We start from the raw sequence: 56,231 nt of genomic DNA, 5'->3' as shown, positions 1-56,231 counted from the left end.
CCGCTCGGGCACCTCGAACCACGGCATCAGATCGCCCGCCTGGGCGCCGGGTGAGCCTTTTTCCGCGAACTCGAAGTCGCCCTGCGCGCTGCAGTAGCGCGCGCGTGTGAGCACATTGACGATGCAGCGCAGGCGATCGTCGCCGGTCAGATCGTCTCGCCAGCGCGCTGGCGCATCACCGTACATGCGCGGCAGAAACGCGCGCCGTCGCTCGCGGTCGGCGAACACCGCCTGCGCCTCGCCGGCCAGGGCCAAGGTCTGGGCCACCGTCCACTGCGGCGCCACGCCGGCGTGGACGATCAGGGTGTCGGTGGCGGCGTGGTGCAGCGCCAGCGGCCGCGTCGAGAGCCACTCGAGCAGCGTCTCGGCGTCGTCGGCCGCGACCACCGTGTCGAGACCGTCGCGCGCCCGGCCGAAGCCCTGGGCCAGTGCCAGCAAATGCAGGTCGTGATTGCCGAGCACCGCGGTGGCCGCCGTGCCCAGACCATGGACGAAGCGCAGCGTGCCGAGCGAATCCGGTCCGCGCGCGACCAGGTCGCCGGCGCAGATCAGGCGGTCGGCCGCCGGGTCGAAACGGCAGCGCTCGAGCAGGCGCAACAGCGCGTCGCGGCAGCCCTGAATGTCGCCGATGACGTAGGTGGACATGAAACCAGACTAGCAGCCGACGCGCGGTGAGGATGAGCGGCGCCGATTCAGCCCGGAGTGGTCGCGATACAGAGCCGATGAACGGTAGAAAACCATCGCCTCGCCAGCTTTGACGCTCTTTGGAACGGCTTTCATAGTATGCCCACGGCCCGCGCACGGCCGGTACGAAAGCACAGGAGCACGCCATGTTGAAGGTCTACACGGAATATCTGAAAACCTTTTTCAAGGACGAAGAAGGGGCGAGCGCGGTCGAGTACGGCCTGATCGTGGGCCTGATCGCAGTGGCGCTCATTGTCGTGCTGCTCGCCGTCGGCGGTGGGTTGACGGACGTGTTCAATGCGGTCGTCACCGCGGTTGGGGCCGCCACTGCGAGCGCCACGCCGTAAGGCTATCGATCGCCCGTCGTGACGGGGCTGTTCGTGGCATGGGCAGTCGCCATCTCGGTCTGGGATCTGCGCACAAGGCGGATCCCGAACTGGAGCCTGGTGGTGGCTGCCCTGGCCGGCGCCGGCCTGTTGCTGCATCAGGGGCAGGGCATCGCCGGCGTCGGCTGGCTCGGTAGTCTGGCCGGGGCGGCGATCGGCGTGCTGATCTGGCTGCCGGGGTATCTGGTCAAGAAACTCGGCGCCGGAGACGTGAAGCTCGCCGGCTGCATTGGCTTTCTGCTCGGCGGGCTGGCCGCGGTCGAGGCGATGTGGATCGCGGCGGTGGCACTCGGCGCGATGGCGGCGATCGCGAGCCTGTCGTTCGGCCCGTCCCACCGGTTGCCTGCGGCGGCGGCCTTGTCGGCAGGCTTCGTCGTGCGTCTGTGGGTGGGCCCGTTGTGGACGGCATAACGCTCGCCGCAGGGGTCTGTTAAAGGGGTGACGTGATGACTGCAGGACGCGCAGTGGCACGAAGGTGGGGTACGCACTGGCGACAGTCCGGCGCCGCCGTCGTCGAGTTCGCCTTCGTCTTTCCGATCCTGTTCCTCTTGGTCTACGGCGTCATCGTTTACGCCTACATCTACGTTCTCAAGCAATCCATCGTCTATGCTGCGCAGGAGGCTGCCGAGGCCGCCGTTGCGGTCGATCCGGCGATCGATGATGCGTTCACGAGGCAGCAGGCGGTGGTGCGCGCCACAGCCGTCTCGGCGCTGTCTTGGCTACCGGTATCGCAGCGTGCGCGCGTCGTCGGCACGGCCGGCGAGCGCGTCGAGGTGAGCTTGTGCCCCGCAGGCACGCCCGATTGCCCCGTCGACGGCGACGCGCTGCGCGTGACGCTGCGCTTCGATCTGGCCAATCCGAGCAGCCTGTTCCCGGTGCTGAACCTCTATATTGTCGGCACTGTGCCACCGCTGCCGGATACGCTGACCGCGACCGCGGTCGTGCGTATCTAGGTGTGCGGATGCGCCGTGTCCTGGGGAGTTGGAGAATGAGAACATGAGCAGCACCACGCTCAAGGTCGTTGCGGTGGTCGCCGTCCTGCTGGCCGTCGTGTTGGCTTTCGTCGGCTTCAAGATCAGCCGCGACTACGCCGCGCAGGTGCAGCAGGCGCAGCAGCAGGTGACGCAGCAGCAGGTTCAGCAGACGCTCGCCGTCGTCGCGCTCAAGCCGCTGGCCGCCTACCAGCCGATCGCGCGCGACGCCGTGGCCCTGGTGCCGGTGTCGGTGGTGCCGGCCGATCCATACGGCAGCATCGACGACGTCGTCGGCAAGGTGCCGCTGGTCGACATCGACGCCGGCGCGCCGGTGACGCAGCGCTACTTCAAGGAAGGCAATGTGCTCGCCCGCATCATTCCACCGGGCCATCAGGCGGTGTCGGTCGAGATCAACGACGTGGTCGCCGTCGGCGGTTTCGTGCGCCCCGGTGACATCGTCGATGTGCTGCTCTATCTGCGTGGCGGCACCGGGCTGGATCAGCCGCAGTCACGCGTGCTGCTCGAAGCCGCGCGCGTGCTGGCCTACGAGGAGCGCATCATCGACCGGCCCGAGGGCGTGCGGGACGACGCCGGTCAGCGCTCGCGGCAGCGCACCGCGGTGCTGGCGGTGCCCGAGGACCAGACCACCAAGCTGATGCTCGGCGCGAGTCTCGGCGAGCTGCGCCTGGCCCTGCATAGCCAGGCGCCTCTCGTGGCGGGGGCGCCGATGCCGCCCGTCGGGCAGAGCGACCCGACGAGGACCGCCGAGCGCGCGCCGGACAAGGCCATCGGCCTCGCCGAGCTGGCACGGCTGCAGCGCGCCCGGCAGGCCCAGCCGCGGCCGCAGGTCGAAATCCTGCGTGGCGCAAAGCGTGAAGTCGTCACGACCCACTAAGGCCCAGACCATGAACGGTGCACCAGTGCAGAACCCAGCGTCATCGCGAGGCCGCGCCGCGGTGGCGGCGATCCCGGGCAGCTCCCGGGCCGCGAGCGTCATTGGGTTGCTTCGTCACCCCTCGACGACGCTCGGGACATGCCTGCGGTTGCTCGCCATGACGGTGCTCTTGTTGTGTGCCGCACTGCCGGCGAGCGCCGAGCCGACGGTGCTGATGGTCGAGCTCGGCACCCAGCGTCTGCACCGCGCCGCCGGCGATGTCAGCCGCGTCGCGGTCGGCAATCCGGCGATCGCCGATGTGACCGTGGTCAACCGCCGCGAGCTGTTGATCACCGGCAATGGCCTGGGCATCACCAGCCTGCACGTGTGGACGCGCGGCGCGCCGCAGCCCAAGGAGTATCGCGTGCGCGTCGGCGCTGTGGTCGATCCGTCGCCGCGCGCGCGGCCGGATCCGCAGCTCGCCGGGGCGACGATCGATCAGGGACGTAGTCTGTCGGGTACGCTGCCCAACCTGCTCGCGCACCGGCGCGCGGTCCAGGCCGGGCAGCTCGCCGAGGCCGGCCAGCTCACCGACAGCAGCGGCGTCGAACTCGAAACGCAGGTGATGACCACGGTCAAGATCGCCGAGATCGGCCGCAGCACGATGCGTCGCTACGGCCTCAACGCCTCCAAGGCCAGCGGCGGCGACTCCGGCGGCCTGTTCGCGCCCGGCAGCTTGTCTGGGGTCGAACTCGGCACGGGGAGTGCGGCCGGCATCGAATTCCTGCAGAACCTACCGCTGCAGAACGCTTTCAACCTGGTGCTCGCCGATCCGGGCCGCGGTCTGCTCGGCATCATCAGCCTGCTCGAAAGCAAGGGCTTGGTGCGCGTGCTCGCCGAGCCGAGCCTGCTGGCCATGAGCGGCCAGACGGCGACGTATCTGGCCGGCGGCGAGTTCCCGGTGCCGGTGAGCCAGGGCGGTGCCAGCGCCGGCGGCATCTCGATCCAGTACAAGGAATTTGGCGTGCGTCTGGCGATCTCGCCGACGGTGCTGGCGCGCAACCGTATCGCGATGAAGGTCGCACCCGAGGTCAGCGATCTCGATTTCTCGGCCGGTATCCAGATCGGTGGCGTCGCCGTGCCGGCGCTGTCGGTGCGGCGTACCGAGACCACGATCGAGCTCGGCGACGGCGAGACCTTCGTGATCTCCGGTTTGGTCAGCAGCAACCTCGCCGACAACGTCAACAAGGTGCCGTGGCTGGGTGACATTCCGGTGCTCGGCGCGTTTTTCAAGTCCAACGACCTCAAACGCGAGGACCGTGAGCTGATCATGGTGGTGACACCGCGCCTGGTGCGCCCGCTGGCCAAGGGCGCGCGGCTGCCGAAGCTGCCGGGGTCCGAGTACGACCGCTACGCGCCGAGCGCGGCGCAGACGATCTTCCTCGAGCGCGGCGAGTTCGATAGCGGCTTTTCGCGCTGAAACCTCCGGTGCGCGTGGCAAAGGCCATAGAATCCGCCCGAGTCGAACATCGGACGAGCGCATCATGAAAACGCAGGCCGTCGTCGTCGCCGACGATCCCGTGTATCTGAGCTGGCTGGAGAACGCCGCCGGGCAGGGTGCGGAGTTCTCGCTGGTGCGGCCGCTCGACGCCGAGGATCTGATCGAGCGTGTGCAGATGATGGGGCGCGTCGACGTCGCGTTCTTCCAGTTCGAGGCCGGCAATCTCGACGCGCGCATCAGCATGATGGAACGTCTCGCCGAGCGCATGCCGGACCTGCCGATCGCCGGCCTCGGCGCTGACAGCAATCCGGACATCGTGCTCGCGGCCATGCGCGCCGGTGCCCGCGACTTTTTGGTGCTACGGCGCGACGAGGGTGACGTCGCCGCACTGCTGTCCAAGCTGCTGCGGCGCGCAGCGCCGGCGGCGCGCGCGGCGCAGAAGCAGGGGCGCTTGTTCGGTCTGTTCGCCGCCCATCCGACCGATGCGATCGCCTTCGTCGCCGAGCATCTGGCGCTGGCCACGGTCGATCTTCTGCCGCGCAGCGAACCGGTGCTGCTGATCGACATGGCCACGCCCGCCGGCGCCGCCGCGATCTTCCTCAACATCAACCAGTCGTACAGCGTGCTGGACGCGATCAACGATGTCTACCGCTGCGACCAGACGCTGATCGACACCGCGTTCTCGAAACACCCCAGCGGTCTGTACCTACTGAGCCTGCCCGAGGACCTGGTCGGCCGTCCGCAGGCCAACTTCGAGGAGTTCATCAAGCTGCTGCAGGTCGTGCGCGGCCTGTTCGGTTGCGTCGTCGTCGCCTTCGACGGCCACTTGCCGCTGCAGACCATCGCCGGCCTCGTCACCCAGGCCGACCGCTCCCTGTTGTTGACCGATCAGTCGATCATGAAGTCGCGGCACAGCAAGTACCTGCTGCGCGCGCTGCGCCTGGAAGACTGCCCGCTGGACCGCACCGCGCTGGTGGTCGACTACTACCGCCGACGTATCGGTCTTGAGCCCGAGAATCTCGCCGAGATCCTCGATCTGCCGCTGCTCGGCACGCTGTCGGCGAGCAACGGCAGTGCGCGCATCCAGGCGATGAACGCCGGCGAGCCGATGTTCACCCTTGCCCCCAAGGACCCCTTCGCGCTCGACGTGCGCCGGCTCGCCGCCGCCCTCGTCGGCGGCCAGGCGCGCGTGGCGCCGGAGCGTTCGGGGCTGCTCGGCCGCTTGTTCGGGTAACGAGGACGCGCCGTGAACGCGCCGACGCCAGCGACCGATCCGCAGATCACGCGCTTTCGGCTGTCCGAGCAGTACCAGCAGCTCAAGAACAGCTTCCACCGGCATCTGATCCAGCAGATCGAGGAGCGCGATCTCGACATCGACCGCTGGGACGCGCTCAAGATCGAACGCTTCGTCGCCGAACAGATGCGGCGCTACGTCGTCGAGCAGCGCCTGCCGGTCAACCAGCGCGAGTCCGAGGCGCTGGCGCGCGATGCGCGCGACGAGCTGATGGGCTATGGTCCGATCCAGTCGTTGATCGACGACGACAGCGTCAACGACATCGTCGTCAACGGCCCCAACAACGTCTTCGTGGAGCGCGACGGTCGGCTCTACAGCGCCCCGGTGCGTTTCTTCAACGACGCCCACGTGGTGCGCGTGATCCAGCGCATCCTCGCGCCGATCGGTCGCCGCGTCGACGAATCGACGCCGATGGTCGATGCGCGCCTGCCGGACGGTTCGCGCGTCAACGCCATCATCCCGCCGATCGCGCTCGATGGGCCGTGCCTTTCGATCCGCAAGTTCCGCAAGCAGCCGCTGTCGGCCGACGATCTGCTGCGCTACGGCACGCTCAGCGAGGCCGAGCTGGAGTACCTGAAGGAGCGCGTCGACAAGCGCACCAATCTGATCGTGGTCGGTGGTACCGGCTCGGGCAAGACCACCTTCCTCAACCTGCTGTCGCAGTGGATCCCGCCGGACGAGCGCGTCATCACCGTCGAGGACGCCGCCGAGCTGCGCCTGAACCACGGCCACGTGGTGCGCCTGGAGACGCGGCCGCCGAATCTCGAAGGCGAGCGTGCGGTCAGTGCGCGCGATCTGGTGCGCAACGCGCTGCGCATGCGTCCCGATCGCATCATCGTCGGCGAGGTGCGCGGCGACGAGGTGCTCGACATGCTGCAGGCGATGAACACCGGCCACGACGGTTCGATGACCACCCTGCACGCCAACTCCCCGCGCGACGCCGTGCACCGGCTCGAACTGCTCGCTGGTTTCGCCGGCTATACCGGCAGCGAGATCACCTTCCGCGGCCAGATCGCCTCGGCGATCCAGTTGATGGTGCACGTCAGCCGGCTCAAAGGCGGCGAGCGGCGCGTGATGTCGATCAGCGAGGTCCTCGGCATGCGCGGCGCCGAGCTGCTCATGCGCGAGCTGTTCCGCTACGACGTCGAACACGGCCGGCACGTCGACTGCCGGGGGGCGATCTGATGGCGCTCGCGATCATCTTCGGACTCGCGCTGCTGTTCGCCGGCGGCGCGATCTGGCTGTTCGTGCGCGCCGGCATGCGCGAACGCGAGGAGGACATCCTGCTGCGCCTGCGCGCGATGGGCGGCGACGAGGCGGCCTATGTGATGCCGGCCGAGCGTGCGCACCTGCGCAATCCTTTGCTGCGCTGGGCCTGCCATCTGGTGTGGCGCACCGGTGCCGAGCTGTCGGCCGACACCGTGGCGCGCATCCTGCTGGTGATCGTGGGCCTGGCGCTGATCGCGGTGCTCGTGCTCGGCTGGTTCGGCGGCCTTTCGGCGATCGCGATCCTGCTCGCCTTCGGCTGGGCCTGGCTCAACCGACAGGGCGCGCTGCGCCGCGCGCGCATCGTCGAACAGTTGCCGCCGTTCATCGAGAGCGTGATCCGGGTGCTCGGCGCCGGCAACACGCTGGACGAGGCGCTCGCGGCCTCGGCGCGCGAGAGCAGCGAGCCGATCGGGCCGCTGTTCCTGTCGATCAGCCGTCAGGTGCGCCTGGGCGCGCCGATCGAGTCGGTGCTGATGGAGACCGCCGAGATCCACCGCTTACGCGATCTCAAGGTGCTCGCGCTCGCCGCGGCGATCAACCGCAAGTACGGCGGCAGCCTGCGCAACCTGCTGCGCAGCCTGATCCATGCGGTGCGCGCGCGCGACAGCGCCGCACGCGAGTTGCGCGCACTCACCGCGGAGACGCGTTTCTCGGCCGTCGTGCTGTCGGTGATTCCGGTGGCGCTGATGCTGTACATCTTCGCGCAGAACCCCGACTACTACCGCACGATGTGGTTCGACGGTGTCGGCCGCTGGCTGTTGATCGGATCGGTGGCGCTGCAGGTCGTCGGCGTGCTGCTGATCTACCGCATGATGCGCTCGACCGAGGAGCCGGCATGACGAGGGCGCGCGCATGAATCCCACGGTGTTCGCCGGCCTCATCGCCGCGGCCATCCTCTTGGCGACGCTCGGCGTCGGCCTGCTCGCGCTGCTCTTCGTCCGTGCGCGCGACGAGCACCGCCTGCGCCGGCGGCTGGCACCGGAGGTCGCCGGCGGCGGGGGTGACTTCGACGATCGCGGTCAGCGGCCGCTGGTGGCGTCGATGGTGCGCGGCGGCAAGGCCATCGAAGGCATGGTCGACCCCGAGGGCGAGAGCGGCCGTCTGTTGATGCAGGCCGGCTGGCGCGGCGGCGAACAACGGGTGCTCTGGTACGCCTTCCAGGGCGTGTTGCCGATCGCGCTCGCGGCGCTGCTGCTCGTGTTCTGGCTGTTCGCCGAGGTCGACAACAAGTTCCTGGTCACGCTGCTGTTCGGCGTCGCCGCCGTGCTGCTCTCGTTCCTGCTGCCGCGCTGGATCCTGCGCGCCGCGGCGGCGGCGCGGCGCCGGCGCATCAAGGCCGAGGTGCCGCTGCTGATCCATCTGCTGACGCTGCTGTTCGAGGCCGGCCTGTCGACGCGCCAGGCGCTGGCGAGCCTGGTGCGCGAGGGCGGCGGCGTGCTGCCGGAGCTCGGGCGCGAACTCGATCTCGTCCTGCGCCAGATCGAGGCCGGCGCCGACACCAGCGACGTACTGAAGAATCTCGCCGATCTCGTCGAGGTGGACGATCTGAGCACCGTGCTCGGCGTGCTGCGCCAGGTCGACCGTTACGGCGGCGAGATCCGCGAACCGCTGCTCGAAGCGCTGGACGTGATCGAGGAGCGACGTTCGCTGGATCTGCGCGAGAAGGTCAATCTGCTGTCGGGACGCATGACCGTGGTCATGGTGCTGTTCTTCTTCCCGGCGCTGATGGTGTTCGTCGCCGGGCCGGCCTTCCTCGCGCTGATTCGCGCGCTCGGAGACGTCAGTGCCTAGGCGATTGTGGCTCGCAGCGCCGCTGGCGCTGGTGCTGATGCTGGCCCAGACCAGCGGCTGCGCGGCCCCGCGCCGCCTCGATGCGCCGGCGAATCCGCCGCGCGAGCGCGACGCGCAGAGCGTCGACCGCGAGGTCTACACCGATCTGATCCGCTCGATGCTGGACCAGAAGCAGTACTACGCCGCGCTCGCGCACGTCGAGCAGCGTCGTGTCGCCGGCGGCGGCGACCGCGACGAGTTGAATTACCTGGAGGCCGAGGCGCGGCGCGGCCTCGGGCAGATCGCCGCGGCCGATGCGCTCTATCAGAGCCTCTTGCGCTCGCCGCTGGCTGCCCAGGCGTATCACGGCCTCGGCCTGCTCCACGCGCGCACCGAGCCGGCGCGGTCGATCGCCTTTTTGCGCGAGGCCGCGCGGCTGCGCCCGACCGATGCCGACGTGCGCAACGATCTCGGTTACGCGCTGCTCACTGCGCGCCGGCATCGCGAGGCGCTGCACGAACTGGCGACGGCGGTGGAACTGGCGCCGGAATCGACCACCGCGCGCAACAATCTGTTGCTGCTGATGATGGTGCAAGGCGACGAGGCGGCGGTCAGCCGCATCGCGCGCGAGGCGGCGGTGCCGCCGGAGACGATTTCGCGCCTGCGTGAACGGGCGCGCATACTGAGCGCGACGCCCACGGCGTCGGGAGGTCGAGGATGAACGGTAGATACCCAGTGGCGATGGCCTTGGCGGCGGGTTTGGCCATGGCGGCGGCGAGCGCCGCCGAGCCGCCCCGGATCGGTGACGACACGCGCGCGTGGCTGGACTTGCAGGCCGGCGGCAATGCCGCGACGGCCGAGAAAAGGCCGATGCCGGGCGAGGTCGCCGAGAAGGTCTACGAGCGCTACCTGAACAGCTTCGAGAATCGCATTCCCGAGGAGTTCGAACGCGAGAGCTTCGTCTCCGGGGGCGGCGGCTGAGCATGGCGCGCTTGCGTCCCCGGCGCCGCCAGGCCGGTGCCGTCGCGGTGTTCGCGGCGATCGCCGCGGGCGCCGGGCTGGCCGCGCTGGCGTTGGCGATCGATGTCGGCCGCCTGTACGTGGCGCAGCGCGATCTGCAGCGCATCGCCGATCTCGCTGCGCTGGACGCGGCGCGCGTCACCGGCGGCTGCTTTGGCGAGCCGGAGAATCCGGCCGCGGTCGCCTATGGCGAAGCCTTGGCCAGCATCGGTCGCAACAGCCCGCGCGGGCAGGTGCAGCCCGTGAGCGTCGAGATCGGCCGCGAGGTGCTGGCCGCGGAGGGTCGGCGGTATTTCGAGCCGGGCTTTGATCGCTTCAACCACGCGGTGCGCGTGGTCGTGTCGCGGCCGGCGCCGATGCGCCTGCTGCCGCTGGCGAGCCCTGCCGGCGAGCTGCGCGCGCAGGCGGCCGCGCAGTCGCGTCCGGTCGCCAGCGTGCGCATCGGCAGCCGTCTGCTGGAGCTGGAGCCGCCGGTGCTGGACCGGCTGTTCGGCGCGCTGTTCGACGCGCCGCCGCCGAACATCTCCGCCGTGGGCTACACGAGCCTGCTGGAAGCCACCGTGCCGGTCAACGAGATCCTCGAGGTGATCGACCCCGGGAGCGACGAGCGCATCGATGAGCGGCCGATTCGGGTGGCCGAGATCCTGCGGCGTTTGGTCGAGTCGCTCGGGGACGCGGGCAATGACGCGGCGGCCGAGGCGGCAGCCCGAATCGCCGATCTGGCCGATGCCTCGGCGATGATCCTGCCCGAGGACGTGGTCGCGGTCGAACGCGAGCTGGCGCGGCTCGCGGGCAGCGCGCTGATCAGCGCCGGTGATGTGACCCTCGTGGCGGCGCAGTCCGCGTCCGAATCGCCCGTGATCGAGCTGTTCTATGCCCTGCCGCCGCCGCTGGGCGATAGCACGGCGCTGATCCGCATCATCGACCCGGGCCGGCCGGCGCTCTTGACCACACGCAAACAGCCGGGCGAGCCCGGCCCGCCCAACTTCGCCAGCAACACCCAAGCGCTGCTGATGACCAATCTGGGTTTCCACCTGCCGTCGCTGGGCGTGAACGTGGCGCTGCCGTTCTGGGTGCAGGCCGCGCAGGCCACGGCCGAGGTCGTCGACATCCGCTATGCGTGCCACGGTCAACCGCAGGACGTGGTCACCGTCGAGGCACGCAGCAGCATCAGCCGCATCGGCATCGGCGAGTTTGACGACCCGACCGCACCGGCGCCGGCGATGCGGCCGGCGACGCTGCTCGACACCGAGGTCGTCGGCAGCCTGCTCGGCCTGCCGGTGCCGGTGCGCGTGCGCGTGACCGCCGGGGCCAGCGTGGATCTGCCCGGTGACCGCGAGTCGCTGGTGTTCGTCGGGCCGTTTCCCGACGCACCAGCGCAGACGATCGGTGGCCCCGATGTGCTGCTGCTGCGCGAGGCGGTGCAGGCCCTGCCGGCGCAACTCGACATCGACGTGGAGCTGAGCCCGATCGGCGCCGCCGCGCCGGACGTCTCGGCGGTACTGCAGGCCGCGCGCGATGAGCTCGAACAGCGCTTGCGCGAGCGCATCGCCGCGACGCTGCTGCTCGCCGCCGAGCCGCTGGTGGCACGGGCGCTGCGGGATTCCGGACTGAGGCTCTCGGGCGCGGAGGTTCGCGTCATCGATCTCGTCGCCGAAGAACCTCGATTGTTTCTGCGCTGACCGGCGAGCTCGCCATGGACGGGCAGCGATGGCGGGTCGCGCTGTTGGGCGTGAGCGGCATCGGCCTGCTCACGCTGGGGCTTGCCTGTCTCGTGCGCGCCCACGGCTTGCAGACGCGGCTGGATCATGCCCAGGTGGGGGGGGAGGTGCAGCGTGCGCTGCTGCCGGCCCTGCAGCGCGGCGACGGCGAGCGGCGCCTGCGCCCCTTGGTCGATGCCTTGATGCAGCGGCCCGACCTCGCCTTGTACGCGCTCGCGGTCTACGACGCCGAGGGCGTGCTACTGACCCGCGCCGGCATGGTCGAACACCTGCGCCTGCCGCTGCTGCCGGCCTCGATCCAGGACCGTGCGCGCTCGGCGTGGTATGCGCTGATCGGCAGCGTCGGCAGCCGCCGGCTGTTCGCCGAGGATCGGCGACTGCTCGGCTCGGTGGCGTACAGCCTCGATGCCGGCGACGTCGAGGGCGTGCGCATCGAGGCCCTGGCTGCGCTGCGCCTCGCCGGCTGGTTCGCGCTCGCGCTGGCCGTGCCGATCGGCCTGATGTTCGGGCTCGCCGTGCGGCGCCGCCTGCGCACGCCGCCACCGTGGGCCGGGCGCGCCGATCCGCTGCGGCAAACGCCGAATGTCTCGTCGTGGGGTGCCGACCCACGGGCACTCGGCGATCGCGCCGGTGAGGTCATGGACGCGCTGGGCTACGGTCTCGTGCTCATCGACCGCGACGGACGCGTGCGCCATCTGAACACCACCGCCGAACGCCTGACCGGCTGGAGCGGTGCCGATGCCGCGGGGCGCATGCACTACTCGGTCGTGCATCTGTGCGACGCCGCCGACGGCGACGCCCGCCTGAGCCTGATCGAGCACGCGCTCGCACACGGCCGTCCGCGCGCGGCCGCCAGTGCGGAGCTACGCCAGCGTCATGGCGGACACACGCCGGTCGAGGCGGTCGCCCATCCGATGCGCGATCGGCGCGGCGCGCTCGACACCGTCACGCTGCTGTTTCGCGACCAGACCGCCCATCGCCGCGAGATCGAGGCCCTGCGCCGCGAGGTGCGGCTGTCGCAGGCCGTGGTCGACCACCTCGACGAAGGCCTGCTGACGACCGATCTCGCCGGCGTCGTGCGCAGCGCCAATGCGCGCGCCGAGCGCATGTTCGGCTACTCGCGCGACGAGCTGGTCGGCTTCACCGTCGCCAAGCTGATGCCGGTGCCCTTCCTCAACCTGCCGGCGATCCGCATCACCGACTACGTGCCCGGCCGCAGCCAGAGCAGGCCGCCCAAGGTCGTCGGCTGGCGCAAGGATGCGACGACCTTCCCGGTGGATCTGTGGGTGCAGCCGATGCGTGTCGATGGCGCCGACGGACTGGTGGTGATCGTGCGCGATCTGAGCGAACGCCAGCGTGGCGAGAACCTGGCGACGCGCCTCGGCCGGCTGCTCGACGCCGCCAGCGAGGAGATCTACATCTTCGATGCGCAGACGCTCAGGTTCCTCGAAGTCAACCGCGGCGCGCGCCGCAATCTCGGCTACGACGCCGAGGCACTGGTACGCATGACCCCGCTGGATATCAGCGAGGATCTCAGCGAGGACGGTCTGCGCAACTTCCTGGCGCGCCTGCACGGCGGCGAGCGCGACGATCTGGTCTACCGCTGCCGCCACCGGCGCGCGGACGGCAGCACTTACCCGGTCGAGGTGCGTCTGCACTATTCGCGCGCGGAGGAGCCGCCGGTGTTCCTGGCCATCGCCAGCGACATCAGCGAGCGTCTGGCCGCCGAACGAAAGCTCGACCAACTCGCCTACTTCGATGCGCTCACCGGTTTGCCGAACCGGGTGATGCTCCACGACCGCCTGTCGCAGGCACTGCTCGCGGCGCAGCGCGGCGCGCGCATGCTCGGCGTGTTCTTCCTCGATCTGGACCGCTTCAAGGCGATCAACGACGAGTACGGACACGAGGTCGGCGATCAGGTGCTGCGCGCGGTCGCCGACCGCCTGCGTGCGGTGGTGCGGCCGTCCGACACCGTCGCGCGCCTGTCCGGCGACGAGTTCGTGCTGCTCACGCCGGGGCTGCGCTCGGCCGAGGACGCCGCGCTGCTCGCGCACAAGGTGCTCGAACGCTTCGCCCAGCCGCTCGACCTGCCGGGACTGTCGATCACCTGCCGGCCGAGCATCGGTATCACCCTGTACCCGCTCGATGAATCCGATGCCGACGGCCTGCTGCGTCACGCCGACCAGGCGATGTACCAGGCCAAGCAGGCCGGTCGCGGCTGTTTTCGCCTGTACACGCTGCACATCGATCCCAAGCGCCTGCGCCAGCTCGAACTCGAGCGCGAGCTGCATGCCGCGGTCGCGCTCAACCAGTTCCACCTCGAGTTCACGCCGGCGCTGGCGGCCGATGGCCGCGCGCGTGCGCTGCTCGCACGCCTGCGTTGGCTGCACCCGCGCCACGGCTGGGTGGAGCAGGGGGAGATCTTTCAGGCGGCGGGCCGCGCCGGCCTGGTCGCCGACATCGAGCTGTGGATGATCTGCGCGGCCTGCGAGCGCCTGCGCGCGGCCGCCGCCGCAGCGCTACCGCTGCTGCCGCAGGTGCTGCCGCTGTCGGGCTGGCAGCTACGCGATCGCGAGTTTCTCGGCCATCTGACCGGTCTAATCGATCGTTATGCGGTGCCGGTCTCGGCCCTGGTCCTCGCGCTCACGCCGGACGGTCAGGTCGAGGCCGCCACGCACCACCCCCATCTCGACCCGCTGATCGCGCGCGGCCTGCGCTTTGGTCTGCGCGACTTCAACCGCGTGCCGGATACGCTGCCGCTGCCGCTCTCGCATGCGCTGATGCACGCGTCGCTGAGTGCGGACGCCGCTGCGGTGGCGCGGCTGCGTGCGGCGCTCGACGCTGCGGCGCTGCTGGTCGCGGTGGGCGTGGACGACGCCGATACGCGCGCGCGCTGCGAAAAGCTCGGCGTCGATTGCATGGCCGGGGTGGCGGTGGCGCCCACGCTGCCGGCCGCGGCGCTCAACGACTGGCTGCGCAACGCGCGCGTGGACGCCTGAGCGCGCGAAGGTGCAAACGCTCAGGCCCGCGACAGGCACACCGCGAGCACGTCGCAACGCGCGCGCTGCACCACGTCTTCCTCGGTGTGGCTGAACAGGGCCGACAGGCCGTGGCGCGGGTGGTGGCCGACGATGATCAGGTCGGCGCCGACGTCCGCCGCCGCGCGGTTGATCTCCGCGGCGACGCCGCCGCTGGCGACGCGCAACTGTGCATCCCCGAGCCCCAGGCGCACGCTCAGTTCGTGCAGCCGCGCGCGGGCCTGTTCCTGCAGTTGCGCGGCCAGATCCGGGGGCGCCGCCATCAGCGCCTCGCCGGTTTCGAGCGGGATGTACTCGACCACGTGCACGATCGACAGGCGCGCACCGAATTGCGCCGCGAGCGCCTTGGCCCGCTTTGCGACACCCTCGCCATGCTCGTCGATCGCGATCGCGGCAAGCAGATGCTGGTAGGTCATGGGCTGCTCCGGTGTCGGCTCGCTGGCAGTGTTGCGGATTTGGGTGCCCGGCCGCCAGTGGCCGGCCTCAGCGGCTCGCGAGCAATCCGGCGAGCCGTGCGAAATCGCGCGCGTGCAGGGTCTCGGCGCGGGCGCGCGGGTCGACGCCGGCGCGTTCGATCGTCGAGGCATCGGCGAGGCCCTTGAGCGCGTTCGCCAGGGTCTTGCGCCGCTGCGCGAAGGCCTGCGTGACGAGACGGTCGAACAGGGAAAGATCGTCGATCGCAAACTCCGGCTCGCGTGGCACCAGGCGCACGATCGCCGAATCGACCTTGGGCGCCGGGCGGAACGCCCCCGGGCCGACATCGAACAGGTGACTCACCGCGCAGCGCGCAGCGAGCGCGACGCTGAGCCGACCGTAGGCCGCGTCGCCGGGGCCGGCGACCATGCGCTCGACGACCTCCTTCTGCAGCATGAAGTGCATGTCGCGGATCACGTCGGCCTGCCGCAGCAGATGGAACAGCAGCGGCGTCGAGATGTTGTATGGGAGATTGCCGACGATGCGCAGCGGCGCATCGGCGGTGGCGAAGACGCGGTAGTCGACGCGCAGCGCGTCCGCCTGGACGATGCAAAGGCCGTCGAGGCCGGCGCAGGCCGCGTGCAGGTGCGGAATGACGTCGCGGTCGATCTCGATCACGGTCAGTGCGCGCGTGCATTCGAGCAGCGGTCGCGTGAGCGCACCCAATCCCGGGCCGATCTCGACCAGCGTCTGGCCGGGTTGCGCGTCGATGCTGCGCAGGATGCGCTCGATCACCTGCGGATCGTGCAGGAAGTTCTGGCCGAAGCGGCGCTTGGCGACGTGCGCGATCATCGCGCTCGCGCCAGTTCGACCGCGAGTGTGAAAGCCGCGCGCAGGCTGCCGACGTCGGCACGCCCGCTGCCGGCGAGCTGAAGCGCGGTACCGTGGTCGACCGAGGTGCGCACGATCGGCAGGCCCAGGGTCACGTTGACCGCGCGGCCGAAGCCGGCGTGCTTGAGCACCGGCAGGCCCTGGTCGTGATACATCGCCAGCACCGCGTCGGCCGCATCGAGCAGCGCCGGGGTGAACAGCGTGTCCGCCGGCAGTGGCCCGCGCAGTCGCAGGCCTTCGCCGCGCAGGCGTTCGAGCACCGGTGCGATCACCTCGATCTCCTCACGGCCCAGGTGACCCGACTCGCCGGCATGCGGGTTGAGGCCGCACACCAGCACGCGCGGCTCGGCGATGCCGAAACGGCTGCGCAGATCCGCGACCAGCGTGCGCAGCACGCGGTCGAGCAGCGGTGCGCTGATCGCATCGGCGACGGCGCGCAGCGGCAGGTGCGTGGTGGCCAGCGCGACGCGCAGCGGCGGCGTCGTCGGCGCCACCAGCATCATCACCACCTGGGCTGCGCCGCACTGTGCGGCCAGGTACTCGGTGTGTCCGCAGAAGGCGATGCCGGCGTCGTTGATCACGCCCTTGTGCACCGGAGCGGTGACCAAGGCCTCGGCCTCACCGGTAAGGCACAGCGCGGTTGCGCGTTGCAGCGTGTCGAGCACGTAGGCGGCGTTTGCGGGATCGAGTCGCCCCGGCTGCGCGGCGGCGCGCAGCATCACCGGGACGACGTCGAGGGTGCCGGCCGGCGTCGGCCGGCGCGCGTCCGCCGCATCGATCTCGCGGAGTTTCAGCGACAGCCCGAGCGCGCGCGCTCGGGCGTGGAGCAGGGCGGGATCGGCCACGGCGACGCGCTGCAAGCGACTGCCGGTCTGCGCTAGCAGGCAGACCAGATCGGGACCGATGCCGGCCGGCTCGCCGGGCGTGATCAGGATGCGCAGCGGCCCGCCGCGCCGGCGGTGGTCTGCATCAGAGGCTGCGCGCGGCCGCGGCATCGTCGGGTAGCCGGTACTCGATGTACGCCTCGCTGCGCAGACGTCGCAGCCAGATCTCGTACTCCTCGGCCGACTTGCGGTTACCGATGGCGTTGCGCGCACGGGCGCGACGGGTCTCCTCGGTGGTGTCGCGGGTACGCCGCTCGATCACGCCGGCGACGTGCCAGCCGAACTGCGTGCGAAACGGCGGCGACAGCTCGCCGGGCTGGAGCTGGTCGATGCGCACTTGGAACTCCGGCGCGAACACGCCGGGTGGCTGGAAGCCGAGATCGCCGCCACTGTTCTTCGAGCCGGGGTCGTCCGAGTATTCCTTGGCCAGCGTGGCGAAGTCCTCGCCGGCCTGGAGGCGGTCGTACAGATCGCGCGCGAGCAGGCGCGCCTGCTCGTCGCTGCGCACGGCATTCGGCTGGATGAGGATGTGGCGCGCACGCGTCTCGTCGACGGTCTTGCGCTCGGGGCCGCCGCGCACCTCGGCGAGCTGGATGATGTGGAAGCCGCCGAAGGCTTCGATGACCGGACTGGTCTGGCCCGGTGCCAGCGCGGCGGCGGCCTGGGCGAAACTCGGCGGCAGGTCGGCGGCGCGGCGCCAGTCGAGATCGCCGCCTTGCAGGGCCTGCTGGCCGTCGGAGTGCGCGATCGCGATCTCGGCAAAGTTCTCGCCGTCGCGGATGCGCTGCAGCAGGCCCTCGGCCTTCTTGCGCGCGGCCTCGCGTACCTCGGCGCTCGCCCCCTCGGGCACCGCGACCAGGATGTGCGACAAGCGGTATTCGACGTCCGGATCCGGCCCCTGGCTGGCGAGCAGCATGTCGACGTCGCGGTCGGTGACCACCACGCGCGAATCGACCTCACGCGCGCGGATGCGCTGGATCATGACTTCCTCGCGGATTTGTTCGCGCAGCAGCAGATAGTCCATGCCGTCGGCGCGCACCGCGTCGGCGAACTGCGCCAGCGTCATGTCGTTCTGGCGCGCGAGATTGGTCAGCACCTCGTTGAGCTCGCGGTCGTCCACGCGGATGCCGGCGGCTTCGGCGCGCTGGGTCTGGATGCGGGTGAGGATCAGCCGTTCCAGCACCTGGGCGCGCAGCAGGTCGGTGTCGGGCGCGGCGATGCCGCGCGTGGTGATCTGACGGCTGGCTTCGCGCATCGCCGCGTCGAGTTCGCTTTGCAGGATCACGCCGTCGTTGACGACGACGAGGATGCGGTCGATCGGGGTGGCCGCATGCACCGGTGCCAGCGCCGCGACGGCGAGCAGTAGCGGTGCGGCGAGAAGACGCAGAACGGCGGCGGGAACGGAGCGTGGAGTCATGGAGAACGGCGAGGCTGGAAGCGCGAAGCGGCGATTATCGCTCATTGCCGCCGCGGCGAACGCCTCATTCGACCACGCCCTCGGGGAACAGGTTCGCCACGCCCGAGCCAACGCGCGCCAACCCCTTGAGGTCGAGCTGCAGGTAGATGCCGTTGTCGAAACGTCCTTGCGTGTTGGCGACGTAGCGCCGGTACGAGGTGGAGATTCCCCAGCAGCAGGTCTCGTAGCGCACACCGGCGAGGGCATCCAGCGTGTTGTCGTCGCGCACCGAGTAGCGCCAGCGGCCGAGCAGGCTAAAGCCGGCGGCGAGCGGCGTCGACAGCAGCACGTCGGTCTGTTCGAGCAGATCCGCGCGGAAGCGGTAGGCCAGCTCCAAGAAGCGCCGCTCGCTACGAAAGCGCACGGCGGCGCTGGTGCGGGTGAAATCGGCGCTTTGCGGCGACCATTGCGTGTCCAGGCGCAGCAGCCAGTGATCGAGCAGGCGGTAGTCGATCGCGCCGATGAAGTCGGTGGCGCCGTCGCCGGGCAGCGGCTCGCCGGGCAGGCGTACGCGCGGCTTCTTGAACCGGAACAGCTGGCCGAAGCTGGCGCTGGCGCGTACCACGCCGCTGTCCGGGTCGAGCTGGCGCATGGTCACCGCGCCGGCGAATTGATTGGCGTCGGCGATGCGGTCCTCTCCGGAGAAGCGGTTGCGCGCGAACAACTGGGTCAGGTCGAAGTCCGGTTCACCGCTGTCGAACACCGGCACCTCGTCCTGGTCCTCGAAGGGCACGTAGAGGTAGAACAGCCTTGGCTCCAGGGTCTGCAGCGCTCCGGAGCGCGCGATCCGCTCGAAACGCAGGCCGTATTCGGCGCTGAACTGCGGCAGTGCGCGGTCCACCTGTTGGGGTTGGCCCGGTTCGACGCCGGTCAGCGCATAGGTGGTATAGCGAAAATCGATCTGCGATTTGGCGAACCAGGCGACGCGGTCTTTCTCCATGCGTAAGTAGGGATGCAGGTCGAGGCGCTGGGCCTCGACCGAGTCGCTGCGCACGAAGTTGACGTATTCGGCACTGGCGCCAAGGCGCGTGTCCCAGACCGCGTTGCGGGTGATCGCGTCGATGCGCAGTTGCGGCAGACGCCGGTAGGGCTCGTCCACCGGCGCTAAGTTGCTGGCGATGGTCTGGTAATCCTGGAACAGCGCTTGCACTGTGTACGCCGCCGGCGCGGCGTAGATGAAGCGCGCGCTGCGTTCGAGATGGGTGATGGACGACAGGTCGATGCTGCCGCCCAGATCCTCGAAATAGGCCGGGTCGCTGACGTCGGCGTAACGGATGTCCACGCCCAGCCGCGGCGAGAGCAGACCGCGGTGTTCGAACTCGGTGTAGACGCGCGTGTCGTCGTCGAAGGCGCGGTCCTCGAGCACCTCGTAGCCCACACGGCCTTCGGCGTGGCGCAAGAGATAGCGCGCGTCGGCGTCGATCTGGACGCCACGATCCGACATGTAGCGCGGCGTCAGCGTGGCGTCGTAGTTCGGCGCGAGGTTCAGGTACAGCGGCTGGCGCACGTCGAGCCCGGTGTTGTCGGAATTGCCGACGGTCGGAAACAAAAGGCCGCTGCGGCGACGGTCGTCGATCGGAAACTGGAACCACGGCGCGTACAGGATCGGCACCCTGAAAAAGCGCAGGCGCGCATGGCGCGCCGTGCCCAGGCCAGACTCGTGATCGAGCGTGATCGCGCGGGCTTCGAGATACCAGGCGTCGGACTGCGGCGCGCAGGTGGTGAAGCGCGCGCCCTCGAGCCGGGCGGTCCCCTTGGCGTCGAGCTCGATGCGGCCGGCCTCGCCGCGTGCGGCGCGCTCCGTGAGCACGAACGAGGTGTCGTCGAAACGGCCGGTCTCGGCGTCGAGGTCGAACGTCGCCGCGTCCGATTCGATCGTCAGCTCGCGATTACGGAAGGTCGAGGGCGCGCTGACCTCGACGCGGCGCTGGCGCTCGTCGTAGGCGAGGCGCTCGGTGGTAAACCGGCGCTCGCCGAACTGCAGGCGCACCGAGCCTTCGAGCTCCGAGCGGCCGTCGATGTCGAGCTCGACGCGGTCGGCGTCGAGCACCAGCCGCGGATCGTCGGCGGGCTCGATCCGCGGCAGCGCCTCGGCAAGCTGTGCACACGTGGCCTCGGCGGCGTGCGCGCCGGTACTTGCGAGCAGAGATGCCGTGAGCAGCGGCAGGGCGATTCGAACGGACAAGGCGGGTCGGTAAGCGCGTCTGCCCTGCAGTATATCGGCGAGCGCCGGCAGTGGCCGCCCGCCTCGAGTGCCGGCCCGCCGCACCGGCCAGGCGGTGGCCCTTTGCACCGTTGTAAGCTGCCGCCCCGTTTCGTTCGGTCCCCGTCATGCCCATGCCCACTGCCGCGTCCGACCCCGCCGCCGACGTTCGCGCCGAGACCGCGCGGTGCTTCGCGCTGCAACGGCTCGGACTGGCCGATGCCCGCTTCGCCCCGGCCTCGGCGGACGCCAGCTTCCGCCGCTATTTCCGCATCGAGCACGGCGCGCAGAGCTGGATCGTCATGGACGCGCCGCCCGAGCGCGAGAACCTCGCGCCGTTCATCCGCGTCGGCGCGCTGATGCAGGCCGCCGGCCTTCACGTGCCGAAGATCCTCGCCGAAGACCGCGCGCAGGGGCTGCTGCTGCTCGATGATCTCGGCCGCCATACCTATCTGCAGGTGCTCAACGCCGACAACGCCGATGCGCTGATGGCGGATGCGATTGACGCGCTGATCCGCTGGCAGTGCGCGAGCCGACCCGGCGTGCTGCCGATCTACGACGAGGCCTTGCTGCGGCGCGAGCTGGACCTGTTCGCCGACTGGTACGTCGGCCGCGAACTCGGCCGCACGCTCGACGCGCAGCAGCGCGGCTGGCTGCGCGAAACCGAGCGCCGGCTGCTCGATTCGGCGCTGGCGCAGCCGCGCGTCTGGGTGCATCGCGACTACATGCCGCGCAATCTGATGCTCAGCGACCCGAATCCGGGCGTGCTCGACTTCCAGGACGCGGTCGAAGGGCCGATCAGCTACGACCTCGCCAGCCTGATGCGCGATGCCTTCGTCTCGTGGCCGGCCGAGCGCATCGACGCTTGGATGCGCCTGTACTGGGAGCGCGCACGCGGCGCCGGCCTGCCGGTCGGCGACGACTTTTCCGAGTTCCGCCGCGCCGCCGACTGGATGGCGCTGCAGCGCCATCTGAAGGTGATCGGCATCTTCGCGCGCATCTGCCACCGCGACGGCAAGCCGCACTATCTCGCCGACGTGCCGCGCTTCATCGGCTACGTGCGCGAGCTGGGCGCGCACTATGCCGAGATGGCGCCGCTTTTGCGGCTGTTCGACTCGCTGGACCTGCACGCGCCGTGACCGCCGCCTTCATTCTCGCCGCCGGCCGCGGCGAGCGCATGCGGCCGCTGACCGATCGAACCCCCAAGCCGCTGCTCGAGGTCGGCGGGCGTGCGCTGATCGAGCATCACCTGCTGCGACTTTGCGCCGCCGGCATCGAGCGCGTCGTGATCAATCTGGGCTGGCTGGGCGCGCAGATCCGCGAGCGCCTCGGCGACGGCCGCGCCTACGGCATGCAGATCGCGTACTCGGACGAAGGCTGGCCGGCGCTCGACACTGGCGGCGGCATTCATCGCGCGCTGCCGCTGCTCGATGCCGCGCCCTTCGTGCTCGTCAACGCCGATGTCTGGTGCGAGCTGCCGCTCGCGGGCTTGCGCGAGCGCGCCGAGCGCTGGCCTGCCGACGCGCTCGCGCATCTGGTGTTGGTGCCCAACCCGCCGCAGCATCCGCACGGCGACTTTGCGCTCGACGGCGATCGCGTGCACGAATCCGGGCAGGCGAAGCTGACCTACAGCGGCCAGGCGGTGCTGCATCCGCGGCTGTTCGAGCACTGCGCGCCCGGGCGCTTCAGCCTGATTCCGGTGCTGCGCGCAGCGATGCGCCGCGGCGCCGTCAGCGGCGAGCGCTACGACGGCGTCTGGGCCGACATCGGCACGCCGCAGCGTCTGGCCGCGCTATCGACGCGCCTGTCATCCGCGTAAGGCCTGTTACAGTGCTGGGCTCTCCGTTCACGCCGCCGCCATGACCGCCACACCGCAAACCTTGCCCGCCGCCGAGTTTCTCGAACGCTGTGCTGCGCTCGCACTCGATGTCGCGCGCGCCGGCGGCGCGACCCAGGCCGAGGTGAGCGTCAGCGCCAGCCGCGGCTTCTCGGTCGGCGTGCGCAAGGGCGAGGTCGAGAGCCTGGAGTTCCAAGAGGACCGCGATCTGGGCGTGACCGTCTATGTCGGAGCGCGCAAGGGCAGTGCGACCACCGGCGATCTCGCCGAAGCCGGCATCCGCCGCGCGGTCGGCGCCGCGCTCGACATCGCGCGGGCCACCGGCGAGGACCCGTGCAACGGCCTCGCCGACGCCACGCTGATGGCCACCGAGTTTCCCGATCTGGACCTGGATCACCCGTGGTCCCTAGGCCCCGATGCCGCGATCGATCTGGCGGTGGCTTGCGAGCGCGCCGCGTTCGCGGTCGACCCGCGCATCACCGGCAGCGAAGGCGCAAACATCAGCACGCATCGCGGCCGCAGCCTCTACGCCAATTCGCACGGATTCGTCGGTTTGCGCACCGCCAGCCAGCACGGCCTCAGCTGCGCGGTGATCGCGAGCCACGGCGAGGACATGCAGCGCGACTACTGGTACAGCAGCGCGCGCCACCCCTCAGACCTGATGGACGCGCAGGCGCTCGGCCGCAAGGCCGGCGAGCGAGCGCTGGCGCGGCTTGGCGCGCGTCGGCTCAAGACTTGCTCGGCGCCGGTGTTGCTGCCGCCGGAGATCGCGCGCGGATTCTGGGGTCACCTGGTTGGCGCGATCTCGGGCGGCGCGTTGTACCGGCGTGCGAGCTTCTTGCTCGATCGGCTCGGCGAAGCGGTGTGTGCGCCCGGCATCACGCTGCGGCAGCAACCGCATCTGCCGCGCGGCGCCGGCAGCGCCGCCTTCGACAGCGAGGGCGTGGCCACGCGTGCGCGCACCCTGGTCGAGAACGGCGTACTGCAGGGCTGGCTGCTCGGCAGCTACTCGGCGCGCAAGCTGGGGCTCGTGACCACCGGCAACGCCGGCGGCGTCTACAACCTCATCGTCGAGCCCGGCGATGCGGACTTCGATGCCCTCGTGCGGCGCATGCACCGCGGCCTGATCGTCACCGAACTGCTCGGCCACGGCGTCAACCTGGTCACCGGCGACTACTCGCGCGGCGCGGCGGGCTTCTGGGTCGAGAACGGTGCCATCGCCTACCCGGTCGAGGAGCTGACCATCGCCGGCAACCTCGCCGAGATGTTCAAGCGCATCGTTGCCGTCGGCCGCGACGTCGATCCGCTGGCCAACGTGCGCACCGGCTCGGTGCTGCTCGAACGCATGACCATCGCCGGGCACTGAAGGCGGAGTCACCCCGGCGGCGTCGGTGCTCGCGCGGCGCTAGCCGCCGCGGCGCTGCCGCTGGCGGGCGCGACCGCGTTCGCGCAGCCGCTCGAACAGACCGACGCTGGCGCCGGGGAGCAGGCTGCCGAGCTTGGCCATCGCGCCGCGGTGGCCGGGCAGGGTGATCTCCAGCGGCGCGCGCGGCAGCGCGCGCTCGAACACCACGCGGCCGATGTCCTCGACGGTCAGCGGCGAGGGGCTGCCGGAGAAGGTCAGCGCCGCTTCCTCGCGGTCGACCTGCAGGTCGAGCATCGGCGTCTGCACCGCGTCCGGGCAGATCGCAGTGACCTTGATGTTCTTCTCGCGCAGCTCCAAGGCTGCGGCGAGGGTGAAGCCGCGCACCGCGAACTTCGACGCCGAGTACAGCGCAAGACCGGGCACCGGTGCGACGCCGGCGAGCGAGGCGATGTTGATGATGTGGCCATGACCCTGTTCGAGCATCAGCCGCGCCGCCGCCTGGGTGCCGAAGATCACGCCCTTAGCATTGACGTCGAGCTGCAGGTGCACGTCCTCGGCCGTGAACGCATGAATCCAGCCGGGGCGGATCACGCCGGCGACGTTCATCAGCACGTCGAGACGTTGCCAGCGCGCCCGTACCTGCTCGATCACGGCCTGCCACTGCGCCGCATCGCGCACGTCGAGCGCGGCGGTGATGAGCTGGTCGCCCTCGGCGTGCGCGTGCAGGCCATGCATCGCCGCGGTGTTGATGTCGACGGCGCAGACGCGCGCGCCGCGCTTGAGCAGTTCCGCGGCCAGATGCGCGCCGATGCCCGAGGCGGCGCCGGTGACGAGGTGAACCTGATCCTTGAGCGTTGTCATGCTGCCGCCTTCAGCGCGCTGCGCTTCGCCAGACTGCCGTAGCACAGATCGCCGACGCTGAACGTCGGCGCGGTGCGCGGAAACAGCCAGTAGCCGGCGGACTCCGACGACGGCGCGATGTTGGGCAGGCGCTCGTCGCGCGGGTTCGGACCTGCGATCGCTTTTTCCTGCACCATCGAGATGTACTGGTCGATGCCGTATTCGAGCGTGTTGCCGTTCAAGATCACCTCGGCACCGGTGACGCGCGCGAACTCGGCGACACCCGGAATCTTCGACAGCGCCGGCACGTAGGCATCGAGGCTCACGCCGTTCTCGCTGGTGACCTTGAGGCCGTCCGGCGTGTGCACGACGATCGAGTGATTGCCCTCGGTGTGGCCCTTGGTGCGGATCAGCGCAACGCCCTCGCCGAGCATCACGTCGTGGTCGAGCAGGATCACGCGCTCCATCGGTACGCCGTCGATGCCGCCGGGGCAGTACCACTGGTTCTGCCAGGGAATCAGCGACAGCGCCGACTCCCATTCCGCGCGCATCACCAGCAGCTTGGCGTTGGGGAAGATCGGCGCGGTGCCGTGAGCACCGAGCCAGCGCGTCACGTTCTGCGTGTGCAGGTGATCGTAGGTGATGTAGTCGACGTCCTCGGGCGCAAGGCCGATCTCGGCGAGCCTTTCGAGTACGGTCGCGGTCTTGCGGAACACCAGCGCCTCGCCGAGCCTCGCGAATGCGCCCATGGATTCATCGAGCCGCTTGAAGAACGGCGTTGCGCGTTGATGCTCCCAGTCCGACGGCGACACCAGCAGCGTCTTGAGGCCTTCGCTGCTGTCGAACTGCACGACGAACAGGCGATTGCACAGATGGATGAACGGCGGCAGCGTGCCAAAGCCGTTGAGATAAGCGAACTTGGCCGGGTAGGGCACGCGCACCAGCTCCATCGAGCGGTAATACCGCACCGGTTTGCCGCGCAGCATCCGCTGGCGAAAGGCCGCGCCGGCGGCGCGCACGTTCTCGACGCGATCGAGCGGGCGCGCGGCGTCGCGGGTGCCGTCGAAGTCGGTGATGCGGACGATCGGATGTCGGTCGGGGGTCTGGCTCATGGCGGGATTCCGCGGCGGCTTCTGGCCGGCGTGCGCACCTTAGGCGTTCGCTCGGGGTGCCGCAAGCGGCGCTTGCGATGCGTTGGCGTGGCGTCGGCCGCCGCCACCGTGGCGCCCCGAGGACGAGCCGCGCGTGCCCGCGCCCGCGCGGCACTGTGCCGCGTCTGGAGCCGACCATCCGCGCGGCTGCTATCGTGCCGCGCATGAACGACACGGCCCCCCCACCCTCCGCCGAGCACCCGCAGCCGGATCTGCTCGAATCCATCGCCGCGCCGGCGCCGGCACAGCGGCGGCTGCGCGCGCTGAGCGGGCTTCTGCCCTTCCTCAAGCCGTATCGTCGGCAGGTCGGTTATGCCTTCGTGCTGCTGTGCCTCGCCTCGGCGGCGATGCTCACGGTGCCGCTGGCGCTGCGCGATCTGATCGACCACGGCTTCGCCGCCGGCAGCCGGGTGCACCACTACTTCCTCGGCCTGTTCGGCATCGCCTTGTTCTGGGGCGCGGCAGTGGCCGGGCGGTTCTATTTCGTGACCTGGATCGGCGAGCGCGTGACCGCCGATCTGCGCAGCGCGGTCTATCGGCGCATGCTGGCGCAGTCGCCGCAGTACTTCGAGACCACGCGCACCGGCGAGGTGTTGTCGCGCCTGACCGCCGATACGACGCTAGTGCAGACCGTGGTCGGCTCGTCGGTCTCGATGGGCCTGCGCAGCAGCTTCCAGTTCGTCGGTGGCCTCGCCATGTGTGCGGTCACCAGCCTCAAGCTGTTCGCGGTGACGCTGGCGCTGCTGTTGCTGGTGGTCGCGCCGCTGATCGCGGTGGGGCGGCGCGTGCGCAAGCTCTCGCGCGAATCGCAGGACCGCATCGCCGACACCGCGGCCATCGCCAGCGAGATCCTCAACGCGATTCCGACCGTACAGGCCTTCGTCAAGGAGGCCGACGAGGCGGCGCGCTTTGATGCGACCGTCGAGCGCAGTTTCAGATCCGCGATCCGGCGCACGCGCTGGCGTGCCGGCATGACCGCGGCGGCGATCGCCGGCGTGTTCGGCGCGATCGTGTTCGTGCTGTGGCTCGGTGCGCAGTCGGTGATCGCCGGCACGATGAGCCCGGGCCAGCTCGCGTCCTTCGTGCTGTACGCGGCCTTCACCGCCGGCGGTGTCGGCGTGATCGCCGAGGTCTGGGGCGATGTGATGCGCGCCGCCGGTGCCACCGAGCGGCTGATGGAGCTGCTGTCGGCGGTGCCCGCGATCCGCGCGCCGGCGCAGCCGGTGGCGCTGCCGCAGACGCCGCAGGCGCGCGTGCAGTTCGATGCGGTGCGCTTCTACTACCCCTCGCGTCCGCGTACGGCCGCGCTCGACGGCATCACCCTGGACATCCGCGAGGGCGAAACCGTCGCCCTGGTCGGCCCCAGCGGCGCCGGCAAGACCACGCTGTTCCAGTTGCTGCTGCGCTATTACGACGTGAGTGGTGGCAGCATCCGCTTCAACGGCGTCGACCTGCGCCGGCTCGACCCCGCCGCGCTACGCGCGCAGATCGGCATCGTGCCGCAGGATCCGGTGATCTTCTCGGCGAGTGCGATGGAGAACATCCGTTACGGCCATGCCGGTGCGAGCGATGCGCAGGTGATCGCCGCCGCGCGCACCGCGCTCGCCGACGAGTTCATCCAGCGGCTGCCGCAGGGCTACGACACTTTCCTGGGCGAGCGCGGCCTGCGTCTGTCCGGCGGTCAGCGCCAGCGCATCGCCATCGCGCGCGCGATCCTGCGCAACCCGCCGCTGCTACTGCTCGACGAGGCGACCAGCGCGCTCGATGCCGAGAGCGAGGCACTGGTCCAGCGCGGCCTCGAAGCGGCGATGAAGGGCCGCACGACGCTGATCATCGCCCACCGCCTCGCCACCGTGCGCCGCGCCGACCGCATCGTCGTGCTCGAACAGGGCCGCATCGTCGAAACCGGTTCGCCGCAGCAACTCATGCAGCAGGGCGGGCTCTACGCGCGCCTCGCCAGCCTGCAGGTCGTGGCCTGAATGCGCCGGCGCGGCGCGCTCACCACACGCCGTTGGTCACGCGCACGACGTAGAAGCCGCCGTAGCCGTCGGTGTACCAGATCTCCTTGCGCTCGGGCACGAAGGCCGGGCTCGACATCGCCCAGTTGCTGGCCTCGAAGACCGGGGTGACGCGCGGATTGACCGGCGCGTTGAAGTAGGCGATCTCGCGCGGGCGCGTCGGGTCGCGGATGTCGAAGATGCGCAAACCCGAGACGATCATGCTGCACGCGGCGATGTCCGGATCCACGCGCGTCGGCACATTGCAGTAGTGACCGGCGTAACCTTGGACCGGGAGTTGCGCGCCGGGGTCGTTGGCGATGAGGTCGCGGTTTTCCGGCTCGTGCACTTCGAGGCGCAGGTTGGAAACGATCTTGGGATGGGTCTCGTCGCTGATGTCGATGATGCGGCCCGCGCCGACGATGCGGCCGTGCGCGGCGACGCCGCTGCCATTGGACGAGTACTCGTCGATTTCCAGCAGATAGGGCTTACCGTCGCGCGTGAACGGAATCGCGTTCTGCGGGATGGTCTGGTTCTCCCAGGAGATCGCGGCGATCTCGCGTACCTGGGGGTCGGGTTTGCGCGCCTGGATCTCGGAGACGTCGAGGATCAGCACGCCGTTGCCGTTGCCGGCGGCGAGGTAGGCGCGGTTGCCGTCGGCGCTGATCGACAGGCCGTGCGAGGTGTAGTTGCCGGTCCACAGGCGCTGCGAGACCAGCGGATTGGAGATGTCGACGGCGGTCAGCGTCGGCGTGCCGGGGGAGGCCGAGTAGAAGGTCTTGCCGTCCGGCGAGATGCCGCTCTCGTGGCCGAGCACGCCGGTCAGCGAGGAGGAGCGCAGACGCGGCTGGCGGCAGTCGGGTTCAAGGTCATAAACGTCGACGATGCCGGGATAGAAGGACGGGTTGCCGAGCACTGCGGCGAGTACGCCGCCCTGCTGCGAGACCACCAGCGACTCGTGCGGCGAGAGCATCGCCGGCGTGACCAGGCGCGCGGTGCGCACCGGATGGGCCGGGTCGCTCATGTCGAGGACGTTCACGCCGGCTTCGAAGTCGACGAGATTGGTCGGATAGAGCAGGGTGGTGTCGTAGTAGGCGCAGTCGCGGCCGCTGCTGTCGGTGTAGCGCTCGACCTTGAAGCCGCCGACGGTGCCGATCGGGTTCTCGGCGCCGAAATGGCCGACCAGCTCGGTGTTGCAGGTATAGCCTTCGGCCGCGCGTCCGCTGAGATGGTCTTCGCGGCTGACCCGGCCCTGCAGGCCGGTTTCCGGATTCGAACCCGGACCGCAATCGGCCTTCGGCGTCGGCCCGTCGATGACGACCGGCCTGCCGTCGCCGCCGCCGCAGGCCGCCAGCACGAGCGCCAGCGCCATCGCGGGCACGGTGCGGGACGGATGGGACATGGTGCGCTCCTCGAAGATTCGTTGTGCTGGCCAGTATATCCGCGCCAGAGCGGCAGCCCTGAGCAGTGCTAGCGAGTCGCCGCACCGGGAGTGGCCGCCGGCGTCGGCGTGAGCGCAGCCTCGTCCGCGGCCAGCGCGGCGAGCATGCGCCGCATCAGGTAGATCTCCTTGGACTGCTCCAGCACCACGCGCGCCGCCAGCTCGCGCACCACCGGGATTCGCGCCTGTTCGGCGACGAAGCGTGCCATCGGCAGGCCGCCTTCGTGATGGGCCAGCATCAGGCGCAGGAAGTGCGCGTCGCGGTCACGCCCCTCGAGCTGGCGCAGGCGGTTGACCTCCTCGTCCGTCGCCAGACCGCTCATGCCGGTCGGCGAGCGCTGGCAGTCGAGCAGGTAGTCGAGCTCCTCCTGGGTGAGCGCCCGGTCACCGAGGCGCATCCAGTCCATGCCCGGCTTCTCGGCCACCAGCGGCGCGTCCCACAACTGCAGCCAGCCCTGCATCTGCCCCAGTTCGAGCAATTGCGCGGCGGCGATGTTGCGCGCCAGGTGCGTCAGCGGCGTCGGCCGGCCGTCGAGCATCAGTTGCGCCATGCCGATCGCCTGCCGGTGATGCAGGCTCATCGACTGCGCAAACCCGATGTCGATCGGGCTGGGCGTGGCGGGCCTGTGTGCTGGCGTCGTGGCCAGCCGCAGCAGCACGCAGGCGAGCAGGGCCAGCGCGGCCAGCAGAACGGCGGGGGCGATGACGACCGAAGGCACCTGCCGTGTCGAGCGCGCCTCGCGATCGGTGCGCGCCATGCCGATACGTCTGATCACCACGCGCCGTTGGTGACGCGCACGACGTAGAAGCCGCTGTTCGCGTCGCTGTACCAGATTTCCTTGCGCTCAGGCACGAACGCTGGGCTGGACACCGCGCCGCCAGGCATCTGCACCGGTGCGTTGAAGTAGGCGACCTCGCGCGGGCGCGCCGGATCGCGGATGTCGAACACGCGCAACCCGGAGAGAATCATCGTGCAGGCGGCGATGTCGGGATCGACACGCGTGGGCAGGTCGCAGTAGTGCGCGGCGTAGCCGCCGGTGATGTCGCCGGCGCCCGGATCGTCTGCGATGGTCTGGCGATGCTCGGGTTCGTGGACTTCCAGGCGCAGCGCCGAGATCACTCTGGGCTGCGTCTCGTCGGCGATGTCGATGATGCGCGCGGCGCCGACGAATTGGCCGTTGGCCGCCGGGATGCCTGAGGTGTTGCTGTCGCTGGCGAACTCGTCGAATTCCAGCACGTAGGGCTTGCCGTCGCGCGTGAACGGGATCGCGTTCTGCGGGATGCTCATGTTATCCCAGGTCAGCCGCGAGATCTCGCGCACCTCGGGATCGGGCTTGCGCGCCTGGATGTCGGAGACGTCAAGAATCACCAGGCCGGTGTCGGTCAGCGAGGCCGAGGCGAGGAAGGCGCGATTGCCGTCGGCGCTGATCGACAGTCCGTGCGTGCGGTAGTTGGTGGTCAGCAGGCGGCGCGGATTCGACGGATCGGAGATGTCGACCGCTGTCAGCGTCGGCGCGACGACCGAGGACGTGTAGAAGGTCTTGCCGTCCGGCGACATGCCGCTCTCGTGGCCGAGCACGCCGGTCAGGGCGGAGGAGCGCAGTTGCGGATTGCGGCAGTACTCCTTGAGATCGTAGACGTCGACGATGCCCGGATACGACAGCACGTTGCCGAACACCGCCGCCAGCACGCCGGCTTCCTGCGAAACCAGCAGCGACTCGTGCGGCGACAGCATCGCCGGCGTCACCAGCCGGCGCGCGAGCACCGGATTCGACGGATCGCTCATGTCGATCACGTTCACGCCGATCTGGCCTTCGAGTAGGTTGGTCGGAAACAGCGTTGTCGTGTCGTAGTACGCGCACTCGCGCCCGGCCTGGTCGACATAGCGCTGCACCTTGAAGCCGCCGACGCTGCCGAGCGCCGTCGGTGTCGTGTAGCTGCCGACCAGCTCGGTGTTGCAGGTGTAGCCCGCGGCGGCGCGGCCGCTGGCATGGTCCTCGGCGCTGACGCGGCCCTGCAGGCCGGTCTCGGGCCGCGAGCCGGGCCCGCAGTCGGCTTTCGGCGTGGGGCCCAGCGCGGGCGTATCGCCACCGTTGCCGTCACTGCCGCCGCAGGCGCCGAGCGTCGCGGCGAGCGCTGCGCCCAGCGCGAAACGAATCAGCCTGCGCATCGGCGGTTCTCCCCTGGATGACACGGCGCAGTATATCTGCCGTGTCTGCGGTGCCCGCGCCAGCATTGCCGCTCGCGGCAACGGCGACTGCAGCGGCGATCAGGGTGCGCTGCTGCGTCAGTGCACGGTGCCGAGCAGGCGCAGCGCCGCATTGAAGGTCGCGCTCGGCCGCATCACCGCGGCCAGCTTGGCGCGGTCCGGGTGGTAGTAGCCGCCGATGTCGACCGGCGTGCCCTGCACTCGGGTCAGCTCGTCGATGATGGTGGATTCGTTGTCGGAGAGCTGCTTGGCCAGCGGCGCGAAGTGCGCGGCGAGCTTTGGATCCTCGCTCTGTTCGGCGAGTGCCTGCGCCCAGTACATCGCCAGATAGAACTGGCTGCCGCGGTTGTCGAGCTGGCCGGTCTTGGGCGACGGATTCTTGTCGTTGTCGAGCAGTTTTTCGGTGGCGGCATCGAGGGTCTTGGCCAGCAGCGTCGCGCGCCGATTGCCGGTCTTGATGCCCACGTCCTCGAGCGCCACGGCCAGCGCGAGAAACTCGCCGAGGGAGTCCCAACGCAAATGGTTCTCCTCGACGAGCTGCTGCACGTGCCTGGGCGCCGAACCGCCGGCGCCGGTTTCGTACAGGCCGCCGCCGGCCATCAGCGGCACGATCGACAGCATCTTGGCGCTGGTGCCGAGCTCCAGGATCGGGAACAAATCGGTGAGGTAGTCGCGCAGGATGTTGCCGGTGACGGAGATCGTGTCCATGCCGCGCAGCACGCGCTCCAGCGTGTAGCGCATCGCCCGCACCTGGGACATGATCTCGATCTTCAGGCCCTTGGTGTCATAGTCCTGCACGTACTTGACCACTTTCTGGATCAACTCGTGCTCGTGCGGGCGGTAGGGGTCGAGCCAGAACACGGCTGGCATGCCCGACTGGCGCGCGCGCGTCACCGCGAGCTTGACCCAGTCGCGGATCGGACCATCCTTGACTTGGCACATGCGCCAGATGTCGCCGGTCTCGACGTTCTGGCTCATCAACACCTCGCCGGTGTCCAGATCGGTGATGTTGGCGATGCCGTCTTCCGGGATCTCGAAGGTCTTGTCGTGCGAGCCGTACTCCTCGGCCTGCTGGGCCATCAGCCCGACGTTGGGGACCGTGCCCATCGTGCGCGGATCGAAGGCTCCGTGCGTCTTGCAGAAGTTGATGATCTCCTGGTAGATGCGCGCGAAGGTCGATTCCGGCATCACCGCCTTGACGTCCTTGAGGCGACCGTCGGCGCCGTACATCTTGCCGCCGTTGCGGATCATCGCCGGCATCGAGGCGTCGACGATGATGTCGTTCGGCGAGTGGAAGTTGGTGATGCCCTTGGCCGAATCGACCATCGCCAGCTCGGGGCGGTACGCGTGGCAGGCGTGCAGGTCGCGCTTGATCTCGTCCTGCTCGCTCTGCGGCAGATTGGCGATCTTGTTGTACAGATCGACCATGCCGTTGTTGACGTTGATGCCGAGCGCGTCGAAGGTCTTGCCGTGCTTGGCGAAGGCCTCGCGATAGAAGATGCGCACGCAGTGCCCGAACACGATCGGGTGGCTGACCTTCATCATCGTTGCCTTGACGTGCAGCGAGAACATCACGCCGGTCTTGTAGGCGTCGTCGATCTGCTTTTCGTAGAACGCGAGCAAGGCCGACCGGCTCATGAACATGCTGTCGATGATCTCCTTGTCCTGCAGGACCACCTCGGGCTTGAGGACCAGGGTCTTGCCGCTTTTGGTCAGCAGTTCCATTTTCACGCGGCGCGGCCGGTCCAGCGTCATCGACTTCTCACCGTGGTAGAAGTCGCCGTGATGCATGTGCGAGACGTGCGTGCGCGAGGCCTGGCTCCATTCCCCCATCGCGTGTGGATGCTTGCGCGCGTATTCCTTGACCGCCTTGGGCGCGCGGCGGTCGGAGTTGCCCTGGCGCAGCACGGGGTTCACCGCACTGCCCAGGCATTTGGAATAACGGTCCTTGATCGCCTTTTCCGCGTCCGTGGCGGCGCGCTCGGGATAGTCGGGCAGCGCATAACCCTGTGCCTGCAGCTCCTTGATCGCCGCCCGCAGCTGCGCGACCGATGCGCTGATGTTGGGCAGCTTGATGATGGTGGTGTCCGGCAGCTGCGTGAGCCGGCCCAGCTCGGCGAGGTTGTCGGGCAGGCGCTGTGACTCGGTCAGATATTCGGGAAACTCGGCGATGATGCGTGCCGCCAGCGAGATGTCGCTGGTCTTGACCTTGATGCCGGCGGCTGCGGTGAACGCCTCGACGATCGGCAGGAACGATGCCGTGGCGAGCATCGGCGCTTCATCGGTCAGCGTGTAGATGATGGTGGATGGTTGTGTGCTCAAGCGATCGACTCCCGGCGGCTCTGGACGCAGACGGCGGCACCGCCAAGCTGCCGGCGGTGGTGTGCCGTCGATCAGGGAGAGCCGACGGCACACGGGTGCGTCGTCGGCTCGCGCTGTAGTGGGCTGCATGTTAGCGCGACCGCTCCCGGCCGTGCGCTGCGGATGACCCGTTCCCAGCAAGCCAGCGGATCGCCTAGAGTGTCGGCGATGTCGTAACCACCGTTGACCTGACGCCACAAGGAGAACCCGGATGAAACTGTATTACAGCCCCGGCGCCTGCTCGCTGGCCTCGCACATCGTGTTGCACGAACTCAGCCTGCCGCACACGCTGGTGCGCGTCGACACCAAGGCCAAGAAGACCGCCGATGGCGGCGACTATCTGCAGATCAACGCCAAGGGCTATGTGCCGGCGCTCGGTCTCGACGACGGCGGCGTGCTCACCGAGGGCCCGGCGATCCTGCAATACCTCGCCGACCGCAAGCCGGACGCCGGTCTGGCACCGGCCAATGGCACGATGGCGCGCTACCGTCTGCAGGAGTGGCTGGGCTACATCAACTCAGAGCTCCACAAGAGCTTCAGCACCTTCTTCATTCCCGGCACGGCCGACGCCGAAAAGGCGGCCGCCGGTGAACGCCTGGCGAGGAAGTTCGACTGGCTGCAGGGCGCGATCGGCGAGCGGCCTTACCTGATGGGCGATACGTTCACCGTCGCCGACGCCTATCTCTACACCGTGCTCAACTGGAGCGGCTTCGTCGGCATCGACCTGGGCCGCTGGCCGGGCCTGAAGGCCTATCACGCGCGCGTCGCCGAGCGGCCCTCGGTGCAGAAGGCGCACGCCGCGGAAAAAGCGGGCAAGTCGGGCTGAAAGCGCAGTGCCGTAAACGAAGAAGCCCCGCAGCGCGGGGCTTCTTCGTGTGGGCGTCCCGGACTACAGGAAGCGTCCGATCAGCTCCTTCATGATCTCGTTGGTGCCGCCGTAGATGCGCTGCACGCGCGAGTCGCGCCACAGGCGCGAGATCGGATACTCGTCCATGTAGCCGTAGCCGCCATGCAGCTGCAGGCACAGGTCGGCGATCTCGAACTGCTTGTCCGTGGTCCAGTACTTGGCCATGGCCGCGGTGACGACGTCGAGCTTCTTGTCGAGCAGCATCTCGGTGCAGCGTTCGACGAAGACACGCGCGAGCGTCGCCTCGGTGCGCGCCTGCGCGAGCTGGAAGCGCGTGTTCTGGAAGTCGATCACGCGCTTGCCGAAGGCCTTGCGATCCTTGACGTACTGCGTGGTCAGGTCCAGCGCCAGCTCCATCGCCGCGACCGCGGCCCAGGCGACGATCAGCCGCTCCTGCGGCAACTGTTCCATCAACTGCACGAAGCCCATGCCCTCGCCCTTGCCGAGCAGATTGGCCTTGGGGATGCGCACGTTCTCGAAGAACAGCTCCGAGGTGTCCTGTCCGTGCATGCCGACCTTTTCGAGATTGCGGCCGCGACGAAACCCCGACACCTTGTCCGTCTCGACGACGACCAGCGAGATGCCCTTGGCCTTCTCGTTGGGGTCGGTTTTGGCGACGACGATGATCAGTCCGGCCTGCTGACCGTTGGTGATGAACACCTTCTGACCGTTGACGACGTACTCGTCGCCGTCGGCGATCGCGGTGGTGCGCACGCTTTGCAGGTCGGAACCGGTGCCCGGCTCGGTCATCGCGATCGCGCCGACCAGCTCGCCACTGGCGAGCTTGGGCAGCCATGCCTGCTTCTGCGCCTCGGTGCCGTAGGCGAGGATGTAGTGGGCGACGATGCCGTTGTGCAGCGACAGGCCCCAGGCGGAACAACCGGCGCGCCCCTGCTCTTCGACCAGTACCTTCTCGTAGGCGAGGTCGCCGCCGCCACCGCCGTACTCCGTCGGGATGCTGGGACACAAAAGCCCCAGTTCGGCGGCCTTGTACCACAACTCGCGATCGACATGGCCCTGTTCGTCCCAGCGCAGCACGTGGGGTGCGACCTCGGTCTGCATGAAACGGCGGGCGGTTTCCTGGAACATCCGCAACTCGTCCGTGACATAGCGGCCTTGTGCCAGAGCAGCGTTGAACATCGACGTCTTCCTCGAAGGGTTGGGGGAGGGTGGGTCCGGCGCCGCAGGCGGTGCGCGGGCGTGCGGCGCGGGCGGGGTCTCACTCGAAACGCCGGCCTTGCTTGGCCATCTGGACTAGGATCTTCGCCGGCTTGAAGCGCGCGCCGTACTTCTTCTCCAGCTCCTTCGCGCGCTTGACGAAATTGGCGACGCCCACGGCGTTGATGAACTGCAGCGCGCCGCCCAGGTGCGGGGCGAAGCCCCAGCCGAAGATCGAGCCGATGTTGGCGTCGGCGACCGAGACGACGACGTTCTCCTCGAAGCACTTCGCCGCCTCGTTGGCCTGCGCGTACAGCATGCGGTCGATCATCTCCTGCTGCGGGAGCTGGGTTTCGGCGAGCGGGAAGTGCTTGGTCAGCTCCGGCCACAGATGCTTGGGTCCACTCGCCGGGTAGTCGTAGAAGCCCTTGCCGGACTTTCTGCCCACGCGGTCGAGCTGCTTGACCATCTTCTCGATCACGGCGACGCCCGGATGCTCGGGCGCGATCTTGCCCTCGGCGGCGTAGTCTTTGCGCGTTTGTTCGAGCACGTGCATCGATAGCGACAGCGAGACCTCGTCCTGCAGCGCCAGCGGGCCGACCGGCATGCCGGCCTGCATGCCGGCGACTTCGATGGCGCGCGGATGCTGACCCTCCGCGAGCAGGGTCAGGCCTTCCATCGGGTAGGTCGCGAAGCAGCGCGAGGTGTAGAAGCCGCGCGAGTCGTTGACGACGATCGGCGTCTTCTTGATCTGCTGCACGAAGTCGAAGCCGCGCGCGAGCGTTTCTGCGCTGGTTTTCTTGCCCTTGATGATCTCCACCAGCGGCATCTTGTCGACCGGCGAGAAGAAATGCAGGCCAATGAAGTTCGCCGGCCGCTCGCTGGCTTGGGCGAGCCCGGTGATCGGCAGCGTCGAGGTGTTGGACGCGAACACGGCGTTCGCGGCGAGCTGGGCCTCGGCCTTCTTCGTCACGTCGGCCTTGATCGCGCGGTCCTCGAACACCGCCTCGATGACCAGATCGCAGCCCTTGAGGTCCTCGTAACGGGTCGTCGGCTTGATGCGGGCGAGAAACGCGTCCTTGCCTTGCTCGGTTTCACGGCCTTTCTTGATCGCCTTGTCGAGCAGACCGGCGGAGTAGGCCTTGCCTTTCTCGGCAATCTCGAGTGTGGTGTCCAGCAGCACCACTTCGATACCGGCCTTGGCCGACACATAAGCGATGCCGGCGCCCATCATGCCGGCGCCGAGTATGCCGAGCTTCTTCACGGTGGACTTTTCGAAACCTTCCGGCCGCGAGCTGCCCTTGTTGATGCCATTGAGCTGGAACCACAGCGTGCCGATCATGTTCTTCGACACCTGCGACACCACCAGCTCGGCGAAGTAGCGCGACTCGACGCGGCAACCCGTGTCGAAATCGACGATGCCGCCTTCGAAGACGCAGGACATGATGTTGGTCGGCGCCGGCATATTGCCCCAGGTCTTGGCGCTGGCCATCGACGGCGCGATCGCCCAGAGCTGCGCGTTCGCCGGGCTCCGCGAGTCGCCGCCGGGCCATTTGAACTTCTTGTCGTCCCAGGGTTGCACCGGCTTGGGGTTCGCGGCGATCCACGCGCGCGCCTTGGCGAACATCTCGTCGCGGTTCGCGGCGAGCTCGTGGATGATGCCCTGCTGTTTGGCCTGCGCGGCCTTGAGCTCCTTGCCTTCGAGCATCAGCGGCAGCGAGGCCTGGATGCCGATCAGCCGCGGCAGGCGCTGGGTGCCGCCGCCGCCCGGCAACAGGCCGAGCTTGACCTCGGGCAGGCCGAACTTGGCTTTGGGATCGTCGATGGCGATGCGGTAGTGACAGGCCAGCGCCAGTTCCAAGCCGCCGCCGAGCGCGGTGCCGTTGAGCGCCGCGACCACCGGGCGGCCGCACTTTTCGAGACGGCGCAGGAAGCTCTTGTAGGCCTCGGCCATGGCGAAGGCCTCGGCCGGGTCGGTGATCCGGTAAACCTTGTCGATGTCGGCGCCGGCGAGAAACTCCTTCTTGCCGGAGGTGATGATCACGCCCTTGATCGATGCGTCGTTTTCGATCCTGCTGATGGCTTCGGAGAACGGCCCGGTGAGTTCCTCGTTGAGCACGTTCATCGAGCGGCCCGGCATGTCCAGCGTCAGTGTGACGATGCCGTCGGCGTCCTGATTGAATTGCACTGCACTCATGTCGTTTTGTCCGTGAGAGGTGAGACGGAAGACGTCAAAAGGAAAGGGCGATGTGCCGTGAGGATGCGCCGACCGCGTCTCGCGGCTCACCCCTGACGTCTGGGGGTCGAGCGCGTCAAACGCGCTCGATGATCGTGGCGATGCCCATGCCGGCGCCGACGCACAGCGAGGCGAGGCCAGTCTGCTTGTCCTGGCGTTCGAGCTCATCGAGCAGGGTGCCGAGGATGATGCAGCCGGTGGCGCCGAGCGGATGGCCCATCGCGATCGCGCCGCCGTTGACGTTGACCTTGGCCGGGTCGATGTCGAGGTCACGCTGCGCGCGCAGCACGACGGCGGCAAAGGCCTCGTTGATCTCGAACAGGTCGATGTCGGAGGCATTCATGCCGGCGCGCTTGAGCGCCTTCTTGGCCGCCGGCCCGATGCCCGTGAGCATGATCGTCGGCTCCGAGCCGATCACGGCGGTCTGGCGGATGCGTGCGCGCGGCTTGAGGCCGAGCTTCTTGCCCATCTTCTTGTTGCCGATCAGCATCAGCGCCGCGCCATCGACGATGCCGGACGAATTGCCGGCGTGGTGCACGTGGTTGATCCGCTCCAACGTCGTGTACTTGCGCAGCGCCGTGGCGTCGAACCCCATCTGGCCCATCTGCTCGAACGAAGGCTTGAGCGCGGCGAGGCCCTCCATGGTCGTGTCGCTGCGGATGTACTCGTCGTGGTCGAGCACGGTCAGGCCGTTGACGTCCTTGACCGGCACCAGTGACTTGGCGAAGTGCCCGGCGTCGCGCGCGCGGGTGGCCTTGCGCTGCGACTCCAGCGCGAAGCGGTCCACGTCCTCGCGCGAGAAGCCCTCGAGCGTGGCGATGGTGTCCGCGCCGATGCCCTGCGGGGCGAAGCCGGTGAGTTGATTGACGCGCGGATCCATCGCCCAGGCGCCGCCGTCCGAGCCCATGGCCCAGCGCGACATGCTCTCGACGCCGCCGGCGACGACCAGATCCTCCATGCCGGACATGACCTTCTGCGCGGCGAGGTTGACCGACTCCAGGCCCGAGGCGCAGAAGCGCGACTGGGTGACGCCAGCGACGGTCTCGGCCCAGTTGGCGTAGAGCACGGCCACGCGCGCGATGTCCGCGCCCTGTTCGCCGACCGGCGTCACGCAGCCGAGGACGACGTCGTCGACCAGCGCGGTGTCGAGGCCGTTGCGCTCCTCCAGCGCCCACATCAGGTTGGCCACGAGGTGGATCGGCGTGATCTGGTGCAGGCTGCCGTCCTTCTTGCCCTTGCCGCGCGGCGTGCGCACGGCGTCGTAGATGAATGCTTCTGCCATGGTGTGATCTCGATTGCGTGAGCTCGGTGGGGGCCGGCTGGATCGCGCCGTGCTTGCGGCGAATGGTAACGTCTCTTACCATTCGCCCATCATCGGGCGCAACGATCGGTGCGTGCGGCAATGCGGTCGTAGACCAGCGGGCCGCCTCGCAGATTAAACAGCGCGCCGGTACAGGTCAACGCACGGGTGCCGTCATTCTAGTAACGACCGTTACTGTCGCCCACGCAAACAGGAGAACCACAGATGCCGCGCAGCGAGGCTGCCGCCGTCGAAGCCAGGACGCTCGATCCACAAACCCGGGTGCGTATCGAGCGCGCGGTGCTCGACGTGTTTTCCCAGCGCGAGTTCCACCGGGTCGGCCTGATCGAGATCGCGCGCGGCGCCAACGTCTCCTTGCAGACGATCTACAAGTACTACGGCAGCAAGGAGGCCTTGCTGTTCTCCAGCCTCGATGCCTGGCTCGGCCAACTCGCCGAGCGCATGCTCGACCATCTGCAGGGCATCGAGGACTACAAGGAGCGCCTGCGCAAGGTGTTCTGGGTGGTTCTCGACTTCACCGAGAAGAATCCGAAGATCGTGCAGCTGATGATGAGCTCGGTCTACATCAACACCTGGCGCAAGCAGGGTGCCCAGTACGACAACCCGGAGCTGTTCGGGACCTTCATCCGCGTACTCGGCGAAGGCCGCGCCAAGGGCGTGCTCAACGACCAGGTCGACGAGAAGCTGCTACTCGACTACTTCCTCGGCGTGCTGTTCCGTCTGTCGCAGAGCTGGGTGCAGCGCGGCATGAAAGACTCGCTGACCAAGCAGGCGAACGTGCTGTTCGAGATGCTGTGGCGGGCGATCGCAAAGCCGGATTGAGCGTTCCGAGAAATACCTCGAGTGCTCAGTCCGATCGCAAGCAACCTTCCGCGAACAGGTCGGGACAGTCGATGCCCAGTGACGGCAGGTAGAGCGCGGAGCGGAACGTTGCGCTGTAGACCGCGGCGGCGTCTTCGCCGAGCACGCGACGCGAGGTCAGGCGTGTGAGCGCGGCGTCGTCCTCGCGCAGCCACAGATCGAACCAGGCGCGGGTCAGATGCGCCAGCCGCTGCAGGCGCAGCGAGTCGGCGGCGCTGCCCTGGGTCGCGTACTGCGCCCAGGCTTCGTGCGGTAGATCGCGCATGACCAGTTGCATGGTGCCGATGCCGGCGCGGCGCCAATGCTCGTAGGCGAACTTCTTGCGCTCGGGATCGGAGGCGCCGGTGCCCGGATCGTCCGAGGCCTGACCCATCGCCGGCACCCGCGGCGCGACCGGCGCGTTCGGACGCATGAGCTCGCCACTGAACAAGGCGCCGCCCAGACCGCCCTGTGACGGCGTTCCGCGGTCGCCGTGCCGGGTGCTCGACAGATTGTCCCAGGCGACGATTGCGCGCAGGCGCACATCCTCACCCTGCTGCCAGCTCAGCGCGCGCGCCGACAGGCTGTGGCCGGCGGCACCGAGTCTGGCGCGGTCGACGTGGGCGTGCAGCGGATTGCGCGCCGACAGCAGGAAGTCCAGCGCGCTCACGGTCGCGTCGGCGTAATTGTTCAGATCCTGCGCCGGCGCCGTGCCGGGCGAGCGACCGACACCCTGGGGATCGACCGTGACCGCGATGTAGCCGTGGCCGGCCAGATCGCGTGCGGCCCAGTGGTACATCGATTCGTCCCCGCCCCCGGAGGCCGGCGTGATCACGACTGCCGGCAGCACCAGGCCCGACAGGTCGCGGTCGGCTGGCGCGAACAGCGTGCCGTAAAGGCGCGTGCCGTGCATGCGCGAGTCGAAAGTGACGTCGCAGCTCTGCCAGTTCCGCTGCCAGGCGAAGACCGGATGAACGGCGCTGGACGACGTGGCGCCGGACGGCGGCACCGGTGGGCAGTTCAGCGTCGTCGGTGCGGGCGTCGGCGTCGGTGCGGGCGTCGGTGTGGGCGTCGGCGGGGCCGTTGCCGCGGGGCTGGGCGCGGCGCTGGGTGCAGGGGTGGGTGCGGGCCGCGCGCTGGCGCTGGCGGTGGGCGTCGCTGCAGGGCTGGCGACGTCCGTTGGTCGGCCCGAGGCACCGCCGCCGCAGGCGCCGAGCACGCTCACGGCAAGCAAAGACCCGATCAGGTGAACCCAGCCGCGCATGCCCACTCGACCCCCGCCCCACGACCCGGGGCCGAGCATCGCAAGACCACCGGCGCGGCGCTACGGGGCGAGTCCTCAGCGTCGTCGCAAAGCGGCGCCCGCGGGATCGCGCGGGCGGCGACGTGCCCGGGCCCACGGCGCGCCGGCGGCTGCGGGACTAAAGTCCGGCTGTGCCGGGTGGGATCGAGCGCGCGGGCGACCGCCGGACTCAGCCGCCTGCGGCGCGCAGCACACGGCAGAAGAACTCGGTCTGGTCGCTGACCGCACGTTCGAAGCCCTCGCCCACGTAGATGTCGAAGTGGCCGATGTCGTAGCGCCGGATCTCGGCACGTTCACCAGCCGCGGCGGCGGTTCTCTCCGCGGCCGCGGCCGGGGCGACGCTGTCCTGGGTGCAGATGCAGATCAGCGTCGGGCACGGCAGGCGCGCGGCCTTGGTGATCGGGCGGTACAACGGCAATTCCAGCATCCAGCTGGCGGTGATTTCGTTGCGCCAGTCCGGTGGCACGATCGCGCTGTAACCGGGCAGCGCATCCTCGGTGGTCATCACCGCGAGTTCGCCGGGCTCGGCGACCAGCGGAATGCAGTGACGACGTCCGGTCGGGATCAACAGCGTGTCCCAGATCGCGTGCGCGCTCACGCGCAGCGCCTGCAGCACGCCGGCGTAGTGGACCAGGTTCATGAAGGCGGCGAAACCATCCATCATCGGGCCCTGGCTGCTGACCGCCCGCACGCGGCCGTCCTCGACGGCGGCGGTGATGACATGACCGCCGGAGAACGAGCTGCCCCACAGTGCGATGCGTTTGGCGTCGACACCATCGAGCTGGCGCGCATACGCGATCGCCGCGGCCCAGTCGTCGAGCTGGGCGCGGATGTTGAAGTGCTGGCGCGGCTCGCCGTCAGACTCACCGAAGTAGCGGTAGTCGAACACCAGCACGTGCAATCCCGCAGCGGCGAAGCGTTCGGCATAGGCGTCCAGGCGCGCCGCGCGCACCCCGCCCAGGCCGTGGGCCATGACCACGCAGGGCGCGGCGCCGTCGGCGCGAAGCGCATCCGTCTGCGGGCGGAAATGCGCGCCGCGCACAGTGATGCCGTGGCTCGGAAACTCGACCGCTTCGATCTTGTTGCCCATGGCGGGATCCCCGGAAGGTTTGAGCAAGCAATTTAACCCCGTTTGGCGAACGCCTGCGTCATCCAAGCACGTCACCAACCGGAGTCGTTCGCCATGTCCCTTACACAATGGATCCGTTTCGTCGGTATGGCCGTGCTCGTCGCGGCCTGCGCCCAGCCGGAGCGGCAGGCGCAGACACCGCCCTCACCGCCGCCGCCGCTGGCGCAGGCCCGCCAGTCCGAAACCGAGCGCGATCTCGTGGCAGCGCGCCACGAGCTCGTGCGCGATCAGGTGGTCGCGTCGGCGAAGGAGTCGACCCAGCAGCGCCGCGCCCCGATGGCGCACGCGATCGCACCGGTGCCGATGCCGGTGATGGTGCCACCCGTGCAGGAGCGCGAAACCTACGCAGCTTTCGACGATGCCGGCGTGCGGCGCGTCGTCGAAACGCCGGTGTCGACATTCAGCATCGATGTCGACACCGGCGCCTACAGCAATGTGCGGCGCTGGCTGCGCAACGGCCGGATGCCGCCGCAGGACGCGGTGCGCGTCGAGGAGTTCATCAACTACTTCGAATACGCCTACGCGCCGCCGCGCGACCGGTCCACGCCGTTCGCAACGCACGTCGAGATCGCGCCGACGCCGTGGAACGCCAAGACCCACCTCTTGCGCATCGGTTTGCAGGGCTGGCGGCCGCAGGGCGAGCTGCCGCCGGCGAACCTGGTGTTCCTCGTCGACGTTTCCGGTTCGATGCACAGCGCCGACAAGCTGCCGCTGGTGCAGTCCGCGCTCAAGCTCTTGGTGCAGGAAATGAGCGCGCGTGACCGCATCAGTCTGGTCGTCTACGCCGGGCACAGCGGCGTCATTCTAGAACCGACACCGGGCGATCAGAAGGCGAAGATCATCGCCGCGATCGACGGCCTGAACGCCGGCGGATCGACCGCCGGCGCCGCCGGCATCGAGCTGGCGTATGCGATGGCGCAGCAGGGCTTCATCGAGAACGGCATCAACCGCGTGCTGCTCGCCACCGACGGCGATTTCAACGTCGGCGTCACCGACTTCGAACAGCTCAAGGATCTAGTCGAGCGCAAGCGTGCGTCCGGCATCGCACTGTCGACGCTGGGTTTCGGCACCGGCAACTACAACGAGCAGCTGATGGAGCAGCTCGCCGATGTCGGCAACGGCAACTACAGCTACATCGACGATCTCGCCGAGGGCCGTCGCGTGCTGGTGCATGCGCGTGCGTCGACGCTGCAGACGATTGCCAAGGACGTGAAGATCCAGGTCGAGTTCAATCCGGCGGTGGTCGCCGAGTATCGGCTGATCGGCTACGAGAACCGTGCGCTGGCGCGCGAGGACTTCGCCAACGACAAGGTGGATGCCGGCGAGATCGGCGCCGGTCACAGCGTCACCGCGCTCTACGAGATCGCGCTGGTCGGCAGTGGCGGCGAGAAGATCGAGCCGCTGCGCTACGGCGACGAGAAGCCGGCCGGCAAGGCCGACGAGATCGCGCACCTGCAGCTGCGCTACAAGGCCCCGGACGGCGACACCAGCAAGCTGATCGAGCGGCCGATCCGGCGCGGCGAGATCACACGCGCGCTCGCGGCCAGCAGCGAGGACTTCCGTTTCGCCGCGGCGGTCGCCGGCTTTGGACAACTGCTGCGCGGCGGCCGCTACACTGGCGCCTGGACCTGGACCGATGTGCTGGCGCTGGCGCGCGAGGCGCGCGGCGCCGACGCCGAGGGCTGGCGCGGCGAGTTCGTGCAACTGGTGCAGCTCGCGCAGAGCCTGCAGCCTGCGGCAGCGGAACAGCTTGGACACGCAGGGGAGATCTGCGCGCTTGGAAGCGGATGCGACTGAAGACCCGGACGAGATGCTGATGCTGGCCTATGCCGGCGGCGATGCCGGCGCGTTCGAGCGCCTGTATCGCCGCCACAAGGACGCGCTGTACCGCTACTTCCTGCGCCACGTCGAGGCCGCGGACGCCGGCGAGCTGTACCAGGATGTCTGGCAGAAGCTGATTCAGGCGCGCGGCAGCTACCGCAGCGACGCGCCTTTCGCCGCCTGGCTCTACCGAATCGCGCACAACCGCCTCGTCGATCATTGGCGCCGGCTGCGACCGCAGGACGAGCTGGGCGACGAACTGGCGGCCTCCGCTGCGCAGCAGCCGGAGATCCAGGTCGAGCGCGCCGACACCGCGCAGCGCCTGCTCGTGGCACTCGCGCAACTGCCGGCCGAGCAGCGCGAGATCATCGTGCTGCGCGAGGAGCGCGACCTGACGCTCGAACAGATTGCCGAAATCCAGGGCGTCGGTCGCGAGACGGTCAAGAGCCGCTTGCGTTATGCATTGGCGAAGCTGCGCGAGAGCTTCCATGACTGATCCGCACGCCAACGATCCGCGAGATGATCGCGAGCTGCGAGACTATCTCGCCGGTCGCCATGCGCTGTCGGTGCGCTATCTCGACGCCAGCCGCGAGACCGCGCCGCCCGAGCTCGACGCGGCAATCCTCGCGTCGGCGCGCGCCGCCGTCGCGCGCGCGCCACGACGCCGTGCACGGTCGCGCTGGCGCGTACCGCTGGCTGCGGCGGCGACGACGGTGCTCGGTGTGTCGCTGCTCACGCAGTTGCACGACGGTGCCGTGCCCGAGGCAGTGCGCGCTGATGCCGATGCGCCGCTGCTGCGAAGCGCGCCGGCCGCATCGGCGTCGGCTGTCTCGGAGGCCGAGTCATTCGAGACCCCGTCGGCGGAATCCGTCGCAGACATGGCGGCACCGGCCGCACCGCCGCCGGCACGCGCGCCGGCCAAGCCCGCCGCCGAACCTGCACCGCAACGCGAGGCCGACGCGGCGCCCTTGCGTGAGGAACAGCTCGCCGGTGCGGCCAAGCGGCAAGCCGCCGAGCGTCGCGAGCGTGCCGCACAGGCCGAGGCGCTGACGGACGCACCGCAGGCGCAGGCATTTGCGTTCGCATCCGCAGCCGAAGCGACCCTGGACGCTGTCTCGATCGCCGCGCGCGAACTGTTGCGGTTGCTGCAAGCCCAGGACCCGGGCGCTCTGGCCGCGCGCGCTCCGAAGGCGACGCAGCTGCAGATCGAATCGGCCTTGCCCGCGTTCGCCGCTGCGCATTCCGCGCAGATCCTGCCGCGGTCGAGCGATGCGGCGATCTGGCGTGTTGCCTTCGCCGACGAACGCGGCCGCATGCTTGGACACGCCACGCTGTCGATGGAGGCGTCGCCGTGGCAGTTGCTGGCGTTGGAAGCTTCCTCATCAACGGAGCGGTGATGCAAACCCGCATCGATCAGGTCTACGCCGGGTGCGTGCAGCCGATGCCGAACGACGGTCGACCGACCGGCATCTTCAAGACGCCGGTGGACGGCCCGGTGCAGGTTGGCGAGCACGGCATCGTCATCGACGCACAGGCGGATCGTCGTGTGCACGGCGGGCCGGAGAAGGCGGTGCATCACTTCCCCGCGAAGAACTACGCGCGCTTGCGGGCGGCGTTTCCGCAGGTCGCAACGCAGCTCGTGCCGGGCAGTCTCGGCGAGAACATCTCGACATCGGACTGGGACGAGTCCGAGGTCTGCATCGGCGATGTGCTGCGCGCCGGCAGCGTGCGCTTGCAGCTCTGCCAGCCGCGCTCGCCGTGCTGGAAGATCGATGCGCGCTTCGGCGTCGACGGCATGACCCGGTTCATCGCCGAGCATGGCCTCGCCGGCTGGTACTACCGCGTCTTGCAGCCCGGCGCCTTCGCCGCTGGCGATGCGCTGGTCCTCGAATGGCGCGCGGCCGATGCGGTGAGCCTGCGCGAGTACTGGGACCTCTACGCGGCAGCCCGGCCCGACCTCGACGCGGTGCGTCGCGTCGTCGATGCGCCGGGCTTGGCCCCCGACAAGCGTGAGCGCTGGCGGCAGCGCCTGGCCTGGCTGCAGGCCAACGCCTGAACGCACCGCGCAGCGGCTAAGCCGTCAGCGTGCGCGCGATCACCGCGAGCGCGAGCAGCACCAGCACGACCCCCATCGCGCGGTCCAGCCGATGCGCGTGACGGCGCAGTCCGCGCCGCAGCCCCGGATGCGACAGCAGCAGCGCAACGCTGGCGAACCACGCGAAGGTCGACAGCGGCAGCCACAGCGCGAGCACGACCATCATCGGCATCGACACCGGCCCGGCGACCACGGTCGTGAACAAGGCGACGAAGAACAGCGTCGCCTTCGGGTTGAGCACATTGGTGGCAAGCCCGATCAGGAAGTTACGCCCGGCGTTGCCACGCTCGGCGCGGCCGCCTTTGTTCTCGGTGGGCGGCAGCGGTTGCGCGCGCAGCGCCTGCAGCCCCATCCACAGCAGGAAGGCGGCGCCGGCGAGCGCGATCGCATCGAGGCTCCACGGGAAGCGCTGCGTGAGCCAGCGCAGGCCGAACAAGCCGTAGCCGACGTGAAACAGAATGCCGCAGCCGATACCGGCCGCGGTCCAGACGCCGGCGGCGCGACCGAATGCGAGGGCCTGGCGCGTGACCATCGCAAAGTCCGGGCCCGGCGACATCACGCCGAGCGCGTGCGCGGTGGCGACCGCCGCGAACAGGGCGAAGCCGTCGAGCGTCACGTCTCGATGTCCCAGCCCGGCCACGGTCCCGGCGGTGTCTCGGGCCGCTCCACCGTGTGGTGCTCGATCTTGTACGTGCGCATGCCGCGCGCCTGGTAATTGGCCAGCGCTGCGGGACCATCGAGCGAGCAGGTGTGCACCCAGACGCGGCGGGCACCCATCGCGAACGCCTGCTCGATGCCGCGCGTCAGCAGATGACCGCCCAGGCCGCGGCCGGTGAACTCGCGCATCAGGCCGAAGTAAGCGATCTCGACATCATCGCCTTGCTGGTGTTCGAGTTCGACATAGCCGGCCGGCGTACCGTCGACGTAGAGCACCCAGGTTTGCAGTTGCGGCCGGTCGAGCCAGGCCATCCAGCGGTCGTAACTCCAGACCAGGCGATCGCGCCAGAACCAGTGACCGCCGACCGCGGTGTAGAGAAAACGGTTGAGCATCGGCAGCGGTACCCGCGCCTGCATGATCAGCGGCTCGGGCTGCGGCACGCGCGCGCGCCGCAGTGCGGCAGGCTCGCACAGCTCCAGATACCAGGTGGTGACCAGATCCTGCATCTCAGCGCAGCAGCCGCGCGCCGCGCAGCAGTGCGCGGCTTTCCAAAGACTGCTGGCCGCGCGCGACCGCATCGCGCAGCCGCAGGTGTACCAGCGGCTGCCGGTCGAGCCCGGCGGCTTCCAGACGGCGTTGCAGCTCGGCGAGGTCGTGGTGGCGGCCCAAGTCCTCGCCCAAGGCTTTGAGCGCGTCGAGGTCCATGTCCGTGACGCCGAGCAACGCCTGCACCCACTGCGCCTGGGTCAGCAAGTGCTTCACCCATTTGCGCCAGTCGTGCAGGGTTGCGGCGCTCGGCGCGGACTTGGCGCGTTTGCATTCGCGGCGGCAGCGGCGGCGTGTACGTTCCAGCGCCGCCAACAGCTCGGCTGCGTCGAGCGCGGGCAGCGCCAGCTCCTCGATGTAGACGCTGGCGGCGCTCAGCAAGGTCAGCGCCGCGTGCGTGGCGGCGTCGCGGCTGGCCGTAGCGGGCGGCGTTTGCGCCAGCAGCGCGCTCAGTTGCCGGTAATGCTCGGCGTCGATGCGGCGCGCGCGGCGCAGGCTGCGCAGGGTCTGCACCGCGACCTCGGCATCGCGGCGGCCGCCGAGCTGGCGCGCGGCGTCGCGCAGCAGGCGGTCGATCAGGCGGTACTGCGCGCCGATGTGCGCACGCAGCAGGCGCAGCCAGGCGCGCAGGCGCTTGATCGATTTGCGCGCGGCGTGGACGTTGGCCGCGGTGGGCGCGGCGAGTGCCGCGAGGGCTCGGACGCTCTCGCGCCGTGCGATCGCGAGGAGGCGGGCCTGCAGCGGCGCCCCGGCGTCGAGGGCGGTGTCCATCCCCGGGCGCGCCTTTAGGCGGCGTACTGTCGGTCGAGGTAGTCGACAATGGCGGCCGACTCGAACATCTCGGTGCCGGTGTTCGGGTCGACGAGATAGGGCAGCTGCACGCGACCGGCGCGCGCCAGCAGAGCGGCGCGGTTGCGCCCGGTGTCGGCGGCGGCCTTGAACAGGCGGTCGCGAACCGCCGGCGGCCCCATGTCGGTCCACGCCGCCTTGCCGGTATTGCGCAGCACGTAGGCCAGCTCCAGCTCGCACAGCCGCTCGCGCACCAGCCGCGAGTACGGGCTGGACTCGAAGCTGTACAACTCCAGCGGTTGCGCAGGCGCCTTGGACGGCCGCGCGCGCATGCCGGACAGCGGTCGCAGCGCGCTCGCCGTCATGCTGCCGACGAGAAACAGGCTGCGCAGCGGCTGCGTGTTGCCGCGGGCGCGGCCGCCGTAGGTGGTTGCCAGATAGGCGGCGATGTCACGCGACTCGTAAAGCCGTGTGCCGGTGTTGGGATCGTCGAGAAACGGGAACCGGGCTTTGCCGCCGAGCGCGACCGCGAGCGGTCGAAAGCGCGTGCCGCCCTGGGGGCAGGGCTGGATCAGCACGTCGAGATCGAGTTCGGTCAGGGTCTGGCGCACCATGCGGCAGTACGGACAGCCTTCAAACTCGTACAGTCGCAGCAGCTCCGCCGGTTGCCGGCGCGCCGGCGCGAAGCAGTCGGTGCCGCGCCACAGCGCGGCGGTGCTGGCCAGAACCGAAGTCGTGACATCGAAAGCGCGACGCATGATGCGGACCGGAGAAATGACTCCCGGTCATTATGCGCACGCCGCATCGGTGCCGGCCATCGCCGGCGCGCGCGAGCCTGGTGCGCCGGCCGTAGCGGATGGAGCACGCATGCTCGCCCCCGTCGTCGGGGGTGTTGCATGCCGCGCATCGCTGCGGTCGAACGGGTCGAGGCCGGGGCGGATCGACCTGCGCACGCCCGGCTTGGCGGCACCGCGGATGGCGCGATCGGGCGAGGCACAAGTGGGCTCGGGGGATCGAACCACCGGATCGCCCCAGGGGCCGGCGCGGCCCAAGACGTGCGGATCGTCGGGTGCTTTTTTAGTCGCGGGCGCTGCTGAACACGTAGTCGTGATCCTTCTGCGCGGCGTGGCAGGCAAAGCAGGCCGTCGCCGCGTTCTTACCGACGACGCGCTTGTCGCGGTCGCCACCACCAAAGCCTTCGAAGCCCCAGCCGCCGGTGGCCGCAAACTTCTTCGCGTCCTTGTGCATCACGCCGACGACTTTGCGCGCGCCTTCGGTGATCGCGTGGTCGGCGGCGCTGGCGTCGAGCAGATCGAACACGATGACGCTGGCATCGGGAAACTGGCCCGTCTCGTAGCCCTGCAGGGACTTGTCGTTGGCATACAGGTGATGGATGCCGCCGAAGGCATCAAAAAGGGCATGGCCGGGCTGGATCACCATGCTCTTCACATGGCGCCAGTTCCGATAGCCGTCGGGGTAGGGGATGTCGGCGGCCAGCGCAGGCGCGGCCAGTCCCAGTAAGGCAAGCGCAGTCGCAGGGAACTTCATCGTCGTCTCCCAGCTTGTCGGGCGGAATTGCCGAGGCCAGACTACGTGCGGTCCATCCCGCTGAACAGCAGGCACCGTTCGGTGCGATACACACCGTTTGGTTCGTGAGAAGGCCGTGGCGAGATCCTTGGCAGATACCGAAGCCGCGCCACCGGTCGCGCGCATGGTCGAGGACGTGATCGGCTGCAAGTGGAGTCTTTCCGTCATCGATTGCGTGCGCCGCGGCATCGTCAGGCCCGGCGAGATGGAGCGCGCCATCGGCGGTATCCGCACCAAAGTCCTCAACGAGCGGCTGCGCAAGCTGGTGCGTTACGAGATCCTCAGCAAGCAGATCTACCCGGAAGTCCCGCCGCGCGTGGAATACCGGCTCACCGACTTCGGGCGGCGCTTCGCCGAGGTGCTCGACCACATCGCGCGCCTGGAGTCGGAAGGCAAGGGGTAGACGTTCATCGCCCGGAGTTCGGCAACGGGTGTCTGCGACGTTGGTCGGGCAAAGCGCGCCGACGGGATCTTGTCGGCCGGCGGGTGGACGCCGAGTGGTGGTTCGGCACCCCGCTTGCGGCTGCTACAATCATCTGGCCATGATCCGCAGTCGACGACCACGGCCCGCGCTCGGTGTCCTGCTGGCCACGCTGCTGCTCTTGACTCAAGTCACGGGGTTGCATCAGCACCGCCACGTGCATCCCGTGGATGGCGGATACGACCACGGCAGCCAGGTCCATTTCGAGGATGCGGGCATCCATGCCGATGATCCGGAACATGCGCCTGGCGATGCTGCTGCGCAAGCTTCCCATCCGCACGCCGATATCGAGTTGAGGCTGCTGGATACGGGCCTCACCAAGTCGGCGCTGGATTTGAGCTTCGTTGCGCTGCTGGCATGGGCCATCGTGCTCTGCTTGCCATCCCGAGCGCGGCAGGCGCCACCGCGTCCGCGCGCATCTCTTGCGCGACGCCCACCCCGCTACGCGGTTCGTCCGCCCGCCCACGCTCCGCCGCTGACGCGTGCCGTCGCCGTCTGAGGTCGCCGCACCGCGGCAGGCCTCGCCCTGCCGCGTTTGCGGCTCGCCAGCGCCCACAGAGCTGGCATCAGCGGAGTGATTTTGATGCGGTCGTCGTTTCGATTTTGGCCTGGCTTTGTGCCGGGCGTGACGGGCTTGTTTCTCGGCACCGTCGTTGTGGTTTCCACCATGTCCCGCGCTGCGCAAGCGGTGGAGGCGCCGGAGCTGACGTTGGCCGAGGCGATCGCCAGGGCCCGAACTTCCAATCCTGAGCTGGCGGGGTTCGCCTTCCGCCTGAAGGCGGCGTCGGCGCGGGTGGATGGCGCGGGGCTGCGGCCCGCGCCGGAGGTCCAGGTGCAGCTGGAGAACGTGCTGGGGACGGGGCACACGCGCGGGCTGGATGCCGCGGAGGCGAGCTTTGCCCTGTCGCAAGTCATCGAGCTGGGCGAGAAGCGACGCCGCCGCGTGGACGTGGCGGAATCGTGGCGCGACCTCGTCGCGGTGCAGCGACGAATCGCCCAGCTCGATGTGCTGGCAGAAGTGGGACGCCGGTTCATCCACGTTGCTGCCGATGAGAAGCGGCTGGAACTGACGAAGCTGGCGACCCGTCTGGCCCGTAGAACCCTGCACGAGGTGCAGCGGCGCGTGGATGCAGCGCGCTCGCCGGTCGCCGAGCTGCATCGCGCGCGCATCGCGCTGGCGCGCGCAGAGGTCGAACATGAACACGCCGAGCATGAACTGCTGACTTCACGCCGCAAGCTCGCGGCGATGTGGGGTGAGCGAGAGCCACGGTTCGGCCGGGTCAAGGCGGAGCTGTTCCAGCTGCCACAGCTCAGCGACTACGAGATTCTGGCCGCCCAGCTCGCCGACAGCCCGGACTTTTTGCGCTTTGCCAGTGAGGCCCGCTGGCGTGAGGCCGAGATCCGGCTGGCAGAAGCCAAAGCACGCAGCAACATCACGGTTGGTGCGGGACTTCGGCGGCTGGAGGGCTCCGGTGATACCGCACTGGTGGCCAGTTTCTCGCTGCCCTTGTTCGGCGCGCGGCAGGCCGCTCCCGCCATTGCCGAGGCGCGCAGCCTGCGCGACGCACTGGACGCCGAGAGCCACGCGGCGCGCATCGACGCGCAAGCCCGCCTGTTCGAGTTGGTGCAGGAGCTCCGTCACGCCATCACCGAGGCCGAGATGCTGCGCGACCAGGTGCTGCCGCAGATGGAAGCAGCCCTCAACGCCACCGAATCCGCCTGGCAGCGCGGCCGTTACGGCTATCTGGAATGGACGCAAGTGCAGCGTGAATGCCTCGCCATGCAACGCGCGCTGGTCGAAGCCGCCGCCAAGGCCCACCAGTTCCGTATCGAGATCGAGCGCCTGACCGGCGCAGCGGTGGATGCCGCGCCCTCAGGTGCCGCGAGGGCCGAAATAGATGATGGCCATGCCCAGCAAACACACACCCACGCCGAGCCAGTCGGTGGCCGTGGGACGGACGCCGTCCACGCCCCACAGCCAGGCGAGCGCGACGCCGATGTAAACGCCGCCGTAGGCGGCATAGACCCGCCCGGCAGGCTGCGGGTGCAGCGTCAGCAGCCAGGCGAAAACGGCAAGACTCAGAGCCGCGGGCAGCAGCAGCCAGGCGCTGCGGCCCTGCTTGAGCCAGAGCCACGGCAGATAGCAGCCGACGATCTCCGCGAGGGCCGTCGCGATGAATAAAGCCAGCGCCTTCAAGTACTCCATGTTGACTCCGCCAACCCTGATGACCGGATTCCCGAGCGTGTACCGAATCCTCATGATCGCCGCGATCACGTTCGCGCTGGCCGCCTGCAATCGCAGCGGCACTCCGGAGACCGCCCACGTCGAGCACAGCCCAGCCGGCGATGCTCACGCTAACCCGGCTATAGACGAAATCCAGAAAGGCCCCCACGGTGGCCGGTTGCTGCGCGACGGCGACTTCGCGCTGGAAGTCACGATCTTCGAGCGCGGTGTGCCGCCGGAGTTTCGGCTCTACGCCTACCGCCACGGCCAGCCGGTTGCGCCGGCGCAGGTCGGTGCCCGCATCACGCTCACGCGGGTGTCCGGCCTGCCCGGTGGTACCACGGATGAACATGTGTTCGTCGCCAAAGACGATTACCTCGTCAGTCCGACCGAGGTCTACGAGCCGCATTCTTTCGCGGTGCAGGTGCAGGCGAGTTACGCCGGCAAGACTTATGCATGGCGCTACGACGCACCGGAAGGCCAGGTGGAAATCGAATCCAGCATGGCCGCTGCCCAGGGTCTACAGACCGCCATCGCCCAGGCGGGGACGATCCACGAGCGCCTGCCGCTGTACGGCAGCATCCAGCCTGACCCGGAGCGGGTCCGTGCGGTGACGGCACGGTTCCCCGGTCTCGTTCGCAGCGTGTCCGTGCGGGTCGGCGATACCGTGAAAGCCGGGCAGACGCTGGCGACCATCGAGAGCAACGAAAGCCTTCAGGTCTATCCGGTGCCTGCGCCGATTTCCGGCGTGGTCACGCAGCGGGCGGCCAATCCCGGCGAGGCGGTGGGAGCCGCATCCCTGTTCGAGATCGCGGACTTCGACGGCGTTCGGGCCGAGCTGAACGTGTTCCCGCGCGACCGCGCACGCTTGCAGCCGGGACAAGTCGTGCAGGTGCGCGCGGCCGACGGGGACGCGACCGGCACCGGTGTCATCGACGTCATCTCGGTCGCCGCGATGGTCGGTCGGCCACTGGTCGCGCGCGTACCCTTGGACAACCGGCGGGGCTTGTGGACGCCGGGCCAATTCGTCGATGCCGAGGTCACGGTCAGTCGGGCGCCCGTGCCACTGGTCGTGCCGCTGTCCGCCGTACAGACCTTCCGCGACTGGGACGTGGTGTTCGTCGCCGAGGGCGATCGCTACCAGGCCCAGCCGGTGGAGCTGGGTCGACGTGACGACCGCCACGTAGAGGTGCTGTCCGGGCTCTCGCCGGGCGCGCGCATCGTCATCGCCAATTCCTGGCTGGTGAAGGCCGACATTGAGAAGTCCGGCGCTTCACACGATCACTGAATCGCAACCATGCTCGAACGCATCCTCCGGTTTTCCATCGCGCAACGCTGGCTGGTGCTGGCCGTCGTGGCCGCCATCGCCGCGCTGGGCGTCTACAACCTTTTTCGGCTGCCGATCGATGCCGTGCCGGACATCACCAATGTCCAGGTGCAGATCAACACCGAGGCACCGGGCTATTCGCCACTGGAAGTCGAACAGCGCGTGACCTATCTGGTCGAAAACGCGATGGCAGGCTTGCCCAGACTCACCACGACGCGCTCGCTGTCGCGCTACGGCCTGTCACAGGTGACGGTGGTGTTTGCGGATGGCACCGACATCTACTTCGCGCGTCAGCTGGTGGGCGAACGCATCCAGCAAGTGAAGGAGCTGCTGCCGCCGGGCCTCACGCCGGTGATGGGGCCGATCGCCACGGGCTTGGGCGAAATCTTCATGTTCACGGTGGACCCGAAGCCTGGCGCGCGCAAGGAGGATGGCAGCCCCTGGACGGCATTCGACCTGCACGACGCGATGCGCTGGATCGTGCGCCCCCAGCTCGCCCAAGTGTCGGGCGTGACCGAGGTCAACAGCATCGGCGGCTTCGAGCGCCAGGTGCTGATCGCGCCACGGCCTGCTCGCCTCTTGGCCTACGGTCTGACGATGGATGACCTCGTGTCGGCACTCGCCCGCAACAACGCCAATCAGGGCGCGGGCTACATCGAGCGCCATGGTGCACAGGTGCTGATGCGCTCTCCCGGACAGGTGACGAGCCTGGACGAGGTGCGGCAGATCGTCGTCAAGACCCTGCACGGCGCGCCGCTGACGGTGGCCGATGTCGCCGAGGTGAGCTGGGGCAGCAGCCTGCGCACCGGCGCGGCGACGATGGACGGCCAGGAGGTGGTGTTGGGCACGGTGTTCATGCTGGTCGGCGAGAACTCGCGCGCCGTCTCACGCGCCGTTGCCGCCAAGCTGCAGCAGATTCAGTCCAGTCTGCCGCAAGGGCTGGAAGCGCGCGCGGTTTACGATCGCACGGCGCTGGTGGACCAGACGCTCGCGACAGTGAAGAAGAACCTGCTGGAAGGCGCGCTGCTGGTGATCTTGGTGCTGTTCCTGCTGCTGGGCGATCTGCGTGCGGCGCTGGTCACCGCGATGGTGATCCCGCTCGCCATGCTCGTCACCATCACCGGCATGGTGCAGAACCAAGTCAGCGCCAACCTGATGAGCCTGGGCGCACTCGACTTCGGCCTGATCGTGGATGGCGCGGTCATCATCGTGGAAAACTGTATCCGCCGTCTCGCGCAGGCCCAGCACGGCCGCACCGACCCCTTGACGTTGCCAGAGCGGTTGGAGGTCGTCTATGCCTCCACCAGCGAAGTGATCCGCCCCAGCCTGTTCGGCGTCGGCATCATCATCGCGGTTTATTTGCCGCTGTTCGCGCTCACCGGCGTGGAAGGCAAGATGTTTCAGCCGATGGCGCTGACCGTGGTGATGGCCTTGATCGCGGCGTTGGTGTTGTCGCTGAGTTTTGTGCCCGCAGCGGTCGCGCTGTCGCTGCGCGGACCCGTGGTGGAGAAGCAGAACGTCGTGATGCGCGCCGCCGCACGCGCCTATGCACCGTTGTTGCAGGCCGCGTTGCGTGGCCGTGTCATCGTGCTGGCCGCTGCGGCTGCACTGGTGGTGGCATGCGGACTGTTGGCCGGCAGGCTGGGTAGCGAGTTCATTCCCAGCCTCGACGAGGGCGATATCGCTTTGCAGGCCATGCGCATTCCGGGTACGTCGCTCACGCAGGCGCTGGCGATGCAGCGGGCGCTAGAGGTGCAGATCAAGACACTGCCGGAGGTGGAGCGGGTCTTCTCCAAACTGGGGACCGCGGATGTGGCGACCGACCCCATGCCGCCGTCCGTGGCCGACACCTACATCATTCTCAAGGATCGCAGCCAATGGCCCGATCCGCACAAGCTCAAGAGCCAGGTCGTGGCCGAGCTGGAGCGGGCGGTCGAGCGTGTGCCCGGCAACAACTATGAGTTCACGCAACCGATCCAGATGCGCTTCAACGAGCTGATTTCCGGCGTGCGCTCGGACCTGGCCGTGAAGGTTTACGGGGATGATCTCGATGTCTTGACCGCGCAGGCCGAGCGTATCGAGAAGGTGCTGGCCCGGGTGCCGGGTGCGGCAGACGTGAAGACCGAGCAGATCACGGGCCTGCCGGTGATGACCATCACGCCCCGACGTGCGTTGCTCGCGCGGTATGGACTATCGGTCGCCGATGTGCAGGCCGTCGCATCCGCCGC

General features: G+C 68.9%; 50 protein-coding genes and 1 pseudogene (2 of these 51 cut by a window edge). 28 read left to right on the top strand and 23 right to left on the bottom strand.

The annotated features are described in order from the left end of the window. On the bottom strand, window positions 1-645 hold the 5' portion of the coding sequence (locus ABSH63_RS01630) for a symmetrical bis(5'-nucleosyl)-tetraphosphatase (protein WP_352886811.1). It extends 168 nt beyond the left edge of the window; only the first 645 of its 813 coding nucleotides appear in the window; the start codon lies at window positions 643-645; its stop codon lies beyond the left edge, outside the window. A 185-nt stretch (window positions 646-830) separates the two neighbouring features. On the opposite strand from ABSH63_RS01630, the gene ABSH63_RS01625 reads away from it, so the two are divergent. The 13 genes from ABSH63_RS01625 to ABSH63_RS01565 all read left to right on the top strand — a co-directional run bounded on the left by ABSH63_RS01625 (window position 831) and on the right by ABSH63_RS01565 (window position 14,492). Next, window positions 831-1,031, top strand: coding sequence for a Flp family type IVb pilin (locus ABSH63_RS01625; RefSeq protein ID WP_352886809.1), 201 nt, complete (start codon window positions 831-833; stop codon window positions 1,029-1,031). A gap of 18 nt (window positions 1,032-1,049) precedes the next feature. Next, window positions 1,050-1,481 (top strand): prepilin peptidase, encoded by a 432-nt coding sequence (locus ABSH63_RS01620; protein WP_352886806.1) that lies wholly within the window; start codon window positions 1,050-1,052, stop codon window positions 1,479-1,481. Between the two features lie 35 nt (window positions 1,482-1,516). Then, entirely contained in the window at window positions 1,517-2,023 is a 507-nt protein-coding gene (locus ABSH63_RS01615; RefSeq protein ID WP_352886804.1) for a TadE/TadG family type IV pilus assembly protein, read from the top strand. Window positions 2,024-2,066: 43 nt separating this feature from the next. After that, window positions 2,067-2,939, top strand: a complete 873-nt coding sequence (gene cpaB, locus ABSH63_RS01610; protein WP_352886802.1) for a Flp pilus assembly protein CpaB — start codon at window positions 2,067-2,069, stop codon at window positions 2,937-2,939. Between the two features lie 157 nt (window positions 2,940-3,096). Continuing rightward, window positions 3,097-4,398, top strand: coding sequence for a type II and III secretion system protein family protein (locus tag ABSH63_RS01605; RefSeq protein WP_352886800.1), 1,302 nt, complete (start codon window positions 3,097-3,099; stop codon window positions 4,396-4,398). A gap of 64 nt (window positions 4,399-4,462) precedes the next feature. Continuing rightward, entirely contained in the window at window positions 4,463-5,653 is a 1,191-nt protein-coding gene (locus ABSH63_RS01600) for a CpaE/TadZ family protein (protein WP_352886798.1), read from the top strand. Between the two features lie 12 nt (window positions 5,654-5,665). Continuing rightward, entirely contained in the window at window positions 5,666-6,898 is a 1,233-nt protein-coding gene (locus ABSH63_RS01595) for a TadA family conjugal transfer-associated ATPase (protein WP_352886796.1), read from the top strand. Continuing rightward, window positions 6,898-7,821, top strand: coding sequence for a type II secretion system F family protein (locus ABSH63_RS01590; protein WP_352886794.1), 924 nt, complete (start codon window positions 6,898-6,900; stop codon window positions 7,819-7,821). The genes ABSH63_RS01595 and ABSH63_RS01590 overlap by 1 nt, the downstream gene beginning before the upstream one ends. A 13-nt stretch (window positions 7,822-7,834) precedes the next feature. Continuing rightward, complete coding sequence (locus tag ABSH63_RS01585; RefSeq protein WP_352886792.1) at window positions 7,835-8,773, top strand: type II secretion system F family protein; 939 nt, start codon at window positions 7,835-7,837, stop codon at window positions 8,771-8,773. Beyond that, a complete protein-coding gene (locus tag ABSH63_RS01580) occupies window positions 8,766-9,473 on the top strand; it encodes a tetratricopeptide repeat protein (protein ID WP_352886790.1) in 708 nt (235 codons plus the stop codon). Before ABSH63_RS01585 ends, ABSH63_RS01580 begins: the two co-directional genes overlap by 8 nt. Continuing rightward, window positions 9,470-9,733, top strand: a complete 264-nt coding sequence (locus ABSH63_RS01575) for a DUF3613 domain-containing protein (protein ID WP_352886788.1) — start codon at window positions 9,470-9,472, stop codon at window positions 9,731-9,733. Before ABSH63_RS01580 ends, ABSH63_RS01575 begins: the two co-directional genes overlap by 4 nt. Before the next feature lie 2 nt (window positions 9,734-9,735). Then, window positions 9,736-11,454 (top strand): pilus assembly protein TadG-related protein, encoded by a 1,719-nt coding sequence (locus ABSH63_RS01570; protein WP_352886786.1) that lies wholly within the window; start codon window positions 9,736-9,738, stop codon window positions 11,452-11,454. Between the two features lie 14 nt (window positions 11,455-11,468). Beyond that, window positions 11,469-14,492 (top strand): sensor domain-containing protein, encoded by a 3,024-nt coding sequence (locus ABSH63_RS01565; protein ID WP_352886784.1) that lies wholly within the window; start codon window positions 11,469-11,471, stop codon window positions 14,490-14,492. Window positions 14,493-14,512: 20 nt separating this feature from the next. Here ABSH63_RS01565 and ABSH63_RS01560 read toward each other — a convergent pair whose 3' ends face one another. From ABSH63_RS01560 to ABSH63_RS01540, 5 genes are all read right to left on the bottom strand, one after another. Further along, window positions 14,513-14,947: a universal stress protein gene (locus tag ABSH63_RS01560; protein ID WP_352886782.1), complete on the bottom strand. Its 435-nt coding sequence runs from the start codon at window positions 14,945-14,947 to the stop codon at window positions 14,513-14,515. Between the two features lie 67 nt (window positions 14,948-15,014). Next, complete coding sequence (gene rsmA, locus ABSH63_RS01555; protein WP_352886780.1) at window positions 15,015-15,797, bottom strand: 16S rRNA (adenine(1518)-N(6)/adenine(1519)-N(6))-dimethyltransferase RsmA; 783 nt, start codon at window positions 15,795-15,797, stop codon at window positions 15,015-15,017. Continuing rightward, window positions 15,794-16,831: a 4-hydroxythreonine-4-phosphate dehydrogenase PdxA gene (pdxA, locus tag ABSH63_RS01550; protein ID WP_352886778.1), complete on the bottom strand. Its 1,038-nt coding sequence runs from the start codon at window positions 16,829-16,831 to the stop codon at window positions 15,794-15,796. The genes rsmA and pdxA overlap by 4 nt, the downstream gene beginning before the upstream one ends. Next, window positions 16,806-18,137, bottom strand: a complete 1,332-nt coding sequence (locus tag ABSH63_RS01545; RefSeq protein WP_352886776.1) for a peptidylprolyl isomerase — start codon at window positions 18,135-18,137, stop codon at window positions 16,806-16,808. The genes pdxA and ABSH63_RS01545 overlap by 26 nt, the downstream gene beginning before the upstream one ends. 64 nt (window positions 18,138-18,201) lie before the next feature. Then, complete coding sequence (locus ABSH63_RS01540) at window positions 18,202-20,361, bottom strand: LPS-assembly protein LptD (protein WP_352886774.1); 2,160 nt, start codon at window positions 20,359-20,361, stop codon at window positions 18,202-18,204. Between the two features lie 146 nt (window positions 20,362-20,507). On the opposite strand from ABSH63_RS01540, the gene ABSH63_RS01535 reads away from it, so the two are divergent. Genes ABSH63_RS01535 through pmbA form a run of 3 tightly spaced genes read left to right on the top strand, consistent with a single transcriptional unit; the run spans window position 20,508 to window position 23,582 of the window. After that, window positions 20,508-21,518: an aminoglycoside phosphotransferase family protein gene (locus ABSH63_RS01535; RefSeq protein WP_434223233.1), complete on the top strand. Its 1,011-nt coding sequence runs from the start codon at window positions 20,508-20,510 to the stop codon at window positions 21,516-21,518. After that, window positions 21,515-22,198 carry an N-acetylmuramate alpha-1-phosphate uridylyltransferase MurU gene (gene murU, locus ABSH63_RS01530; RefSeq protein WP_352886772.1) on the top strand — a complete coding sequence of 228 codons (684 nt, stop codon included), beginning with the start codon at window positions 21,515-21,517 and terminating at the stop codon, window positions 22,196-22,198. Before ABSH63_RS01535 ends, murU begins: the two co-directional genes overlap by 4 nt. Window positions 22,199-22,238: 40 nt before the next feature. Beyond that, entirely contained in the window at window positions 22,239-23,582 is a 1,344-nt protein-coding gene (gene pmbA, locus ABSH63_RS01525) for a metalloprotease PmbA (RefSeq protein WP_352886770.1), read from the top strand. A 39-nt stretch (window positions 23,583-23,621) separates the two neighbouring features. Here pmbA and ABSH63_RS01520 read toward each other — a convergent pair whose 3' ends face one another. After that, on the bottom strand, window positions 23,622-24,443 hold the full coding sequence (locus ABSH63_RS01520; protein ID WP_352886768.1) for an SDR family oxidoreductase: 822 nt from the start codon (window positions 24,441-24,443) through the stop codon (window positions 23,622-23,624). After that, a complete protein-coding gene (locus tag ABSH63_RS01515) occupies window positions 24,440-25,534 on the bottom strand; it encodes an MBL fold metallo-hydrolase (protein ID WP_352886766.1) in 1,095 nt (364 codons plus the stop codon). Before ABSH63_RS01515 ends, ABSH63_RS01520 begins: the two co-directional genes overlap by 4 nt. Window positions 25,535-25,737: 203 nt before the next feature. On the opposite strand from ABSH63_RS01515, the gene ABSH63_RS01510 reads away from it, so the two are divergent. Continuing rightward, complete coding sequence (locus ABSH63_RS01510; protein ID WP_352886764.1) at window positions 25,738-27,552, top strand: ABC transporter transmembrane domain-containing protein; 1,815 nt, start codon at window positions 25,738-25,740, stop codon at window positions 27,550-27,552. 19 nt (window positions 27,553-27,571) lie between these two features. On the opposite strand, the gene ABSH63_RS01505 is transcribed toward ABSH63_RS01510, so the two are convergent. The 4 genes from ABSH63_RS01505 to ABSH63_RS01490 all read right to left on the bottom strand — a co-directional run bounded on the left by ABSH63_RS01505 (window position 27,572) and on the right by ABSH63_RS01490 (window position 33,542). Next, complete coding sequence (locus tag ABSH63_RS01505) at window positions 27,572-28,972, bottom strand: LVIVD repeat-containing protein (RefSeq protein ID WP_352886762.1); 1,401 nt, start codon at window positions 28,970-28,972, stop codon at window positions 27,572-27,574. Between the two features lie 68 nt (window positions 28,973-29,040). Then, window positions 29,041-29,787, bottom strand: a complete 747-nt coding sequence (locus tag ABSH63_RS01500; protein ID WP_352886759.1) for a DUF305 domain-containing protein — start codon at window positions 29,785-29,787, stop codon at window positions 29,041-29,043. Then, complete coding sequence (locus ABSH63_RS01495; RefSeq protein ID WP_352886756.1) at window positions 29,784-31,181, bottom strand: LVIVD repeat-containing protein; 1,398 nt, start codon at window positions 31,179-31,181, stop codon at window positions 29,784-29,786. Before ABSH63_RS01495 ends, ABSH63_RS01500 begins: the two co-directional genes overlap by 4 nt. Window positions 31,182-31,298: 117 nt before the next feature. Further along, window positions 31,299-33,542, bottom strand: coding sequence for an NADP-dependent isocitrate dehydrogenase (locus tag ABSH63_RS01490; RefSeq protein ID WP_352886753.1), 2,244 nt, complete (start codon window positions 33,540-33,542; stop codon window positions 31,299-31,301). A 250-nt stretch (window positions 33,543-33,792) separates the two neighbouring features. Between ABSH63_RS01490 and gstA the strand changes: the two genes are divergently transcribed. Then, on the top strand, window positions 33,793-34,407 hold the full coding sequence (gene gstA / locus ABSH63_RS01485) for a glutathione transferase GstA (RefSeq protein ID WP_352886750.1): 615 nt from the start codon (window positions 33,793-33,795) through the stop codon (window positions 34,405-34,407). Window positions 34,408-34,470: 63 nt separating this feature from the next. On the opposite strand, the gene ABSH63_RS01480 is transcribed toward gstA, so the two are convergent. The 3 genes from ABSH63_RS01480 to ABSH63_RS01470 all read right to left on the bottom strand — a co-directional run bounded on the left by ABSH63_RS01480 (window position 34,471) and on the right by ABSH63_RS01470 (window position 39,164). Next, window positions 34,471-35,628, bottom strand: a complete 1,158-nt coding sequence (locus ABSH63_RS01480) for an acyl-CoA dehydrogenase family protein (RefSeq protein WP_352886747.1) — start codon at window positions 35,626-35,628, stop codon at window positions 34,471-34,473. Between the two features lie 79 nt (window positions 35,629-35,707). Then, window positions 35,708-37,843: a 3-hydroxyacyl-CoA dehydrogenase NAD-binding domain-containing protein gene (locus tag ABSH63_RS01475; protein WP_352886744.1), complete on the bottom strand. Its 2,136-nt coding sequence runs from the start codon at window positions 37,841-37,843 to the stop codon at window positions 35,708-35,710. 115 nt (window positions 37,844-37,958) lie between these two features. Continuing rightward, window positions 37,959-39,164 (bottom strand): acetyl-CoA C-acetyltransferase, encoded by a 1,206-nt coding sequence (locus ABSH63_RS01470; RefSeq protein ID WP_352886741.1) that lies wholly within the window; start codon window positions 39,162-39,164, stop codon window positions 37,959-37,961. A gap of 243 nt (window positions 39,165-39,407) precedes the next feature. Between ABSH63_RS01470 and ABSH63_RS01465 the strand changes: the two genes are divergently transcribed. Next, complete coding sequence (locus ABSH63_RS01465; protein ID WP_352886738.1) at window positions 39,408-40,025, top strand: TetR/AcrR family transcriptional regulator; 618 nt, start codon at window positions 39,408-39,410, stop codon at window positions 40,023-40,025. Between the two features lie 25 nt (window positions 40,026-40,050). On the opposite strand, the gene ABSH63_RS01460 is transcribed toward ABSH63_RS01465, so the two are convergent. Together ABSH63_RS01460 and ABSH63_RS01455 are read right to left on the bottom strand one after the other, a co-directional pair. Further along, the gene (locus ABSH63_RS01460; RefSeq protein ID WP_352886735.1) at window positions 40,051-41,307 is read right to left on the bottom strand and encodes a poly(ethylene terephthalate) hydrolase family protein; all 1,257 of its coding nucleotides are present in this window, start codon (window positions 41,305-41,307) and stop codon (window positions 40,051-40,053) included. A 208-nt stretch (window positions 41,308-41,515) separates the two neighbouring features. Beyond that, a complete protein-coding gene (locus ABSH63_RS01455) occupies window positions 41,516-42,436 on the bottom strand; it encodes an alpha/beta hydrolase (protein ID WP_352886732.1) in 921 nt (306 codons plus the stop codon). Window positions 42,437-42,529: 93 nt separating this feature from the next. Here ABSH63_RS01455 and ABSH63_RS01450 point away from each other — a divergent pair, with 93 nt between their 5' ends. The 4 genes from ABSH63_RS01450 (at window position 42,530) to ABSH63_RS01435 (ending at window position 46,352) form a co-directional block, all read left to right on the top strand. Beyond that, complete coding sequence (locus tag ABSH63_RS01450) at window positions 42,530-44,272, top strand: vWA domain-containing protein (RefSeq protein ID WP_352886729.1); 1,743 nt, start codon at window positions 42,530-42,532, stop codon at window positions 44,270-44,272. Next, entirely contained in the window at window positions 44,253-44,792 is a 540-nt protein-coding gene (locus ABSH63_RS01445) for a sigma-70 family RNA polymerase sigma factor (RefSeq protein ID WP_352886726.1), read from the top strand. The genes ABSH63_RS01450 and ABSH63_RS01445 overlap by 20 nt, the downstream gene beginning before the upstream one ends. Window positions 44,793-45,018: 226 nt before the next feature. Then, a complete protein-coding gene (locus ABSH63_RS01440) occupies window positions 45,019-45,693 on the top strand; it encodes a hypothetical protein (RefSeq protein ID WP_352886723.1) in 675 nt (224 codons plus the stop codon). Next, complete coding sequence (locus ABSH63_RS01435; RefSeq protein ID WP_352886720.1) at window positions 45,693-46,352, top strand: MOSC domain-containing protein; 660 nt, start codon at window positions 45,693-45,695, stop codon at window positions 46,350-46,352. The genes ABSH63_RS01440 and ABSH63_RS01435 overlap by 1 nt, the downstream gene beginning before the upstream one ends. A 16-nt stretch (window positions 46,353-46,368) precedes the next feature. Here ABSH63_RS01435 and ABSH63_RS01430 read toward each other — a convergent pair whose 3' ends face one another. The 5 genes from ABSH63_RS01430 to ABSH63_RS01410 all read right to left on the bottom strand — a co-directional run bounded on the left by ABSH63_RS01430 (window position 46,369) and on the right by ABSH63_RS01410 (window position 49,932). Then, a complete protein-coding gene (locus tag ABSH63_RS01430) occupies window positions 46,369-47,007 on the bottom strand; it encodes a LysE family translocator (protein ID WP_352886717.1) in 639 nt (212 codons plus the stop codon). After that, on the bottom strand, window positions 47,004-47,555 hold the full coding sequence (locus tag ABSH63_RS01425; RefSeq protein ID WP_352886715.1) for a GNAT family N-acetyltransferase: 552 nt from the start codon (window positions 47,553-47,555) through the stop codon (window positions 47,004-47,006). Before ABSH63_RS01425 ends, ABSH63_RS01430 begins: the two co-directional genes overlap by 4 nt. Before the next feature lies 1 nt (window position 47,556). Next, complete coding sequence (locus ABSH63_RS01420; protein WP_352886713.1) at window positions 47,557-48,366, bottom strand: CHAD domain-containing protein; 810 nt, start codon at window positions 48,364-48,366, stop codon at window positions 47,557-47,559. 14 nt (window positions 48,367-48,380) lie between these two features. Further along, window positions 48,381-49,142 (bottom strand): glutathione S-transferase N-terminal domain-containing protein, encoded by a 762-nt coding sequence (locus tag ABSH63_RS01415; RefSeq protein ID WP_352886710.1) that lies wholly within the window; start codon window positions 49,140-49,142, stop codon window positions 48,381-48,383. 319 nt (window positions 49,143-49,461) lie between these two features. Continuing rightward, window positions 49,462-49,932 carry a cytochrome P460 family protein gene (locus tag ABSH63_RS01410; protein WP_352886708.1) on the bottom strand — a complete coding sequence of 157 codons (471 nt, stop codon included), beginning with the start codon at window positions 49,930-49,932 and terminating at the stop codon, window positions 49,462-49,464. Window positions 49,933-50,059: 127 nt separating this feature from the next. On the opposite strand from ABSH63_RS01410, the gene ABSH63_RS01405 reads away from it, so the two are divergent. The 3 genes and pseudogenes from ABSH63_RS01405 to ABSH63_RS15795 all read left to right on the top strand — a co-directional run. Beyond that, entirely contained in the window at window positions 50,060-50,374 is a 315-nt protein-coding gene (locus ABSH63_RS01405) for a winged helix-turn-helix transcriptional regulator (RefSeq protein ID WP_352886705.1), read from the top strand. A gap of 139 nt (window positions 50,375-50,513) precedes the next feature. Beyond that, window positions 50,514-50,951 (top strand): hypothetical protein, encoded by a 438-nt coding sequence (locus ABSH63_RS01400; RefSeq protein ID WP_352886702.1) that lies wholly within the window; start codon window positions 50,514-50,516, stop codon window positions 50,949-50,951. A gap of 84 nt (window positions 50,952-51,035) precedes the next feature. Beyond that, a pseudogene (locus ABSH63_RS15795) lies at window positions 51,036-51,698 on the top strand (TolC family protein); the annotation flags it as partial. 627 nt (window positions 51,699-52,325) lie between these two features. Here ABSH63_RS15795 and ABSH63_RS01390 read toward each other — a convergent pair. After that, window positions 52,326-52,658, bottom strand: a complete 333-nt coding sequence (locus ABSH63_RS01390) for a YnfA family protein (protein ID WP_352886907.1) — start codon at window positions 52,656-52,658, stop codon at window positions 52,326-52,328. A 37-nt stretch (window positions 52,659-52,695) separates the two neighbouring features. Between ABSH63_RS01390 and ABSH63_RS01385 the strand changes: the two genes are divergently transcribed. After that, window positions 52,696-53,964 (top strand): efflux RND transporter periplasmic adaptor subunit, encoded by a 1,269-nt coding sequence (locus tag ABSH63_RS01385; RefSeq protein WP_352886700.1) that lies wholly within the window; start codon window positions 52,696-52,698, stop codon window positions 53,962-53,964. 9 nt (window positions 53,965-53,973) lie between these two features. Then, window positions 53,974-56,231, top strand: the 5' portion of a protein-coding gene (locus ABSH63_RS01380; RefSeq protein WP_352886698.1) for an efflux RND transporter permease subunit. Its footprint extends 877 nt past the window's final position; 2,258 of the gene's 3,135 nt are visible here — the first part of the coding sequence; its start codon is at window positions 53,974-53,976; its stop codon lies off the right edge, out of view.

Origin of the sequence: Sinimarinibacterium thermocellulolyticum (assembly GCF_040327995.1) — a bacterium.
In the GTDB taxonomy this organism is placed as follows: domain Bacteria; phylum Pseudomonadota; class Gammaproteobacteria; order Nevskiales; family Nevskiaceae; genus Solimonas; species Solimonas thermocellulolyticum.
The sequence above is the reverse complement of the archived record's forward strand: the minus strand, read 5'-3'. Positions and strand labels throughout refer to the sequence as shown.

Bases quoted from the DNA above. Each gene is read 5' to 3' on its own strand.
- ABSH63_RS01625 (WP_352886809.1), top strand. From the start codon at position 831: ATGTTGAAGGTCTACACGGAATATCTGAAAACCTTTTTCAAGGACGAA.
- ABSH63_RS01615 (WP_352886804.1), top strand. From the start codon at position 1,517: ATGACTGCAGGACGCGCAGTGGCACGAAGGTGGGGTACGCACTGGCGA.
- cpaB (WP_352886802.1), top strand. From the start codon at position 2,067: ATGAGCAGCACCACGCTCAAGGTCGTTGCGGTGGTCGCCGTCCTGCTG.
- ABSH63_RS01605 (WP_352886800.1), top strand. From the start codon at position 3,097: ATGACGGTGCTCTTGTTGTGTGCCGCACTGCCGGCGAGCGCCGAGCCG.
- ABSH63_RS01600 (WP_352886798.1), top strand. From the start codon at position 4,463: ATGAAAACGCAGGCCGTCGTCGTCGCCGACGATCCCGTGTATCTGAGC.
- ABSH63_RS01590 (WP_352886794.1), top strand. From the start codon at position 6,898: ATGGCGCTCGCGATCATCTTCGGACTCGCGCTGCTGTTCGCCGGCGGC.
- ABSH63_RS01585 (WP_352886792.1), top strand. From the start codon at position 7,835: ATGAATCCCACGGTGTTCGCCGGCCTCATCGCCGCGGCCATCCTCTTG.
- ABSH63_RS01575 (WP_352886788.1), top strand. From the start codon at position 9,470: ATGAACGGTAGATACCCAGTGGCGATGGCCTTGGCGGCGGGTTTGGCC.
- ABSH63_RS01570 (WP_352886786.1), top strand. From the start codon at position 9,736: ATGGCGCGCTTGCGTCCCCGGCGCCGCCAGGCCGGTGCCGTCGCGGTG.
- ABSH63_RS01565 (WP_352886784.1), top strand. From the start codon at position 11,469: ATGGACGGGCAGCGATGGCGGGTCGCGCTGTTGGGCGTGAGCGGCATC.
- ABSH63_RS01560 (WP_352886782.1), bottom strand. From the start codon at position 14,947: ATGACCTACCAGCATCTGCTTGCCGCGATCGCGATCGACGAGCATGGC.
- rsmA (WP_352886780.1), bottom strand. From the start codon at position 15,797: ATGATCGCGCACGTCGCCAAGCGCCGCTTCGGCCAGAACTTCCTGCAC.
- pdxA (WP_352886778.1), bottom strand. From the start codon at position 16,831: ATGCCGCGGCCGCGCGCAGCCTCTGATGCAGACCACCGCCGGCGCGGC.
- ABSH63_RS01545 (WP_352886776.1), bottom strand. From the start codon at position 18,137: ATGACTCCACGCTCCGTTCCCGCCGCCGTTCTGCGTCTTCTCGCCGCA.
- ABSH63_RS01535 (WP_434223233.1), top strand. From the start codon at position 20,508: ATGCCCATGCCCACTGCCGCGTCCGACCCCGCCGCCGACGTTCGCGCC.
- pmbA (WP_352886770.1), top strand. From the start codon at position 22,239: ATGACCGCCACACCGCAAACCTTGCCCGCCGCCGAGTTTCTCGAACGC.
- ABSH63_RS01520 (WP_352886768.1), bottom strand. From the start codon at position 24,443: ATGACAACGCTCAAGGATCAGGTTCACCTCGTCACCGGCGCCGCCTCG.
- ABSH63_RS01515 (WP_352886766.1), bottom strand. From the start codon at position 25,534: ATGAGCCAGACCCCCGACCGACATCCGATCGTCCGCATCACCGACTTC.
- ABSH63_RS01510 (WP_352886764.1), top strand. From the start codon at position 25,738: ATGAACGACACGGCCCCCCCACCCTCCGCCGAGCACCCGCAGCCGGAT.
- ABSH63_RS01505 (WP_352886762.1), bottom strand. From the start codon at position 28,972: ATGTCCCATCCGTCCCGCACCGTGCCCGCGATGGCGCTGGCGCTCGTG.
- ABSH63_RS01495 (WP_352886756.1), bottom strand. From the start codon at position 31,181: ATGCGCAGGCTGATTCGTTTCGCGCTGGGCGCAGCGCTCGCCGCGACG.
- gstA (WP_352886750.1), top strand. From the start codon at position 33,793: ATGAAACTGTATTACAGCCCCGGCGCCTGCTCGCTGGCCTCGCACATC.
- ABSH63_RS01480 (WP_352886747.1), bottom strand. From the start codon at position 35,628: ATGTTCAACGCTGCTCTGGCACAAGGCCGCTATGTCACGGACGAGTTG.
- ABSH63_RS01475 (WP_352886744.1), bottom strand. From the start codon at position 37,843: ATGAGTGCAGTGCAATTCAATCAGGACGCCGACGGCATCGTCACACTG.
- ABSH63_RS01470 (WP_352886741.1), bottom strand. From the start codon at position 39,164: ATGGCAGAAGCATTCATCTACGACGCCGTGCGCACGCCGCGCGGCAAG.
- ABSH63_RS01465 (WP_352886738.1), top strand. From the start codon at position 39,408: ATGCCGCGCAGCGAGGCTGCCGCCGTCGAAGCCAGGACGCTCGATCCA.
- ABSH63_RS01460 (WP_352886735.1), bottom strand. From the start codon at position 41,307: ATGCGCGGCTGGGTTCACCTGATCGGGTCTTTGCTTGCCGTGAGCGTG.
- ABSH63_RS01455 (WP_352886732.1), bottom strand. From the start codon at position 42,436: ATGGGCAACAAGATCGAAGCGGTCGAGTTTCCGAGCCACGGCATCACT.
- ABSH63_RS01450 (WP_352886729.1), top strand. From the start codon at position 42,530: ATGTCCCTTACACAATGGATCCGTTTCGTCGGTATGGCCGTGCTCGTC.
- ABSH63_RS01435 (WP_352886720.1), top strand. From the start codon at position 45,693: ATGCAAACCCGCATCGATCAGGTCTACGCCGGGTGCGTGCAGCCGATG.
- ABSH63_RS01425 (WP_352886715.1), bottom strand. From the start codon at position 47,555: ATGCAGGATCTGGTCACCACCTGGTATCTGGAGCTGTGCGAGCCTGCC.
- ABSH63_RS01420 (WP_352886713.1), bottom strand. From the start codon at position 48,366: ATGGACACCGCCCTCGACGCCGGGGCGCCGCTGCAGGCCCGCCTCCTC.
- ABSH63_RS01415 (WP_352886710.1), bottom strand. From the start codon at position 49,142: ATGCGTCGCGCTTTCGATGTCACGACTTCGGTTCTGGCCAGCACCGCC.
- ABSH63_RS01410 (WP_352886708.1), bottom strand. From the start codon at position 49,932: ATGAAGTTCCCTGCGACTGCGCTTGCCTTACTGGGACTGGCCGCGCCT.
- ABSH63_RS01400 (WP_352886702.1), top strand. From the start codon at position 50,514: ATGATCCGCAGTCGACGACCACGGCCCGCGCTCGGTGTCCTGCTGGCC.
- ABSH63_RS01390 (WP_352886907.1), bottom strand. From the start codon at position 52,658: ATGGAGTACTTGAAGGCGCTGGCTTTATTCATCGCGACGGCCCTCGCG.